This is a genomic window from Pseudothauera nasutitermitis (assembly GCF_004801295.1).
In the GTDB taxonomy this organism is placed as follows: domain Bacteria; phylum Pseudomonadota; class Gammaproteobacteria; order Burkholderiales; family Rhodocyclaceae; genus Pseudothauera; species Pseudothauera nasutitermitis.
Genome location: NZ_SSOC01000007.1, coordinates 111,448 through 168,832, shown reverse-complemented (window position 1 = coordinate 168,832; position 57,385 = coordinate 111,448). Strand labels below are relative to the sequence as shown.

At 68.5% G+C, this 57,385-nt stretch carries 47 protein-coding genes (2 of these 47 running past the window's edge); 17 read left to right on the top strand and 30 right to left on the bottom strand.

The window, feature by feature from the left end; genetic code table 11:
* Positions 1–240, bottom strand: the 5' portion of a protein-coding gene (locus tag E6C76_RS18955) for a universal stress protein (RefSeq protein WP_136349815.1). The gene continues 216 nt to the left of window position 1, outside the view; the window shows 240 of its 456 coding nt (coding positions 1–240); it begins with the start codon at positions 238–240; its stop codon lies off the left edge, out of view.
* 247 nt (positions 241–487) lie between these two features.
* Here E6C76_RS18955 and E6C76_RS18950 point away from each other — a divergent pair, with 247 nt between their 5' ends.
* The 3 genes from E6C76_RS18950 (at position 488) to E6C76_RS18940 (ending at position 3,136) form a co-directional block, all read left to right on the top strand.
* A complete protein-coding gene (locus E6C76_RS18950; protein WP_136349814.1) occupies positions 488–742 on the top strand; it encodes a DUF4212 domain-containing protein in 255 nt (84 codons plus the stop codon).
* Between the two features lie 13 nt (positions 743–755).
* The gene (locus tag E6C76_RS18945) at positions 756–2,612 is read left to right on the top strand and encodes a sodium:solute symporter family protein (protein ID WP_136349813.1); all 1,857 of its coding nucleotides are present in this window, start codon (positions 756–758) and stop codon (positions 2,610–2,612) included.
* Positions 2,613–2,761: 149 nt separating this feature from the next.
* Entirely contained in the window at positions 2,762–3,136 is a 375-nt protein-coding gene (locus E6C76_RS18940; RefSeq protein ID WP_136349867.1) for a hypothetical protein, read from the top strand.
* Between the two features lie 5 nt (positions 3,137–3,141).
* Here the strand turns inward: E6C76_RS18940 and E6C76_RS18935 are convergent, their stop codons facing one another.
* From E6C76_RS18935 to E6C76_RS18910, 6 genes are all read right to left on the bottom strand, one after another.
* Complete coding sequence (locus E6C76_RS18935; protein WP_136349812.1) at positions 3,142–3,402, bottom strand: DUF4212 domain-containing protein; 261 nt, start codon at positions 3,400–3,402, stop codon at positions 3,142–3,144.
* A 64-nt stretch (positions 3,403–3,466) separates the two neighbouring features.
* Positions 3,467–5,518 (bottom strand): elongation factor G, encoded by a 2,052-nt coding sequence (gene fusA / locus E6C76_RS18930; RefSeq protein ID WP_136349811.1) that lies wholly within the window; start codon positions 5,516–5,518, stop codon positions 3,467–3,469.
* 105 nt (positions 5,519–5,623) lie between these two features.
* Complete coding sequence (locus tag E6C76_RS18925) at positions 5,624–7,192, bottom strand: folate/biopterin family MFS transporter (RefSeq protein WP_136349866.1); 1,569 nt, start codon at positions 7,190–7,192, stop codon at positions 5,624–5,626.
* A 73-nt stretch (positions 7,193–7,265) separates the two neighbouring features.
* Positions 7,266–8,000 (bottom strand): LrgB family protein, encoded by a 735-nt coding sequence (locus tag E6C76_RS18920; RefSeq protein ID WP_136349810.1) that lies wholly within the window; start codon positions 7,998–8,000, stop codon positions 7,266–7,268.
* Positions 7,997–8,356, bottom strand: coding sequence for a CidA/LrgA family protein (locus E6C76_RS18915; RefSeq protein ID WP_136349809.1), 360 nt, complete (start codon positions 8,354–8,356; stop codon positions 7,997–7,999). Before E6C76_RS18915 ends, E6C76_RS18920 begins: the two co-directional genes overlap by 4 nt.
* Before the next feature lie 16 nt (positions 8,357–8,372).
* Positions 8,373–9,662 carry a DUF3422 family protein gene (locus E6C76_RS18910; RefSeq protein ID WP_136349808.1) on the bottom strand — a complete coding sequence of 430 codons (1,290 nt, stop codon included), beginning with the start codon at positions 9,660–9,662 and terminating at the stop codon, positions 8,373–8,375.
* A 149-nt stretch (positions 9,663–9,811) separates the two neighbouring features.
* On the opposite strand from E6C76_RS18910, the gene E6C76_RS18905 reads away from it, so the two are divergent.
* On the top strand, positions 9,812–10,678 hold the full coding sequence (locus E6C76_RS18905; protein ID WP_168734384.1) for an SAM-dependent methyltransferase: 867 nt from the start codon (positions 9,812–9,814) through the stop codon (positions 10,676–10,678).
* Complete coding sequence (locus E6C76_RS18900; protein ID WP_211090293.1) at positions 10,675–12,024, top strand: APC family permease; 1,350 nt, start codon at positions 10,675–10,677, stop codon at positions 12,022–12,024. The genes E6C76_RS18905 and E6C76_RS18900 overlap by 4 nt, the downstream gene beginning before the upstream one ends.
* A 19-nt stretch (positions 12,025–12,043) precedes the next feature.
* Here E6C76_RS18900 and E6C76_RS18895 read toward each other — a convergent pair whose 3' ends face one another.
* Positions 12,044–12,694: an OmpA family protein gene (locus E6C76_RS18895; RefSeq protein WP_136349806.1), complete on the bottom strand. Its 651-nt coding sequence runs from the start codon at positions 12,692–12,694 to the stop codon at positions 12,044–12,046.
* A gap of 404 nt (positions 12,695–13,098) precedes the next feature.
* Here E6C76_RS18895 and E6C76_RS18890 point away from each other — a divergent pair, with 404 nt between their 5' ends.
* Positions 13,099–14,958 (top strand): diguanylate cyclase, encoded by a 1,860-nt coding sequence (locus tag E6C76_RS18890; protein WP_136349805.1) that lies wholly within the window; start codon positions 13,099–13,101, stop codon positions 14,956–14,958.
* A gap of 15 nt (positions 14,959–14,973) precedes the next feature.
* Here E6C76_RS18890 and E6C76_RS18885 read toward each other — a convergent pair whose 3' ends face one another.
* The 5 genes from E6C76_RS18885 to pyk all read right to left on the bottom strand — a co-directional run bounded on the left by E6C76_RS18885 (position 14,974) and on the right by pyk (position 20,090).
* Positions 14,974–15,390, bottom strand: a complete 417-nt coding sequence (locus E6C76_RS18885; RefSeq protein ID WP_136349804.1) for a gamma-glutamylcyclotransferase family protein — start codon at positions 15,388–15,390, stop codon at positions 14,974–14,976.
* Positions 15,391–15,400: 10 nt separating this feature from the next.
* Complete coding sequence (locus E6C76_RS18880) at positions 15,401–16,072, bottom strand: hypothetical protein (protein ID WP_136349803.1); 672 nt, start codon at positions 16,070–16,072, stop codon at positions 15,401–15,403.
* A 149-nt stretch (positions 16,073–16,221) separates the two neighbouring features.
* The gene (gene fba, locus E6C76_RS18875; RefSeq protein WP_136349802.1) at positions 16,222–17,286 is read right to left on the bottom strand and encodes a class II fructose-bisphosphate aldolase; all 1,065 of its coding nucleotides are present in this window, start codon (positions 17,284–17,286) and stop codon (positions 16,222–16,224) included.
* A 192-nt stretch (positions 17,287–17,478) separates the two neighbouring features.
* Entirely contained in the window at positions 17,479–18,501 is a 1,023-nt protein-coding gene (locus E6C76_RS18870; RefSeq protein ID WP_136349801.1) for a peptidoglycan-binding protein, read from the bottom strand.
* Between the two features lie 137 nt (positions 18,502–18,638).
* Positions 18,639–20,090, bottom strand: coding sequence for a pyruvate kinase (gene pyk / locus E6C76_RS18865; RefSeq protein ID WP_136349800.1), 1,452 nt, complete (start codon positions 20,088–20,090; stop codon positions 18,639–18,641).
* Positions 20,091–20,211: 121 nt separating this feature from the next.
* Between pyk and E6C76_RS18860 the strand changes: the two genes are divergently transcribed.
* Positions 20,212–20,601 carry a hypothetical protein gene (locus E6C76_RS18860; protein WP_136349799.1) on the top strand — a complete coding sequence of 130 codons (390 nt, stop codon included), beginning with the start codon at positions 20,212–20,214 and terminating at the stop codon, positions 20,599–20,601.
* Between the two features lie 11 nt (positions 20,602–20,612).
* On the opposite strand, the gene E6C76_RS18855 is transcribed toward E6C76_RS18860, so the two are convergent.
* The 4 genes from E6C76_RS18855 to E6C76_RS18835 all read right to left on the bottom strand — a co-directional run bounded on the left by E6C76_RS18855 (position 20,613) and on the right by E6C76_RS18835 (position 24,965).
* Positions 20,613–21,464 carry an HDOD domain-containing protein gene (locus tag E6C76_RS18855; protein ID WP_136349798.1) on the bottom strand — a complete coding sequence of 284 codons (852 nt, stop codon included), beginning with the start codon at positions 21,462–21,464 and terminating at the stop codon, positions 20,613–20,615.
* A gap of 93 nt (positions 21,465–21,557) precedes the next feature.
* Complete coding sequence (locus E6C76_RS18850) at positions 21,558–22,742, bottom strand: phosphoglycerate kinase (protein ID WP_136349797.1); 1,185 nt, start codon at positions 22,740–22,742, stop codon at positions 21,558–21,560.
* Between the two features lie 22 nt (positions 22,743–22,764).
* Positions 22,765–23,835 carry a type I glyceraldehyde-3-phosphate dehydrogenase gene (locus E6C76_RS18845; protein ID WP_211090292.1) on the bottom strand — a complete coding sequence of 357 codons (1,071 nt, stop codon included), beginning with the start codon at positions 23,833–23,835 and terminating at the stop codon, positions 22,765–22,767.
* A gap of 359 nt (positions 23,836–24,194) precedes the next feature.
* Positions 24,195–24,965 (bottom strand): helix-turn-helix domain-containing protein, encoded by a 771-nt coding sequence (locus tag E6C76_RS18835; RefSeq protein ID WP_168734383.1) that lies wholly within the window; start codon positions 24,963–24,965, stop codon positions 24,195–24,197.
* Between the two features lie 243 nt (positions 24,966–25,208).
* Here E6C76_RS18835 and E6C76_RS18830 point away from each other — a divergent pair, with 243 nt between their 5' ends.
* Entirely contained in the window at positions 25,209–34,916 is a 9,708-nt protein-coding gene (locus tag E6C76_RS18830) for an autotransporter-associated beta strand repeat-containing protein (RefSeq protein WP_136349795.1), read from the top strand.
* A gap of 124 nt (positions 34,917–35,040) precedes the next feature.
* Here E6C76_RS18830 and E6C76_RS22120 read toward each other — a convergent pair whose 3' ends face one another.
* The 6 genes from E6C76_RS22120 to E6C76_RS18805 all read right to left on the bottom strand — a co-directional run bounded on the left by E6C76_RS22120 (position 35,041) and on the right by E6C76_RS18805 (position 40,411).
* Positions 35,041–35,196 carry a hypothetical protein gene (locus tag E6C76_RS22120; RefSeq protein ID WP_168734382.1) on the bottom strand — a complete coding sequence of 52 codons (156 nt, stop codon included), beginning with the start codon at positions 35,194–35,196 and terminating at the stop codon, positions 35,041–35,043.
* Positions 35,197–35,329: 133 nt separating this feature from the next.
* Positions 35,330–36,358 (bottom strand): type I glyceraldehyde-3-phosphate dehydrogenase, encoded by a 1,029-nt coding sequence (gap, locus tag E6C76_RS18825; protein WP_136349794.1) that lies wholly within the window; start codon positions 36,356–36,358, stop codon positions 35,330–35,332.
* A 39-nt stretch (positions 36,359–36,397) separates the two neighbouring features.
* Positions 36,398–38,509, bottom strand: coding sequence for a transketolase (gene tkt / locus E6C76_RS18820; RefSeq protein ID WP_136349793.1), 2,112 nt, complete (start codon positions 38,507–38,509; stop codon positions 36,398–36,400).
* A 108-nt stretch (positions 38,510–38,617) separates the two neighbouring features.
* Positions 38,618–39,493 carry a phosphoribulokinase gene (locus E6C76_RS18815; protein ID WP_136349792.1) on the bottom strand — a complete coding sequence of 292 codons (876 nt, stop codon included), beginning with the start codon at positions 39,491–39,493 and terminating at the stop codon, positions 38,618–38,620.
* Positions 39,494–39,515: 22 nt separating this feature from the next.
* The gene (locus E6C76_RS18810) at positions 39,516–39,779 is read right to left on the bottom strand and encodes a hypothetical protein (protein WP_136349791.1); all 264 of its coding nucleotides are present in this window, start codon (positions 39,777–39,779) and stop codon (positions 39,516–39,518) included.
* A 53-nt stretch (positions 39,780–39,832) separates the two neighbouring features.
* Positions 39,833–40,411, bottom strand: coding sequence for a TetR/AcrR family transcriptional regulator (locus tag E6C76_RS18805; RefSeq protein ID WP_136349790.1), 579 nt, complete (start codon positions 40,409–40,411; stop codon positions 39,833–39,835).
* Between the two features lie 77 nt (positions 40,412–40,488).
* On the opposite strand from E6C76_RS18805, the gene E6C76_RS18800 reads away from it, so the two are divergent.
* A complete protein-coding gene (locus tag E6C76_RS18800; RefSeq protein WP_136349789.1) occupies positions 40,489–41,370 on the top strand; it encodes an alpha/beta hydrolase family protein in 882 nt (293 codons plus the stop codon).
* On the opposite strand, the gene E6C76_RS18795 is transcribed toward E6C76_RS18800, so the two are convergent.
* Positions 41,354–42,163 (bottom strand): inositol monophosphatase family protein, encoded by an 810-nt coding sequence (locus E6C76_RS18795; protein ID WP_136349788.1) that lies wholly within the window; start codon positions 42,161–42,163, stop codon positions 41,354–41,356. The genes E6C76_RS18800 and E6C76_RS18795 overlap by 17 nt on opposite strands.
* 107 nt (positions 42,164–42,270) lie before the next feature.
* On the opposite strand from E6C76_RS18795, the gene E6C76_RS18790 reads away from it, so the two are divergent.
* From E6C76_RS18790 to E6C76_RS18770, 5 genes are all read left to right on the top strand, one after another.
* Positions 42,271–42,999, top strand: coding sequence for a 16S rRNA (uracil(1498)-N(3))-methyltransferase (locus E6C76_RS18790; protein ID WP_136349787.1), 729 nt, complete (start codon positions 42,271–42,273; stop codon positions 42,997–42,999).
* Positions 43,000–43,029: 30 nt separating this feature from the next.
* Complete coding sequence (gene pap, locus E6C76_RS18785; RefSeq protein WP_136349786.1) at positions 43,030–44,514, top strand: polyphosphate:AMP phosphotransferase; 1,485 nt, start codon at positions 43,030–43,032, stop codon at positions 44,512–44,514.
* A gap of 61 nt (positions 44,515–44,575) precedes the next feature.
* A complete protein-coding gene (gene argA / locus E6C76_RS18780) occupies positions 44,576–45,931 on the top strand; it encodes an amino-acid N-acetyltransferase (RefSeq protein WP_211090291.1) in 1,356 nt (451 codons plus the stop codon).
* Between the two features lie 58 nt (positions 45,932–45,989).
* Positions 45,990–47,576, top strand: a complete 1,587-nt coding sequence (locus E6C76_RS18775) for a sensor domain-containing diguanylate cyclase (protein WP_211090290.1) — start codon at positions 45,990–45,992, stop codon at positions 47,574–47,576.
* 2 nt (positions 47,577–47,578) lie between these two features.
* Positions 47,579–47,851, top strand: a complete 273-nt coding sequence (locus E6C76_RS18770; RefSeq protein ID WP_136349785.1) for an oxidative damage protection protein — start codon at positions 47,579–47,581, stop codon at positions 47,849–47,851.
* Between the two features lie 77 nt (positions 47,852–47,928).
* On the opposite strand, the gene phoU is transcribed toward E6C76_RS18770, so the two are convergent.
* The 3 genes from phoU to moeA are packed head-to-tail and all read right to left on the bottom strand — an operon-like array spanning position 47,929 to position 50,649.
* Positions 47,929–48,645 (bottom strand): phosphate signaling complex protein PhoU, encoded by a 717-nt coding sequence (gene phoU / locus E6C76_RS18765; protein WP_136349784.1) that lies wholly within the window; start codon positions 48,643–48,645, stop codon positions 47,929–47,931.
* Between the two features lie 60 nt (positions 48,646–48,705).
* On the bottom strand, positions 48,706–49,368 hold the full coding sequence (gene rpiA / locus E6C76_RS18760) for a ribose-5-phosphate isomerase RpiA (RefSeq protein WP_136349783.1): 663 nt from the start codon (positions 49,366–49,368) through the stop codon (positions 48,706–48,708).
* An 18-nt stretch (positions 49,369–49,386) separates the two neighbouring features.
* A complete protein-coding gene (gene moeA / locus E6C76_RS18755) occupies positions 49,387–50,649 on the bottom strand; it encodes a molybdopterin molybdotransferase MoeA (RefSeq protein ID WP_136349782.1) in 1,263 nt (420 codons plus the stop codon).
* Positions 50,650–50,772: 123 nt separating this feature from the next.
* Between moeA and E6C76_RS18750 the strand changes: the two genes are divergently transcribed.
* Complete coding sequence (locus E6C76_RS18750) at positions 50,773–51,591, top strand: ferritin-like domain-containing protein (protein WP_136349781.1); 819 nt, start codon at positions 50,773–50,775, stop codon at positions 51,589–51,591.
* Positions 51,592–51,618: 27 nt separating this feature from the next.
* Here E6C76_RS18750 and ccsB read toward each other — a convergent pair whose 3' ends face one another.
* From ccsB to E6C76_RS18735, 3 genes are all read right to left on the bottom strand, one after another.
* Positions 51,619–52,764 carry a c-type cytochrome biogenesis protein CcsB gene (gene ccsB / locus E6C76_RS18745; RefSeq protein ID WP_136349780.1) on the bottom strand — a complete coding sequence of 382 codons (1,146 nt, stop codon included), beginning with the start codon at positions 52,762–52,764 and terminating at the stop codon, positions 51,619–51,621.
* 3 nt (positions 52,765–52,767) lie between these two features.
* A complete protein-coding gene (locus E6C76_RS18740) occupies positions 52,768–54,834 on the bottom strand; it encodes a cytochrome c biogenesis protein ResB (protein WP_136349779.1) in 2,067 nt (688 codons plus the stop codon).
* A gap of 134 nt (positions 54,835–54,968) precedes the next feature.
* On the bottom strand, positions 54,969–55,580 hold the full coding sequence (locus E6C76_RS18735) for a c-type cytochrome (protein WP_136349778.1): 612 nt from the start codon (positions 55,578–55,580) through the stop codon (positions 54,969–54,971).
* A 131-nt stretch (positions 55,581–55,711) separates the two neighbouring features.
* On the opposite strand from E6C76_RS18735, the gene yihA reads away from it, so the two are divergent.
* Entirely contained in the window at positions 55,712–56,347 is a 636-nt protein-coding gene (yihA, locus tag E6C76_RS18730; RefSeq protein ID WP_136349777.1) for a ribosome biogenesis GTP-binding protein YihA/YsxC, read from the top strand.
* Positions 56,348–56,549: 202 nt separating this feature from the next.
* Positions 56,550–57,385: the 5' portion of a porphobilinogen synthase gene (gene hemB / locus E6C76_RS18725; protein WP_136349776.1), read on the top strand. It continues 169 nt past the right edge of the window; 836 of the gene's 1,005 nt are visible here — the first part of the coding sequence; the start codon lies at positions 56,550–56,552; the stop codon falls past the right edge of the window.

The window sequence follows — 57,385 nt, the reverse complement described above, 5'->3', positions numbered from 1 at the left end:
CTCGGCGGCGTGCACCGCTTCGTCCAGGGTGCTCTGGCCGCTGTCGAGCAGTGCGCCCTGGATCTTCTTGGCGTCGGCCAGGGCCACGCCGTGGGTGGAGAAGGTCTCCAGCACCGATTCGTCCACCGCATGGGCGATCTCCAGTTCGGCGTTGTGCAGCCTGGCCAGGGAGATGGCTTCCTGCAGTGCCTTGCGCGAGGTCTGGCTGTCGTCGATGGCGACCAGGATGTGCTTGTACATCTTCGCTCCTTCTCGGAATGGAATGAAATCCGCGTAAGCCTAGCATCGGCATGCAGTCGAAGGCATCCGCGTTTTCCTGTAAGGATGGATTGCTGAATTCAATCTGAAATTCTGAAATTTTGTTTTTGATTTGTAAGTTTTTAGTAAGAAGCTTCTTCCTATAATCGTCCCGCAGTTTCGGGTAGTCCGAGGGCTGCGCCCGCCACGCGCGGCCGGTCCGGCAATGCTCATAAAGAGGAGGAGACATATGGATAACAACAGTGCAGCCTACTGGAAGGCGACACTGAGCCTGCTGACCAAGATCTTGGTCATCTGGTTCGTCGTGTCGTTCGGCGCCGGCATCATCTTCAAGCCCGCGCTCGACTCCATCAGCCTCGGCGGCTATCCGCTGGGTTTCTGGTTCGCCCACCAGGGTTCGATCTACATCTTCATCGCGTGCATCTTCTACTACGCCAGGAAGATGGGCGAGATCGATCGCAAGTTCGACGTTCACGAAGACTGAGGGGGCTCACCACATGGATCTGCAAACTTTGACCTACCTGGTCGTCGGGGCGTCGTTCGCGCTTTACGTGGGTATCGCTTACTGGGCGCGCGCCGGTTCCACCAGCGACTTCTACGTGGCCGGCGGTGGTGTGCACCCGGTCACCAACGGCATGGCCACCGCGGCCGACTGGATGAGCGCGGCCTCGTTCATCTCCATGGCCGGCCTGATCGCCAACATGGGCTACGGCGGCGGCCTGTTCCTGATGGGCTGGACGGGTGGCTACGTGTTGCTGGCGATGCTGCTGGCCCCGTACCTGCGCAAGTTCGGCAAGTTCACCGTGCCGCAGTTCATCGGTGACCGCTTCTACTCGAAGACGGCCTCCACGGTGGCGGTGGTCTGCCTGCTGACGGCCTCGATCACCTACGTGATCGGCCAGATGACCGGCGTGGGCGTGGCCTTCTCGCGCTTCCTCGGGGTGTCCAACGCCGTGGGCATCTACGTGGGCATGGGCATCGTGTTCGTGTATGCGGTGTTCGGCGGCATGAAGGGCATCACCTACACCCAGGTGGCGCAGTACATCGTGCTGATCTTCGCCTACGTGATCCCGGCGGTGTTCATCTCCTTCCAGCTCACCGGCAATCCGCTGCCGCAGCTGGGCCTGGGCTCCACCATGAGCGGTACCGAGGTGTCGCTGCTCGACAAGCTGAATCTGGTGGTCTCCGACCTCGGTTTCAGCGAATACACCAGTTCGGTGCCCGGCTCCTACCTGAACATGTTCGTGTATACCGCCTCGCTGATGATCGGCACGGCCGGCCTGCCGCACGTGATCATCCGCTTCTTCACCGTGCCGAAGGTGGCGGACGCGCGCTATTCGGCGGGCTGGGCGCTGGTCTTCATCGCCATCCTGTACACCACTGCCCCGGCGGTCGGCGCGATGGCCAAGCTCAACCTGCACGCCACGGTGAACAGCGCGGTGGGCCTGGAAACCGACGCCAACGGCAAGCTGGTGGTGAACCCGGCCACGGTCAACGCCAATCCTGATCTGTACGCGCCCGAGGCCAGCCTGGCCTACGAGAACCGTCCGGACTGGATGAAGCGCTGGGAACAGACCGGCCTGTTGAAGTGGGAAGACAAGAACGGCGACGGCCGCATCCAGTACTACAACGACCGTACCGCCAACGCGGACGCCAAGGCACGCGCCGAGGCCGCCGGCTGGAACGGCAACGAGCTGTCGGTGAACGCCGACATCATCGTGCTGGCCAACCCGGAAATCGCCCTGCTGCCCAACTGGGTGATCGCCCTGGTGGCTGCCGGCGGTATCGCCGCCGCGTTGTCCACGGCTGCCGGTCTGCTGCTCGCCATCTCTTCGGCGGTGTCCCACGACCTGATCAAGAACGTGATCAAGCCGGACATCTCCGAGAAGAACGAGCTGCTCGCCGGCAAGCTGTCGATGGTCGCGGCGATCCTGCTCGCTGGCTACCTCGGCCTCAACCCGCCGGGCTTCGCCGCCGGCACCGTGGCGCTGGCCTTCGGCATCGCGGCCTCCTCGTTGTTCCCGGCGATCATGATGGGCATCTTCTCCAAGAAGATGAACAAAGAGGGCGCGGTGGCGGGCATGCTCGCCGGCCTAGTGGTGACCTGCTTCTACGTGTTCGCGCACAAGGGCCTGTTCTTCGTCCAGGGCACCGAGTTCACCCACCTGATCGGCGGGCCGAACTCCTTCTTCGGCATCGTGCCGGAAGCCTTCGGGGCGATCGGCGCGCTGGTGAACTTCGCAGTGGCCTTCACGGTGGACAAGTTCACCAAGGAGCCCCCGGAGCACATCCAGCAACTGGTCGAGGACGTGCGCGTGCCGCGCGGCGCCAAGGCGGTACACGGCGCGCACTGAGCAGCGCGAATGGGCGCGGGCGGTGCCTGCCGGCATCGTCCGCGCCGACGGAAGCCCCGCCGTGTGCGCACGGCGGGGTTCGAGCAAGCAACGCAACACGGACCGGCCTGGCCGGTCCACTTTCGAGTCGGGAGTCGCACATGACGGCAATGGCCCCCCATATCAGCCTGGTGCTGAACTGGATTCTGTTCCTGGCCCTGTTTCCCATCGCCTTTTTCTGGCTGCGCCGGGCCTGGCGCATCATCGTCCGCCGGGATTTCTCCGAGGTCGCGCTGAAGCGCGGCGAGCCCCCGGCCAACCCCGGCCGCTACGCACCGTTCGCCGCCGCGACCAATCTGATCGGCGGCAGCGTGATCGCCTGGGTGATCTTCGGGGTGGCGGCGGGGCTGTTCAGCTATGAAACCTGGACGACGATCGCCGGCGTCACCATCTGGTCCAAGTTCCTGTTCGATTTCGCCCTCAGCCGGCAGGCCCATGCGGGCGCGCGGCAATTTGCGGGCAAGGCCGGGCCGGCGGGCCGCTAGGCAGCTCAGCGCCGTTCGGCGACGCCGAAGGCGCGGTCCAGCCGGTTCATCACCAGCACGTAGATGCCAGCGATGAGTAGGTAGAACAGCAGGGCGCCCTGGGCGAACAGGTAGAAGCCCAGCGGAAAGCCGAACAGTTCGAATTCGTTGAGCGCGATGGCGTAGTAGGCGCCGCCGAAGGTGACCACGGTCCAGGCCACCAGCAGCGCGATGGTGAGCAGGCGCGTCCTGCGCCAGTAGGCGAGATGTTTGTCGCTCAGTTGCATAGGGTTGGGCGCCGCTCGGGCGGCCGTTCGACCGCCCGAGTATGGTCCAGTCGGCCGCCGGGCGCTACTGCTCGTGCGCGCGGCGCTGGGCGTGGGCGCCGGCCAGGCGCTGCTGCGCGTCGCCGGGCGCCGGTTCGTAGGAATGCAGGGCCAGCGTGCATTCACTTTCGCCCGCGCAGATGGCCTTCAGGCGGATCTCGAAGCCGTCCAGTTCGGCCATCGGCACCAGCGCGCTGAGGCTGATGCGCCCCGGCGCGATGCTGTCGGTGGCGCTCATGCGTCCGCGCCGGCTGGAGAACTCTGCGCTGATCTCGCCGAAGTGGCGCTCATTCGCGCTCACCCGCACTTCCAGCAGCGGCTCCAGCAGGGTCGGCCGCGCGGCGGCCACTGCTTCCAGCAGCGCGTGGCGCGCGGCGGTGACGAAGGAGACCTCGTTGGAATCCACCGCGTGGTGCTTGCCATCCACCACGGTGACGCGCAGATCCTGCAGCGGGAAGCCGGCCAGGCAGCCCTCGGCGACGGCCTGGCGCACGCCTTTTTCCACCGCCGGCATGAAATGGGTGGGAATGGCGCCGCCCTTGATCTCATCCACCAGTTCCAGCCCGCCGCCGCGCGGCAACGGTTCCACGCGCAGCGCCACCTCGCCGAACTGCCCGGCGCCGCCGGACTGCTTCTTGTGGCGGTAGCGCGACTCGGCGCTGGCGGCGATGGTTTCGCGGTAGGGCACGGCCGGGCGGGCGGTGTCCAGGTCCAGGTTCCAGCGCGTGGCGAGCTGTTCCAGCACCACCTTCAGGTGCAGTTCGCCCAGGCCGTGCACCACGGTCTGGCGGGTCTGCGCGTCGAAGCCGGTTTCCAGGCAGGGATCTTCGTCCTGCAGGCGGGCGAGCGCCTCGGAGAGCTTCTGCTCGTCGCCGGGCTTCTTCGGGATCAGCGCCAGCCCATGTACCGGGCGCGGGTAGGCGGGCGGCAGCAGGTGATGGTAGTCCTCGTCGTGCGAATCGTGCAGCACCGCGTCGCGGTGCAGTTCGTCGACGCGCGCCACGGCGCACAGATCGCCGGCGATGCCCTCGGCGATCTCCACCTGCTGGCGGCCCTGGATGCGCAGCAGATGGGTGACCTTGAAGGGTTTGCGCGCGTCGCCCACGTAGAGCTGCGAGCCGGCCGTGATGGTGCCCTGGTGGATGCGGAACAGCGCCAGCTTGCCGCGATACACGTCGTTCTGGATCTGGAACACGTGGGCCAGTGCGTGGCGCGCGGGATCGGGGGCGACCTCGACCGGCACGGCCGCGGCGCCTTCGCCCTTGACGAAGGCGGGCGGGTTGCCCTCGGTGGGATCGGGCATCAGGCGGGCGAACACGTCGAGCAGTTCGCGCACGCCGGCGCCGCTGCGCGCGGAGACGAAGCACACCGGAATCAGGTGGCCTTCGCGCAGGGCGCGTTCGAAGGGATCGTGCAACTGCCCGGGGTCGAGCGTTTCGCCCTGTTCCAGATAGGCGGCCATCAGCGCCTCGTCCAGTTCCACGACCTGGTCGACGATGGCGTCGTGTGCCGCCTCGACCGAGGAGAACGCGGTGGCGGCGCCGGCTTCGGGCGCGAAGAAGCAGTCGATGACGCGGTCGCGCTCCGGCGTGGGCAGGTTGATCGGCAGGCATTCGCGCCCGAAGGCGGCCACCAGCGCGTCGAATACGGCGGCCGGGTCGGCGCCGCTGGCGTCGATGCGATTGACCACCAGCATCCGGCACTTGCCGGCAGCCGCTTCCATGGCGCGCCGGGTGACCGTCTCCACGCCGGCCTGGGCATTGACCACCACCACGGCGGTTTCCACCGACGGCAGGGCGAGCAGGGCGCGGCCGAGGAAATCCGGGGTGCCCGGAGTGTCGAGCAGATTGAGGCGGTGAGCGGCCCATTCGAGCTGGGCCAGCCCGGTGTTGAGTGAGTGGCCCATGGATTTCTCCATGGGGTCGAAGTCGCTCACCGTGTCGCCGCGTTCGATGCTGCCCGACGCGCCGATGGCGCCGGCGGCGGCCAGCAGGGCTTCAAGCAGGGTGGTCTTGCCGCTGCCCGCCTGGCCCAGCAGGGCCAGGTTGCGGATGTCGTGAACCGAGGTCGATGCCATGACGCCTTCTCCCCATTTCTGATTGTTCGCGTGCGAGTCTGGGCATCAGTTTCCGCCTGTCGGCGGGGACGGGCAATGGATCAGGTCAACGTTTCACAGGTTTTCTCATGCGCTGCGCAGGCCGAGCGCGCGGGTGATCCACACGGCGGCCAGCGGCAGGACCAGGCCGAGCAGGGTGACGGTGAGCAGCAGCGCGCCCAGTTCGCTGTAGTCCGCCGGCACGCTGACCGCGCCGCTGGTGGCATCCTTGACCTCGCGGCTCACCGTGTAGAACTGGTTGAGGTACTTGGTGCCCAGTTGCGAGGCGGACAGCGCGAGGTTGGCGAAGGAACTCATCACCGCGAAGAAGGTGGCCTTGAGGTGGGGCGGCGCGGAATTGGCGATCCAGGCCAGCATGGGCACCATCGATACCTGGCCGAGCGGCGATTCCAGCGCGGTGCTGACCATGGCGATGAAGCGCGCATCGACCACGCCGCCGGTCAGCGCGGCGGTCCAGTGGTGCAGGCCGTGGTACATGCCCAGGGTGGGCAGGGCGAGCAGGGTGGTGGCGAGGGTGAGGAAGATGACGATGGCGGCGATGGAACGTTCGGCCATGAAGCGGCGGAACAGGAACAGGCCGGCCAGGGTGAGCGTGCTGACGATCAGCTCCAGCCGGGACAGGAAGGCCTGGTCGAAGCCCAGTTCGTCGATCATCCACCAGGTGGCGCCGGCGCCCGGCAGCGGCAGGGCGCGGAACGCGAAGATGACGATGGCGGTGCCCAGCAGGGTGTTGCGCGCCGCGGGCGACAGCTCGCGCAGCAGACGGCCCATCATCAGCGCGACGATGAGCAGGGAGCCGGCGAAGATGATCTCCTGTCCCCAGGCGATGCCGGACAGTCCCACGCTCAGCGTGATGGCGACGAACAGCAGGCTGCCGCCGATGATCCACCAGTTCGGCGCGGTTTTCTCGGCCGGCTCGTGCAGCAGGGCGGCGATCTGCGCCGCGTCGCGGCCCAGTGCGCGCAGGCGGCGCGCCTCGCGGCGCTTCAGCCAGCCGGCGAACAGCACGCCGGAGACGGACAGCAGCGGAATCAGCAGGGCGTATTCGTAGATGCGCGCGTAGAGCAGCACCTTGTCCGCTTCGGGCAGGCGTTCGGCGCCCTGGAACAGCGCCACGTTGGCCAGCGCCACCAGCACGCTGCCGCCGATGATCGCCACGCGGCCGAGCATCTGCATGGTGGTATGCATCAGGCGCACGGTGTCGGCGTCCAGGGCGCGGCCGTGTTCGTCCTCGCGCGGCACGGCCTCCACGGTCATCGCGTCGGCCACCGCGTCCTGCATCACGTAGCCCACCGGCGAGAGCAGTACCGAGAGCACGAACCAGTGCTCCACCTCCATCAGCGCGCGCATCGCCTCGGTGTGCAGGATCAGGCCGATCATGATCAGCAGGCTGGCGGCGATCAGCGCGGCGCCCAGGTACACCAGCCCGGCCTTGTGGCGCCACAGCAGGTCCACCAGGTGGCCGACGGGCATCTTCAGCGCCCACGGCACCACGGCCCAGAACCCCAGCGCGGCCAGGAAGGCGGCGGAGAGGTCGAGGTATTCCTTGATGAAGAAGGTACCGACGATGCCGGTCAGCCCGGATACCCCGGCGGCCATGTAGACCATCAGCGGCGGCAGGTAGGAAAGCCGCATCTCGCGGCCGAGTTCGAGGAGGTTGCGGTCGAACCAGCGGTACAGGGCGTTCAAGGTCGGTCTCGTCGGCGGGTCAGCGGGCCAGCAGGTGATTCAGCCAGGGCAGGATCCAGGGCAGGGACAGCGCGGTGATCAGGCCGTTCAGCCCCATCGCCAGCGCGGCGAAGGCGCCGCACTGTTCGCTGACCTGGAAGGCGCGCGCGGTGCCGATGCCGTGCGCCGCCAGGCCGGTGGCGAAGCCGCGCACCGCGTGGTCCTCGATACGTAGCAGGCCGTACAGGCCGCGCGCGCCGACGGCGCCGAGAATGCCGGTGAGGATGACCAGCACGGCGGTCAGCGAGGGCAGGCCGCCCAGGCTTTCGGTGATGCCCATGGCGATCGGCGTGGTCACGCTCTTGGGGGCGAGGGAGAGCAGCGACTGGGTGCTGGCGCCCAGCGCGGCGCCGATGGCGTAGGCCGACAGCGCGGCGGTGAGTGAACCGGCGGCCAGCGCGCCGAGCAGTGGCATCGCCATGGTGCGCAGGCGCGGCAACTGGGCGTACAGCGGAATCGCCAGCGCCACGGTGGCCGGGCCGAGCAGGAAATGCACGAACTGCGCGCCGTCGAAATAGGTCTGGTAGTCGGTGCCGGTGAGGGTGAGCACGCCCACCAGCACGGTCACGGCGATCATCACCGGATTGGCCATGGGGTGGAAATGCGCGCGCCGGTAGAGCCACCAGGCGCATTGGTAGGCCGCCAGCGTGAGGGTGAGGCCGAGCAGCGGGGTGGTGGACAGATAGACCCACAACTCGTCGATGTGCGGGTTCATCGCCCTTCCTCCTCGCGCGTCGCGCGGCGGGCCGGCGCGCGCAGCACCAGCGCGGTGACCGTCATGGCCAGGAAGGTGGAGCCCACCAGCGCGACGAGCAGCGGCAGCCACTCGTCGGCCAGCCGGTGAAAGTGCAGCATGATGCCGACCCCGGCGGGCACGAAGAGCAGCGACAGATGCTGCAGCAGACCGTTGGCGGTGTTGCGCAGCTCCTTGCCGGGGCCGTCGCGCACCACCAGGGTGAGGAACAGCAGCAGCATGCCGATGACCGGCCCGGGAACCGGCAGGGCGAGGCCCCGGGCGATGACTTCGCCGATCAGTTGATAGACCAGCAGCAGGGTGAATGCGGAGATCATCGGCGCGGCAGCGTGGTCAGTGGGAAGTCTCTTCGGCGGCCAGCGCGCGGCGCATGCGCCGCAGGCCGAGCGCCACCAGCCCGGCGATGACCGGTATGGAGAGGGCGGTGAGGACTTCCGGGGTGAGCGGGGCGAGGTAGTCCTTGGCGCCCTTGGCCAGGTAATTGATCAACTGCGAGGCGTAGTAGGTGATCGCCACCACCGACAGGCCCTCCACGGTCTCCTGCAAACGCAGTTGCAGGCGCGCGCGGCGGTTCATCTGCGCGAGCAGTTCCTGGCTCTGGTGCTGCAGGGCGATGTCCACGCGGGTGCGCAGCAGTTGCGAATTGCGCGCGATGCGGCCGGAGAGGTCTTCCTGGCGGCGCGCGATGCTCGCACAGGTGTCGATGGCCGGGGTGAGCCGGCGCGCCATGAATTCGCCGATGGTGGGAAAGCCGGGCTGGCGTTTCTCGCGCAGTTCGTCGATGCGCTGGCCGACCAGGCGGTAATAGGCCGCCGCCGCGCCGAAGCGGAAGGTAGTGTGCGCCACCGAGCGTTCCACCTGAGCGGCCAGCCGGGTCAGGCGGGCGAGCACCGCGCGCTCGTCCTCGGCGCCGCCGCGCTGGCCGATCACGTCCATCAGGTCGGCCAGTTCGTCCTCGGCCCGCGACAGCAGGCGGCCGACCTCCTTGGCCACCGGGAAGGCCAGCAGGGCGATCACCCGGTAGGTCTCGATCTCCAGCAGGCGCTGCACGGTGCGTCCGGCCTGGCGCGGGGTGAGGGAGACGTCGAGGATCAGGAAGCGCGAGAAATCGTCGGTGATCTGGAAATCGGTGAACACCCAGGCCGCGCCGTCCGCCACGGTGGCCACCACGGTCTGCCGGCCGGCGGAAGACAGCCCGGCCATCACCGTTTCCGGCGGCAGTTCGGCCACGCCGCGCAGGGTGACGTGGGTGGCGACGATGAGCTGGCCGGGAATCTCTCTGCGCCAGGCCGCCGGCACTTCCAGCAGGGCATTTTCGCTTTCCGGGCCGCCGGCTTCGACGCGGCGGAAGAAGGTGTAGCTGGAGAATTCGTTGTGGCGCTCCCACTTCAGGCGGAAGCGGCCGGCATCGAGAAAGAGATGGCTGCGCTCGGTGTCCGGCTCGGGCAGGCCGAGCTGCGCGGCCAGCGTGCGCAGGTGCGCGGCTTCGCGCTCGATGCTGCCGGGCTCGTGCAGGAAGGCCAGGTAGGTGACCAGTTCGGGCGTGTCCAGCGGCACCGGCGGACGGGCATGGACTTCGTCGCTGAGCGTCTGGCGCAGCGGGTGGGATTGGAAGAGCGACATGGCGTCTGGCGGGTTGTGCGGTCGCGCAAGGGTACCCGCGCACGCGGTTCGCGGGGAAGTCCCTCGGTGTTTGCCGGGTGCCGGAACCAATTGCGAAATAGGTTGACCCAATAATGTTTTTGCCACCCGTATCGACAAGGAGCCGTGCCATGGACCGATCGAACGCGCAGTGGATCTTCCCTCTCCCCGTCACCGCCTTTCGGCCCCGGCGCAGGGGTTTCAACCGGATGCTGGGCGCCGGCCTGGCCGCATGCATCCTAGGCGGGCTGGCGAGGCCCGCGCGCGCGCAAGGCGTGCATCTGGATGTGCCCTACGTGCCTACGCCCCACGAGGTGGTCGAGGCCATGCTGGAACTGGCCGGCGTGCAGCCGGGCGAGCGGGTGACCGACCTGGGCTGCGGCGACGGGCGCATGGTGGTCACCGCCGCCAGCCAGTTCGGTGCGCATGGCCTCGGGGTGGATATCGACCCCGAGCGCATCCGCGAAGCCCGCGCGAATGCCGCCGAGGCCGGCGTCGCGGACAAGGTGGAATTCCGCGTCGGTGATCTGTTCGAGGTGGACCTGCGCGATACCGACGTGCTGGCGATCTATCTGCTCGAAGAAATCAACCTCCGTCTGCGTCCGGTGATCCTGGCGCAGATGCGCCCCGGTGCGCGGGTGGTGTCCCACGCGTTCTCGATGGGGCCGTGGCGCCCGGACCGGGAAGAACTCATCCTCGGCCGCCGGGTGTTCCTGTGGACCGTGCCGGCCCAGGCCGGCGGACGCTGGCGGGCGCGCCACAACGGGCGCGAGTTCACCCTGACACTGGAACAGGACTACCAGATCCTGGGCGGTTCCGCCGCGTTCGGGCCGCGCAGCGCGGAGGTGCGCGACGGCCGTGTTTCCGGGAGCGAAGTGGCGTTCACGCTGGAAGTCGTGCCGGGCTCGCCGGAACTGCTGCGCGGGCGCATCGACGGCGAGCGCATCGTCGCGCTCGACGGCGGAGCGGTCTGGTCGGCAGAGCGGCTCGCCCGGTGAACACGCCGGCGGGCCCGGCGGCTGCGGTACCGCGCCGCAGCCTGTCGGTGGCCGACGGCGTGGCCATCATGGTGGGCATCGTCGTCGGCATCGGCATCTTCAAGACGCCGCCGCTGGTGGCCGCCAACGTGGGGAGCGAAGCGGCCTTCATCGGCATCTGGCTGCTCGGCGGGCTCATCACCCTGGCCGGCGCGCTGGTGTATGCAGAACTGTCCGCCACCTACCCGAGCACCGGCGGCGAATACCATTTCCTCACCCGCGCCTTCGGCCAGCCGGTGGGTTTCCTGTTCGCCTGGGCGCGCATCTCGGTGATCCAGACCGGGGCCATCGCCGCGGTGGCCTTCGTGTTCGGCGACTATGCCCAGCAATTGCATGCGCTCGGCCCGCACGGCTCGGCGCTGTACGCGGCCGGCGCGCTGATCGCGCTGACGCTGCTGAACCTGGCCGGCACCTTCCACGGCAAGCGCGCCCAGCAGCTGCTTACCTGGGTGACCCTGGCTGCGGTGCTGGCGGTGGCCCTGGCCGGCCTGAGCACGCCCGGCGCGGCCGGTGAACTGCCCGCCGCGGGCGTCGGGGTGCCTGGAGCCGCGGCCGCCAGCGTGGCGCCCGGGTTGGCGCTGGTGTTCATCCTGCTGACCTACGGAGGGTGGAACGAGGCGGCCTACCTGTCCGCCGAGGTGCGCGATGTGCGCCGCGACATGGTGCGCGTGCTGGTGATCGGCACGCTGTGCATCGCCACGGTGTATCTGCTGGTCAATCTGGCCTTCTTGCAGGTGCTCGGGCTGGAAGCCCTGCGCCGCAGCGAGGCGGTGGGGGCGGACATGATGCGCGTGGCGCTCGGCGAGCAGGCCGCCTGGCTGCTCAGCGCGGTGATCTGCTGCACGGCGCTGAGCACGCTCAACGGCACCATCTTCACCGGCGCGCGCGTCTATCACGCGCTGGGCGAGGACATGCGTGCGCTGCGCAGGCTGGGTGCGTGGAGCGCGCGCGTCAACACGCCGCGCGTGGCGATCCTGACGCAAAGCGGCATCGCCCTGGCGCTGGTGCTCTTCGGTTCGTTCATGAACGACGGCTTCCAGGCCATGGTGGAATACACCGCGCCGGTGTTCTGGCTGTTCCTGCTGCTGGTGGGCATCGCGTATTTCGTTCTGCGCCGGCGCGACGCCGGGCTGGAGCGGCCGTTTCGCGCGCCGCTGTATCCGTTCAAACCCGCGCTGTTCTGCCTGAGCTGCGCGTACCTGCTGTATTCCAGCCTGGTCTATACCGGGCTGGGGGCGATGGTCGGCGTGGCGGTACTGCTGCTCGGCCTGCCCTTGCTGTGGTGGGTGCGCCGCGCGGCGGCCTGAGCCGCCGCGCGGTGGGGCCTCAGGGCTGCTGCTCGGGCACGATCAGGATTTCCACCCGGCGGTTCTGCGCACGCCCCGCCGCCGTGCTGTTGTCGGCGACCGGGCGGGTCAGGCCGTACCCCACGGCGCCCACCCGGCCGCCGTCCACGCCCTGCTGGATCAGATAGCTGCGCACGCTGGTAGCGCGGTTTTCCGACAGCGTCTGGTTGTAGGCGGCTGAACCGGTCGAATCGGTGTGGCCCTCGACCTGCACCACGGTGCCCGGGTACTGGCGGATGCTGCTGGCCAGCTGGGTGAGCACCGGCTGGAATTGCGGCTTCACGTCGGCGCGGTTGGTGTCGAAGGTGATGTTTTCCGGCGCCTGCAGGCGGATCGTGTCGCCTTCGCGCACCACCTCCACGCCGCTGCCGGCCATCTCGCGGCGCAATTCGGCTTCCTGCTGGTCCATCTGGCGGCCGATCAGCCCGCCGACCGTGGCGCCCACCGCCGTACCGATCAGCACGCCCTTGTTGCGGTCTCCGCGGCTGGACACCACGCCACCGAGGATGGCGCCGGCGCCCGCGCCGATGGTGGCGCCGCGCGCGGTGTTCGCATGTTCGCCGGTGTAGGGATTGGTGGCGCAACCGCCGATCAGCAGCGCCGCCAGCGGGATGATGAAGAGTTTTTTCATGATGGTTGTCCTCTGCGGGTGGAAGGGCGTGTCGGGTGGACGGTGTCCCGCGCATATGGTGCAGCGCGCGCCGGGGGAACGCGGTATCCGGGCGTTACCAATTTGTAAAAGCATGTCAAACGGGAGAAAGGCGTCCGTTCCGCACGGGTTGGCCGGGCACGGCGGGACGAGATGCCGGCGGACCTCCAGGAGCATTTCCGCCCGGTGTGCGGAAGGGGGCATGGAATGCTTTTGGATGGGGTGCGGAGGCCTGCCTTCCGGAGTGTGGATTTTTTGGTGAATCCCCTGCCGTTTCTGGGAAAAATACGACTATCCATACTTCTGGCATGGTTTTGCAGGCATAATCCGAAAGTCAGAAAACGCATGGCCGAAGCGGCGGGATCCCGGGGGAGGGTTGCGGTAGCATGAATCTGAACAGCAAGGTGACGCTCCTGTTTGCCGCGGTCGCGCTGGGCATCCTGGTGATGCTGGTGGCCATCAGCCTGTACGCATTCCGTCTGTTTTCGATCAACTCGTCGTCCGCGCACGTGCGCACCGCTGCCGAGGTGGTGCGTGTGCACCTGACCGAGGCGATGATCCAGGGCACCATCCAGCACCGCGAACAGTTCCTCGCCCGCCTGATGGAAGTGCAGGGACTGTCGGTTGCGCGCGTGGTGCGCTCGCCCGCCGTCAGCCAGCAGTTCGGCGATGGCCTAGTGCGCGAGCTGCCGGCCGACGAGATCGAGCGCGCGGTGCTGGCCGACGGCCGGCCGCGCTATGAACTGCGCGAGGTGGAGGGCGACACGCTGTTCCGCGGCACCATCCCGTTCGCCGCCACCACCGAGGGCACGCCCAATTGCCTGCAGTGCCACAACGTGCCGGAAGGCGCGGTGCTGGGCGCGGTGACCATGGAGATGTCGATCACCGACCTGAAGGAGCGCGCGCTGCTCACGGTGTTCGGCCTGGTGGCGGTCGTTGCGCTGTTCACCCTGCTGGCGGTGGCCCTCGTGCGGCGCATCATGCGTCCGGTGGGCGAGGCCGCGCGCGATGTCGAGGTGGCCGTGCAGCGCGCGTTGAAGGGCGACTTCAAGAGCCAGATTTCCGCCTATCCGGATGACGAGATCGGTCAGATCGCCAACGATACCAACCGTCTGCTCAGTTATCTGGACGGCGGGCTGGAGCGCATTACCCAGCGGGTTTCCCAGCTTACCGGGCGCAGTCCGCTGCAGGACGAAAACAAGCTGGAAGCGACCATCGACATGGTCAACAGCCTGGCGGATGCCTCCGTGTTCAAGCAGGCCATCGAGGAGGACGAGACCAAGGCCGAGATCTACGACCGCTTCGGGCAGATCCTCTCCGAACGTTTCGACGTGCGCAGCTATTCCATCTACGAAGCCAGCGGCGCCAAGCAGATGATGCCCATCCAGGTCGATGGCGAGGCCGGCGCGGCCTGCCGCTGGTGCGATCCACAGATCCTGGTGCGTTCCGAAATGTGCCGGGCCAAGCGCTCCGGCCATCCGGTCGACGGCCTGAAGCAGCCGGGCATCTGTTATGCCTTTCGGCCGGGCGACGGGCAGGGGCACCGCCATTACTGCATGCCGATCATCCAGTCCGGCTCGGTGGGCAGCGTGGTGCAACTGGTGGTGCCGGAACAGGAGGCCGCGCATCTCATCGAGCTGACAGCGTTCATCCACGTGTATGTGCGCGAGATGGCGCCGGTGCTGGAGGCCAAGCGGCTCACCGAGACGCTGCGCGATTCGTCGTTGCGCGATGCGATGACCGGGCTGAACAACCGCCGCTTCCTGGAGGAGTACGCCGACACGCTGATCGCCTCGGCGCGCCGGCGCGACATCTCGCTGGCCATCCTGGTGCTCGACCTCGACTACTTCAAGGTGGTCAACGACACCTTCGGGCACGATGCCGGCGACGCGGTGCTGAAGGCGCTTTCCGGCGTGCTGCGCCAGGCCGTGCGCGCGTCCGACATGGTGATCCGCTTCGGCGGCGAGGAATTCCTCATCGTGCTGCAGGAGGCCACGCCGGAAGGTGCGGAGCGGGTCGCCGAGAACATCCGTGCGGCGGTCGAGAAGCTCAAGGTGCAGGTGTCCGGCGCGGTGCTGCAGAAGACCATCTCGATCGGCCTGTCGATGTTCCCGGACGACGCGGAAACCTTCTGGCAGGCGGTGAAGTTCGCCGACGTGGCGCTGTACCGGGCCAAGGAGCAGGGGCGCAACCGCGTGGTGCGCTTCCTGCCGGGCATGTGGGAAGGCCACGCCGAGTCGTATTGACCCCAGCGGTTGGACTCAGAGCCGGCTGAAGCCCAGGTAGCGTTTCTGGAAGCGCGTCTTGCCGTCCGCGAGGAAGGCCGCGAAATCCCACTCGCCCGGTTCCAGCAGGCCGGTGTGGGCAGGCCGCAGCAGATAGGCCTGGGCCGCCACCACACGCCCATCGGGCAGGCAGACATCCACCGTGGAGCGCAGGTACAGATCGCCCTCGAACGCATCGAGGCGGGCGAAGGCGGCCGCGTCCACCGCGAAGTACAGGCGGCCTTCCACCCGGGCGCCCGCGCGCGGGACGATGGCCGGGTAGTGCTCGCCGCGCACGGGATGGCGGGCATGGCCCGCCAGGGTGGCTTGCGAGGAATCCAGCGCCACGCCCGCCACGTGGGTCATGATGTCCTCGCACATCAGCGAGCCGTAGGTGAAGCAGGACGCCGGCATCACCGCCGCCTCAGCCCTGCTGCTGCCAGACGCGGATCAGCGGATCGCGGTGGATGGCGATCTGCGCGACGCTGACCTCGATCACCGGGCCGCTCAGGGTATGGCCCGCGCAGGCGGCCTCGAGCTGCACCTCGGTGCCCAGCGGCTCGACCACGATCGGCCCCTGGTTGGCCTGCAGGCGGCTCTGGCGGTCGCGCTCGCCGATCAGCACGCTGCCGTTGGTCAGATTGAGCTTGCCTTCGAGCTTCGCGTCGCTGCCCGAGGTCAGGCGGGCGGCCACGAAGCACGGCACCATGCGGTAGTCGTTGACCAGCTTGAGCGCCTGGCGGCGCAGGTGGCGTTGCAGTTCCTCCGGGGATTCCGGCAGCTTGCCCTGGGTGCGGCGGGCGAGTTGCTCCAGCTCCTCGTCGGTGAGGTGGGGGGCGGCGGCGACCAGCAGATCGCGTTCGAGCGTCGGCGCGCCGAGGATGCCCGCCGACAGGTGGTAGTGATGGGCGACGATGCTGCCGCCGGCCTTGGCCAGTTGCTTGCCGGCCACCGTGGGCAGGCCCTGGAACACCATGCTGCCGAGGACTTCGCTGAAGGTCTTGCAGAGCGATTCGTGATCGAGCTCCAGCAAGCGTTCGGGCACCGCGATGTCCAGATCGAAGGAGAGCTGCAGTTTGACGTTGGCCTTGGACATCGGAGCGCTCGCAGTGCGGGGGAAGGGAATTGCGCGATTATGTGCCAATTTTGTTCCGGCTGCGCAGCGCGATCCCGCCCGTCATGCGTGTCGCGCAAAACAAAACGCGCCCCACGGGGCGCGTTTCGGGCAGAGCGGATGTGCCGGGGTCAGCGCACGACCTGGGTCAGTTCGCCGGCCTTGTAGCGCGCGGCGATGCGTTCGAGGGAAACCGGCCGGATGCGGCTGGCCTGGCCGGCGCAGCCGAAGGCTTCGAAGCGTGCCTTGCACACCTGCTTGGCGGCTTCGCGCGCGGGCTTGAGGAATTCGCGCGGGTCGAACTTGGCGGGGTTTTCCACCATGAACTTGCGCACCGCGCCGGTCATCGCCAGGCGGATGTCGGTGTCGATGTTGATCTTGCGCACGCCGTACTTGATGCCCTGGACGATTTCCTCGACCGGCACGCCGTAGGTCTCCTTCATGTCGCCGCCGTACTGGCGGATGATTTCCAGCAGTTCCTGCGGTACCGAGGAGGAGCCGTGCATCACCAGATGGGTGTTGGGGATGCGCGCGTGGATGGCCTTGATGCGATCGATGGCGAGGATGTCGCCGGTGGGCTTGCGGCTGAACTTGTAGGCGCCGTGGCTGGTGCCGATGGCGATGGCCAGCGCGTCACAGTCGGTCTGCTTGACGAAGTCGGCGGCCTGGTCGGGGTCGGTGAGCAGCATGGAGTGGTCCAGCGTGCCTTCCGCGCCGATGCCGTCCTCTTCCCCGGCCTGGCCGGTTTCCAGCGAGCCCAGACACCCCAGTTCGGCTTCCACGGTGACGCCGATGGCGTGGGAGAACTTCACCACCTCGCGGCTCACCGCGACGTTGTATTCGTAGGAGGAGGGGGTCTTGCCGTCTTCCAGCAGGGAACCGTCCATCATCACGCTGGAGAAACCGGAGCGGATCGCCGCCATGCACACCGCCGGAGACTGGCCGTGGTCCTGGTGCATCACCACCGGGATGTTCGGATAGGCCTCGACGGCCGCGTCGATCAGGTGGCGCAGGAAGGCTTCGCCCGCGTATTTGCGCGCACCGGCGGAGGCCTGCATGATCACCGGGCTGTCGGTTTCGGCGGCGGCTTCCATGATGGCCTGGACCTGCTCCAGGTTGTTCACGTTGAACGCCGGCAGGCCGTAGCTGTGTTCCGCAGCGTGGTCGAGAAGCTGGCGCATGGAAACGAGGGGCATGAAAATCTCCTGGGTGATGCGGTGCGTGAGTGCCGGACGCCGGTGGCGCGGCGGATCTGGCGGCCATTTTAATACACGATGCGGGGGTGCTCGCGGCGGCCTTCGCAACGGTGCGTAACGCATGGCCGGGGCCGCAAAGAACAACGGCCCGGACGAGCCGGGCCGTGGGGGTCGCCGGGTCGGCGGCGCGGGTCAGCGCAGCAGTTCGGCCTGGGTGGTGGCGTCCAGCCGGCCGGTCACGGGAATGCCGCGTTCGCTCTGGAATTCGCGCAGAGCGGCCTGGGTACGCGGGCCGATCTTGCCGTCCGGCGTGCCGACGTCGAAGCCCAGCTCGTTGAGACGGCTCTGCGCATCCTTGGCGCTGAGCCGCGCGCCGGAGTAGCCGCCCTGCTGGGATGCGCCATCCACGCCGAGGCGGCCGCCGGTGCCGAGGCCGCGGTCGCCCATGGTCTGCGCGGTGTATTCGCGCAGCGCACGCACCAGCTGGTTGTACGAATCCATGAAGGCGCCGGCGATCACCTTGCCCTGCGGGGTGTTGGTGTAGCCGCCCAGGCCCGCGCCCGCGCCGCCGCCGATGGCCAGGCCGCCGAGGCTGAAGTCGGTGTTCTTGGCGCTGCCCTCGGCCACGCCGACCTGCACGCCGGAGCGGTTGTCGACCAGGGTCAGCAGCGTGGCCGCCTCGTTGGTGCGGATGCCGCCGGCGATGGCGCCGGCCACGCTGCCGCCGATGGCGCCGATGACGCCGCCCAGGCCGCCGGTGCCGCGTTCGCTGAACAGCACTTCCGGGGTCAGCGAGTAGTCGGCGCTGACCATCTGGCCCTTGCCGAAGTTGCTGCCGGCGCGCAGCTCACCGCTTTGCTGCAGGGCGCGCTCCTGCGCCATGTTGGCCATGGCGCGGCCGCGGTCGACCACGATGAAGCAGTTGGACTGCTGCATCAGCAGGCGCAGCACCGGCACCGTGGAGGTCAGGCGGTACTGGCCGGACAGCACACGGTACCAGTCGGCGTTCTGGTCTTCGACCACGGCGATGGTGCCGAACGGGCGCTCGCAGCGTTCCAGTTCGGAATTGGCGTTGGCGGCGTTGGCGCCCCCCGCGCTGCCGGTGGCGGCGGTCTTGGCGCCCGCGTCGCCGCTGCGTACGGGCATGGAGCCGACGCAGCCGGCGAGTGCCGTGGCCAGCAGGGCGGAGGCGATAAGGGTGAGCTTGGTGTTCATGGGTGCATGGACTCCATTTCGATCAGAGTGGGGGCGGGCGAAGAACGCGGGTTGTTCCACGGAAGCGGAATCATAACAAAATGCAACCGCTGCATGCCCATGGTCTTCTTCACGCTTGGCGTTTGTTGTCTACGCGTTTACGTCGCGTTCAGTGCCTCGGGGGCCCGGTGTTCGCCCACGCGCACGATCTTCAGGGTGTTCGTGCCGCCCGCCGCGCCGATCGGTTCGCCGATGGTGAGCACGATCAGGTCGCCGTAGGTCACCACGCCCTGGTCGAGCAGCAGCTGTTCGGCCTCCCACAGCAGGATGTCGCGGTCGGTGTGCTGCTGGCTCATCAGCAGCGGATAGACCGCGCGGTACAGGGTCATCTGGTTGCGCGCGCGCACCTCCGGTGTCAGTGCGTAGATCGGTACGCCGCTGTTCGGCCGGCTCATCCACAGGGCGGTGGAGCCGGTCTGGGTGAGCGAGGCGATGGCCTTCACCTTGAGGTGATAGGCGGTCCAGATCGCCGCCATGGCGATCGACTGGTCGATGCGGGTGAACACCTGGTTGAGCACCTCGCGGTCGAGCGTGACCTCGGCGGATTTCTCCGCCTCCACACAGACCCGGCTCATCGCCTCGACGACCTCCACCGGATACTTGCCGGCGGCGGTCTCGGCCGACAGCATCACCGCGTCCGTGCCATCGAGCACCGCGTTGGCCACGTCGGAGACCTCCGCCCGCGTCGGCACCGGGCTGATGATCATCGACTCCATCATCTGCGTGGCGGTGATGGTGAGCTTGTTGCGATCGCGCGCCGCGCGGATCATGCGCTTCTGCAGCGCGGGTACGGCCGCGTCGCCCACTTCCACTGCCAGATCGCCGCGCGCCACCATGATGCCGTCGGAGGCGTCGAGGATCTCCTCCAGGTTGGCGACCGCCTCGGTGCGCTCGATCTTGGCGATCAGCAGCGCATCGCCGCCGGCCGCGCGCATCAGCTGACGGGCCATGTACATGTCGGCGGCGCTCTTGGGGAAGGACACCGCCAGAAAATCCACGCCGATGCGCGCGGCGGTGCGGATGTCGTCCATGTCCTTGGCGGTCAGCGCGGGCGCGGTCAGCCCGCCGCCCTGGCGGTTGATGCCCTTGTTGTTCGACAGATCGCCGCCGACGCGCACGATGGTGTGGATCTCGTGGCCCAGCACGCGCTCCACGGCGAGCTTGAGGCGGCCGTCGTCGAGCAGCAGGATGTCGCCCGGCTTCACGTCCTTGGGCAACTCCTTGTAGTCCAGGCCCACGCGTTCGGCGTTGCCCAGTTCGCAGCGCGCATCCAGGATGAAGGGCGCGTCCTTCTGCAGCACCACGCGCCCCTCGGCGAACCTGCCCACGCGGATCTTGGGGCCCTGCAGGTCGGCCAGGATGCCCACCGGGCGCCGGGCGCGCACCGAGGCGTCGCGGATGGCCTCCGCGCGCGCGATGTGGTCATCGGCCGAACCGTGTGAGAAATTCATGCGCACCACATCGATGCCGGCGTGCACCATGCGTTCGAGTACATGCGCATCGGAAGAGGCGGGGCCGAGCGTGGCGACGATCTTGGTGTGGCGGAGCATGCGATGTCCTCGGTTGCCGTGGGAAATGGGCGCCGGGCGGGCCCTGCCGAGATTCTAGCCGAGTGGCCAGCGCAGCGTTGGCCGTGTTCTATGCTGAAAGGTGAGCAAAGAGGAGGGCGGCATGGATGTGGTGGCGATCTTCATGGTGTGCGCGGGGGTGGCCGTGCTGATCGGCGCGCTGTGGCGTGCCAGCGGCGAGGCGGGGGAGGCCGCGCGGCGGCGCGGCAACGCATACCCGGAGCCCTATCACGGCGTGGAAATCTGCAGCACGGATGAATCCTGTGCGGCGGCCTGCGCGCTGCACGGCAAGCGCTTCCTGTCCGCGCAGGCGCCGGCCCTGCCGCTGCTGGCCTGCTCGCGGCGTGAGTGCCCGTGTGTCTATATGCATTTCGATGACCGGCGCGCCGGGCCCCGCCGGCAGGCCGATGCGGCGGCCGCGCAGGACGGCAGGGAACGCCGCGTCCGGCCGGGCCGGCGGGCGGCGGATCGCTGGGTGCTCGGGGTGCGCTGAGGCGCGCCGGCTCAGACCGGAACGAACTCGAAACGCTCGCGCAGGTCGGCCAGATAGCCGGGCAGATCGTCCGGATGCAGGCCGAGTTCGGCCAGCACCTCGCCGCCGATGCGATCCCAGTTGTAGTCGTACACCTTGAGCATGTTCATGCGGGCGTGCGCGGCCAGATGAACGATGGCGACCAGGCTGCGTACCGCGCCCAGTTCGTCGTGCGGCACGGTGTCGTGATGCAGGATGGCCTGGGCGATGAATTCCGGCAGGTGCCAGTGGCGCGCCACCAGGTAGCCGATGGAGCAGTGGTCCACGTTGAAGCGCTGGTCTTCCTCGCGCAGGCTGGGGAAATCCAGGCGGCCGTCGAGCAGCAGGGTCTTGCAGTAGTCGGGGAAGCGCTGCATCAGCACCGGCACCCCGCAGTCGAAGAACACTCCGGCCATGTAGGCCTGGTCGGGGAAGATGTTGCACACCGAGACGCGCTCGGCGGCGACCAGCGAGGCCAGTTGGGCCAGTTCGCGGCTGCGTTGCCAGAACTTCTCGTAGGCCGGCCGGGTTTCCTGGCCGATGCTGGTGCTCAGCGCCACCGCACGGGCGATGTTGAGGGTCTGCTGGAAGCCCAGGCGGATCACCGACTGCTCCAGCGTATCGGGCGCCGCCCTGCCGCGATAGAACACCGGGCTGCGCACGATCTTGAAGACCATCGCCGACAGGCCGGGATCCTTCGCGATCACGCCGGCCACCTCGCGGCTGTCGTAATCGTCGTCGGCCAGTAGCTGCACCAGTTCGACGAGAACCTGGGGCTGCGGGGGAATACGGATGCCGCGTGCCGCGGCGTCTGCGGGATCGGGCTGTTTGCTGGGGGCGTTCATGCGGGGAGATGTCCGGAATTGCTGCGGTGCGTCAGCATCGTGCGCCGCCGGTCCTCCCTTCGCAAGTCAGAAAATCGCCTACATTGAAGCCGCTCAGGCGGCGTAACGGGCTTCCAGCGCGGCGATGGCCGGCAGGGTCTTGCCTTCGAGGAATTCCAGGAAGGCGCCGCCGCCGGTGGAGATGTAGCCCACGTCGTCGGCGATGTGGAACTTGGCGATGGCCGCCAGGGTGTCGCCGCCGCCGGCGATGGAGAAGGCTTCCGAGTGGGCGATGGCCGAGGCCATCATCTTGGTGCCGCCGGCGAACTGGGCATGTTCGAACACGCCCACCGGGCCGTTCCACACCACGGTGCCGGCGTGGGCGATGATGTCGGCGAGCTTGGCGGAGGACTTGGGGCCGAAGTCCAGGATGCGGTCGTGCGGGCCCACTTCATCCACCGGGATGCGGTTGGCGCGCGCCAGCGCGGAGACTTCGTCGGCCACCACCACGTCGGTGGGCAGCGGCACTTCGGCGCCGCGTTCCTTCATGATGTCCATCACCTGCTGGGCCTCGCGCACCATCTCCGGCTCGGCCAGCGATTCGCCGATGCGCTTGCCGGCGGCCAGCAGGAAGGTGTTGGCGATGCCGCCGCCGACGATGAGCTGGTCCACCTTCTCGGCCAGGGTCTTCAGGATGGTGAGCTTGGTGGACACCTTGGCGCCGCCGACGATGGCCACCAGCGGGCGGGCCGGGTTCTCGGTGGCCTTGGACAGCGCGTCGATCTCCGCGCCCATCAGGATGCCGGCGCAGGCCACCGGGGCGAAGCGGGCGATGCCGTGGGTGGTGGCCTCGGCGCGGTGCGCGGTGCCGAAGGCGTCATTGACGTAGACGTCGCACAGCGCGGCCATCTTCTTCGCCAGTTCCTCGTTGTCCTTCTTCTCGCCCTTGTTGCAGCGGCAGTTCTCCAGCAGCACCACCTGGCCGGGCTCCACGGTGAAGCCGCCGTCCACCCAGTCGGAAATCAGCTTCACCGGGCGGTGCAGCAACTGGCCCAGGCGCACGGCCACCGGCGCCAGGGTGTCGTCCGGGCCGACCTCGCCCTCGGTGGGGCGGCCCAGGTGGGAGGTCACCATCACCGCCGCGCCGTGGTCCAGACAGTACTGGATGGACGGGATGGAGGCGCGGATGCGCGTGTCCTCGGTGATGTTGCCGGCCTCGTCCTGCGGCACGTTGAGGTCGGCGCGGATGAACACGCGGCGGCCTGCCACGTCGAGGTCGGTGAGCTTGTTTACTTTCATGGCGGTCTCCGGTTTTCTTCGGTCAGGCGGTCGGTGCGTGCGCGCCGCGGCGCGCCTGCCAGTGGCGCAGGGTATCCACCATGCGGCTGGCAAAACCCCATTCGTTGTCGAACCACAGCAGCACGCTGACCAGCCGCGTGCCGCTGGCGCGCGTCTGGCTGGTGTCGAGGATGGCCGAATGCGGGTCGTGATTGAAATCGATGGAGGCGTGCGGGTCGTCCGACCAGGCGAGCAGGCCGGGAAAGCGCTGTTCGGCCAGTTCGCGCAGCACGCGGTTGACCGCCTCCACGCTGGCGTCGCGCCGCGTGGTCAGCGCGATGTCGATGGCCGACACGTTGTGCGTGGGCACGCGGATGGCCTTGGCGATGATGCGCCCGGCCAGGTTCGGCAGCAGGCGCTCGATGCCGCGCGCCAGCCCGGTGGATACCGGGATGATCGACTGCATGGCCGAGCGCGTGCGGCGCAGGTCGGCGTGGTGGTAGCCGTCGATCAGCGGCTGGTCGTTCATCGCCGAATGCAGCGTGGTGAGCAGCGCATGCTCCAGGCCGAAGGCCTCGTCCAGCGCGGCGAGCACCGGCACCGAGGCGTTGGTGGTGCACGAGGCGTTGGAGACGATGCGTTCCGCCCCGCTCAGCGCCTCGTGGTTGATGCCGTACACCACGGTGGCATCCACGTCCTCGGCGCTGTGGCCGGGGTGGGAGAGCAGCACGCGCGGCGCGCCGGCCTGCAGGAAGCGCTCCAGTTCGCCGCGCTGTCCGTAACGCCCGGAGCACTCCACCACCACATCCACCTCCAGCGCCGCCCAATCGACCGCCTCGGGGATGTCGGCATGGGTCACGGCAATCGTCTGGCCGTCGATGAGCAGGGCGTTTTCAGCGGCTTCCACCTTACCGGGAAAGCGTCCGTGGGTGGAGTCGAAACGGGTCAGGTAGGCGATGCTCGCCAGGTCCGCCGGCTCGTTGATCGCCACCACGCGGAACTGGTCGCGCCACGCCGATTCATGCAGCGCGCGCAGAAAGCAGCGGCCGATGCGGCCGTAGCCGTTGATGGCGATGCGGGTGGGGCTGTCGGGAGGGCGGCGGGAGCCGGGCACGGAATCGGGCAGGCAAAAGACGGAAAGGCGGAATTCTACAGAGTTGGCCGCGCCCGCGGGAGCAGTGCGATTCTATCCGCCTGCCTTCGCCAGCAATTCCAGTCCGCGCGCCTCCTGCCTGGCACCGCGTGCGGCGCGCAGCTTGAAGCGGGTTTCGGCTCAAGGTCGTCATTTCGTCGATCAGGCGATTGAGCGGCGTGCAGCGCCCTTGCAGGCAGGCCTCCACCACGGCGCGCGAGGCACCGACGCCCATGCAGGCACCCACGAAAACATTGGTATCGATGACCACGCGCATGGTTTGCTGGTAGCAGAAATGACGCCATTTCAGCGCAGCAAGAAACTGCTGGCGCGGCCCCCATTCACTGCAACCACAGGCTCATCAACCCCGCCCGCCCCCGTACGCCCAGCTTGCGGTAGATCTCGCCGGCATAGTAGTGCACGGTGGCGGGGCTCATGCCGCACACCTGGGCGATCTCCTTTTCCGTGCCGTCGCCCAGCAGGCCCTTCAGCACCTTGCGCTCGGCCAGCGTGAACGGCGCCTCGGCCACGGGCAGCCCGTGGCTCAGCAGCAGGCGGGCGTGGAACCAGCGCAGGCCGCGCGTGGCCGTGCCCAGGGCGTCGAGTTCGCCCTGGCCGTAGGGTTCGGCGCCGTCGGTGCGGTGAAAGAGGTAATGCACTTCCGCGTGGGCATTCACCGGGCAGCAGGCCACCGCCACGTCGTGGATGCCCAGCCGCTCCCAGTAGTGGCGGTAGTAAGGACTCTGGAACCAATCCTCCGGCAGGCTGCGGCGGAAGCTGTAGCAGCGGTACTTGCCCGTGTTCGCCACGCCCAGCAGAAAGGACGGGTCCATGCGCCGCTTCTCCCACATCCGCTGGATTTCCCGCGTGTTGAGCAGCCAGTCGGGCAGGGGCTTGAGATGGTGGAACAGCGGCGCCCGCCAGCCGCGCAGGGGGTCGCGGTGGTCGTGGGACTGCATGCGCACCCCCGCCACCCAGACCGCGTTGCCCGCGCCCACCAGCTCGGCCAGGCCGGCGGCCAGATGCGTGACGGCCCCGTCCACATCCCGTGCCGCCAGCGCATCCAGCCCGTCCCACAGCGCGTGAATGCGCTCGACGACTCCCGGCTCCATGAATTCCCCCCTGTGTTTCCGCGAGTATAAAAATTTTCCAGACCCGCATAGACAAATACCTGCTGATCGGCAGGTAGGTGCGCCCACCCCGATTCCATAGCATTGCCCGGCTTGGGTGGTATCCGCATCGGGCCGCCCGCGGGCGGAGGAAAACATGGCGGCGGGCAGGCCGCCATCCTCCCGCCTTATCGGCAGATCGATCGCGACGCCGGATGCCAACGGATCGGAAAACAAGGGGCCCGCATGAACCACGTCTGGAAAACCGTCTTCAACTCCAGCACCGGCCAGTGGCAGGCCGTGGCCGAAACCGCCCGATCCCGCAGCAAGGGCGGCCGGGGCAAAGGCGCTTCGCGCAAGGCGGCTACCGCGGCCCTGCTGCTTTGCACCGCGCTGGTATCAGCACCCATCCCCGCCTGGGCTGGCGGCTCAGGAGGCAATGGCGCCTCTTATGCCGCTGGGGTAGGCGGCAACGGCGGCGCAGGTAGCGACGGTTCGGACACCAATGCCAATGGTGCTGCGGGTGGCTTGAACGGCGCTGGCAGCGGCACCGGCTTCGGCGGCGGCGCGCCGGGCGCAAAAGGCGATGACGCGACCAGTGGCAGTGGCGGTGGCGGCGGCGGCGGCGGCAACCGGATCGACACACCCGCCACGGCGGGATCGGGCGGTAACAGCAATGGCAGCGGAGGCAATGGCGGCTCGGGCGGTGTCGTGGGCATGCCAGGCGAAGCCGGAATCGACTCCGGCACGTGGGCTGGCGGTGGCGGTGGCGGTGGCGGTGGCGATGGCGCGGTTTCAAGCGCCGCGACGACCAACGCTGACTTGACGGGCGGCGCCGGCGGCAGGGGCGGCGACGGGGACGGTGGCGGCGGCGGAGGTGGCGGCGGCGGTGCGGGCCTGGTCCATACCGGCAGCACGCTGACGGTCGGCCACAATCTCACTGGCGGCATGGGTGGGCACGGGGGCACGGGTGGCAACGGCGGCGGCGGCGGTGGCGGCGGCGCCGGATTGGCCGTGGCGGCTTCGACGGGAGCAAGCATCGGCATCGGCAGCGGGACCGTCTTGACGGGCGGCGCCGGTGGCCTGGGCGGCGACGGGAACGGGGACGGCCGTGGCGGCGGCAGTGGCGGCGACGGCGGCGCGGGCCTGTTCGCCAACGGCGACATGACCGTTTTGACCAACGGGGGCGTCATCCAGGGAGGCAACGGTGGCGCGGCGGGTGACGGCGCCGCTGCGGGCCAGTCCGGCAAGGGCGGCCTGGGCCTGTTTGCCGGCGACGGCATGACCTTGATCAACGAAGGCGTCATACAGGGCGGCAACGGCGGTGCGGCAGGTCTGTTCGGCGTGGGCAGCGAAGGCGTCGTCGGCGGCAATCTCACCATCGTCAACATGATCGGCGGCAGCATCGCCGGTGGCATGAGCGGCGATGGCCTGACGCGCAGCCATGCCGTCCTCTTCACCGGCGGCGACAACAGGCTGGGGCTGCACGCGGGCCTCAACGACAACTTCATCGGCCACATCGGCGGCAGCGGCTTTCTGGGTTCGATCACCTTGGACGGCGAAAACGACGCCACGCTGTCCAGCGATATCGACGCGGCAGGCTACGACGTCTTCAAGACCGGCGGCGGCACGCTGACGCTCACGGGCGCCACCAGCTTGTCGAACGGCCGCGTCCAGGTCGATGAAGGTCACCTGCGCATCGCGGACGGCGGCGATGTCCGGCACGTCGGCGGCGCCTACATCAACGGCAGCAATGGCGCGACGGTCGCAGGCAACGGCTTCTGGGCACCCGGCAGCGTGTACCTTGGAAGCCAGGGCAACGCCAGCGATACCAGCACCCTGCGCGTCGAGAACGGCGGCAGGGTCGAAAGCTTCCTCACCGATGTGGGCGATGCAGTTGCCGGCAGCCTCACGGTCACGGGCAGGGATGCCGGCGGCAACCAGTCCACTTACTCCGCCAGCAACAGTCTGATCATCGGCTCCCGTGGCACCGGCACGATGACCATCGCCGACGGCGGCCAGGTTCACAGCGGGACGAACAGCGCCCAGGGAAGTTACATCGGCGGCAGCAGTCTCGTCGGCCACGCTGTCGGCAGCGGCGCCGTCACCGTCACGGGCGGCGGCTCCAAGTGGACGAGTATGGGCACGATCTCTGTCGGCTATAACGGCGCCGGCACGCTGACCATCGCCGACGGCGGCGAAGTGGAAAGCGCCGGTGCCGCGATCGGCACCGCCAGCGCGAGCCTCGGCACCTATGACAGCGTGAATGGCCAGGCCATCGTCACCGGACCGGGATCGCTCTGGAACATCACCGGCGACAACGGCCTGCGCATCGGCGTGCGCGGGCTGGGCGCCTTGACGGTGGACGGCGGCGGCCTGGTGCGGGCGCAGCGCACCCATCTCACCAGCCAGAACTTCGGCGATGGCGACGGCATGCTGAATCTCGACGGCACCGACGGCTCCCGGGGCGTGCTGGAAACCGGCTGGGTGGAGGCCGGCACCAACGGCATCCGGGCAAGCGGCAGCGCCGCCCAGATCAACTTCGACGGCGGCATCCTGCGGGCCACCGGCGATCAGGCCGATTTCCTGCGCGGCTTCGACCCCGGCGAAATCCTCATCCACAGTGGCGGCGCGTTCATCGACAGCAATGGCCACGGGATCGGCATCGATGCCGCGCTGCAAGGCACAGGCGGCCTGACCAAGCTGGGCGACGGCCGGCTGGTATTGTCCGGCGCCGCAAGCTACACCGGCGATACCACGGTCGCCCTGGGCGAGCTGCGTGTGAATGGCAGCATTTCTTCCGACGCCCTCGTGCAAGGGGGCGGCACGCTGAGCGGCACCGGCACGGCGGGTAACGTCACGGTGGAAGGCGGCGGTACCCTGAGCCACGCCGGCACGGTGGGTAACGTCATGGTGGAAGACGGCGGCGTGCTGGCGCCGAATGCCTACGCCATTGGCACGCTGACGATTGATGGCAACCTGACGCTCGCGCCCGGCGCCATCAGCGAGTTCCAGTTGGGCGCACCCGGCACCGATGCCGACAGGGCGGCGGGCATTGGCGACCGAGTTGTCGTGACGGGCGACCTGGCCCTGGGCGGCACGCTGAATCTCACGCAGAGCTACCACGCGGCCGACGGCCACGCCGGTGTCGGCTATTACCGCCTCTTTACCTACGGCGGCAACCTGACCAGCAACACCGCGGTCATCGGCACCGCCCCGGAACGCCATGAGCTCCTGGCCGAAGCCGGCAGCGGCTACGTGGATCTGTTCGTCAACGCCCCCGGAAGTGCCGGAGACGATGTGCTTCAGCACTGGCGCGGCGGCGACGGCACCTGGAATGCTTCCGACACCCTGTGGATGAACCGGGATGGCGAGGTGCCGGCGGCCTGGGCAGGCAACCACGCCATCTTCAAGGATGCCGCCGACTTCACCGGCGGTACGGTTGCGGTGGAGGGTGAACAATCCTTCAGGAGTTTGCAGTTCGTCGATGAGGGCTACACGCTGGCCGGCACGGGCACGCTGCTCACTGATGCCGCCGGCAGCGAAATCCGTGTGCTGGCCGGCAGCGCCACCATCGCCGCCCGCATCGCCGGCAGCGACGACCTGGAAAAAACCGAAGCCGGCACCCTGGTGCTGGCCGGCGACAACAGCGGCTACACCGGCAAGCTCACGGTAAGAAGCGGCACGCTGGGGATCCTCAACGAACGCGCGCTCGGCAGCGGCACGCTCACGCTGGATGGCGGCACGCTCAGGGGCCTGGACTGGTACGACTATTCATCGGACATCGTGATCGGCGACGGCGGCGGCACCCTGACGGGGACGTTCGGCATCTTCCACGGGCCGATCAGCGGCAGCGGCGGCCTGATCGTCGATGTGGAGGATTATTTTCTGGTGGACGACATGACGGGACACACCGGCGCCACCCGATTCACCAGCAATGCCACGCAAATAACCCCCCGAGGCGAAAACGTTTTTTCCACCAGCAGCGCCTATACGCTCGACGCGGGCGCCAGCATCGTTACGTCAACGAGCCAGGCCCTGGGCTCGCTGGCCGGCTCCGGGCAGGTGCAACTGGACGCTGCGTCGGCCACGCTCACCACCGGCGGCAACGACACCAGCACCGCCTTCTCCGGCAGCATCGTCGGTTACGGCAACCTGACCAAGACCGGCACCGGCGTCTTCACTCTTTCCGGCAGCAACGAACACCGCGGCGCAACCACCGTGAATGGCGGTACGTTGGTAGTGGATGGCTCCATCGCCGCATCGTCGCTGACCACGGTACGGCATGGTGCCACGCTGGGTGGCAGCGGCACCGTGGGCAGCACCACGGTGGAAAGCGGCGGCATCCTGTCGCCGGGCAACTCGGTGGGCACACTGAACGTGAATGGCGATCTGGTGCTCAATGCCGGTTCCATCACCGAATTCGAGCTGGGCAGCCCCGGTGCATCGAGCGCCGCGCCCGGCACCAGCGACCGCATCGCCGTCACGGGCGACCTGGCCTTCAATGGCACGGTGAACCTGTCGCAAAGCAGCGACCCGGCGGACGGCACGGCGGGCATCGGCTACTACCGCCTCATCACCTACGGCGGCAGCCTGACCAGCAACACCGCCACCCTCGGCACCACGCTGGGTTTGACGGACGTGGAGTACGAGTTGCAGGCCGGTTCCGGCCGGGTCGATCTGTTCATCGACGCGGCGGCGGTGCTGGGCGACGATGCCTTGCAGCACTGGCAAGGCGGTGACGGCACCTGGAATGCGGCGAGCACGCAGTGGCTGAATGCCGGCGGCACCACACCCGCGGCCTGGGCCGGCAATCACGCCGTGTTCAAGAGCGCGCCGGGCGGCTTCGATGGCGGCGTCATCGACGTGGAAGGCGCGCAGGGCTTCAAGGGCCTCCAGTTCGTCGATGACGGCTACTCGCTGCAAGGCTCCGGCCAACTGGTGACGGATGCCGCCGGCAGCGAAATCCGTGTGCTGGCCGGCAGCGCCACGATTGCCACCGCCATCACCGGCACCGGCGGGCTCACCAAGACCGAGGCGGGCACGCTGGTGCTGACCGGCAGCAATACCTACAGCGGCGGCACGGCCATCCATGCGGGCACGCTGCAAGTCGGCGACGGCGGCACGAGCGGCAGCATCGTCGGCGACGTGGTGAACGACGGCACGCTGGCCTTCAACCGCAGCGACGCATTGACCTTCGGCGGTGCTATCAGCGGCGCGGGCCGGCTGGTACAGGAGGGCAATGGCGCGCTGACCGTGACCGGCAACAACAGCTACACGGGGCAAACGCGCTTTCACAGTGGCGGCACGCTGCAAGTCGGCAACGGCGGCACGACGGGCAGCCTCGGCGGCGGGACCATCTTTTTTGCCGATGGCATGGGCACATTGGCGTTCAACCGCAGCGATGATGTCGTGTTCAGCCAAGACATCACCGAGGACACCGCTACCGCCATGGGATCGCTCATCCAGCGCGGCACGGGCACGCTGACGCTCACCGGCAACAGCAACATCTCCGGCTCCACCACGGTGGAAGCCGGCAAGCTGGTGGTCAATGGCTCGATTGCGGATTCGGCGGTGACGGTGCAGTCCGGCGCCACGCTGGGCGGCAGCGGCACGGTGGGCGGCACCACGGTGGAAAGCGGCGGCACGCTGGCGGCGGGCAATTCCATCGGCACGCTCAACGTGGCAGGCGACCTCATCTTGTCCTCGGGCTCCTTCCTCGACTTCGAGCTGGGCAGCCCCGGCATGGCCGCCGATCCGGCCTCGGGCAAGAGCGACCGCATCGTGGTGGCGGGTGATTTGTCGTTCGACGGCACGGTGAACCTGGCGCAAAGCAGCGATGCGGCTGACGGCACCGCAGGCATCGGCTACTACCGCCTCATCAGCTACGGCGGCGTGCTGACCAGCAGCACCGCCACCCTCGGCACCACGCCGGCAGCGCCGACTGGTGTGGAGTATGAATTGCAGGCTGGCAGCGGCCGGGTCGATCTGTTCATCGACACGGCGGCGGTGCTGGGCGACGATGCCTTGCAGCACTGGCAAGGCGGTGACGGCACCTGGAATGCGGCGAGCACGCAGTGGCTGAATGCCGGCGGCACCACACCCGCGGCCTGGGCCGGCAATCACGCCGTGTTCAAGAGCGCGCCGGGCGGCTTCGATGGCGGCGTCATCGACGTGGAAGGCGCGCAGGGCTTCAAGGGCCTCCAGTTCGTCGATGACGGCTACTCGCTGCAAGGCTCCGGCCAACTGTTGACGGATGCCGCTGGCAGCGAAATCCGCGTGCTGGCCGACAGCGCCACGATCGCCACCGCCATCACCGGCACCGGCAGCCTGACCAAGACCGAGGCGGGCACGCTGGTGCTGACCGGCAACAACACCTACACCGGCGCGACCACGGTGAACGGGGGCACGCTGGTGGCGAACCACGACGGCGCGCTGGGCACGGGCGCGGTCACGGTGGATGACAGCGCCGACATGGACGCGACCCTGCGAATCGCCGGCGGCGTCAGCCTTATCAACAGCGTCACCCTGCAACACGGCGGCGCGCTGGACAACGCCGGCGACCTCAGCGGTACGGCGGGAAGCGCGGGCAGCGCCGGCGCCCCGGTCTTCGCCTTCGATGGCAATGGGAATGGTCTGCCCGGTAACGACGGCGGCAGCGGCAACCTCGGCGGAGCCGGGGTTCGGGTCGAGGCAGCGGGCCAGTTCGCCAACACGGGCACCCTCCGCGGCGGCATCGGCGGTACCGGCGGCAACGGTAGCGCCGGGGCGCCCCCACTCCCCCCCGTCATTGATCGGTACCAAGGCCCCGGCGGCGCGGGCGGCGCCGGGGGTCAGGGCGGCAGCGCCGTGGAACTGGCCGGCGCCGGCCCGCTCACCAACGACGGCACGATGATCGGCGGCAAGGGTGGTACGGGTGGGGCTGGCGAGGCTGGCGGCATCGGCAGCAACGGCGTTGGGGCCCAAGGCGGCGGCCATGGCGGCCATGGCGGCAGTGGCGGCCACGGCCTGCACATGACCGGCGCCGGCCAGTTCATCAACCTGGGCAGCATCACCGGCGGAGACGGGGGTGACGGAGGGGCAGGGGGGGCGGTGGGAACGGATGGCTCCCCCGTCCCCGGTACCGCCGGCGATGCCGGTACGGGTGGCACCGGCCTGCGGGTGGATGCCGATGGCGCCAGCGTGATCAACGCCGGCCTCATCGCCGGCGGCGCGGGCAGCACGCAGGGCAAGGCCGTGGAGATCAACGGCAACGACAACACGCTGGAACTGCGCAGCGGCTGGAGCTTCTCCGGCGGCATTTCGGTTGCCGGCAGCAACAACGTGCTGGCGCTCGGCGGCGCGACCGACGCCAGCTTCAATCTTTCATCGCTCGCCGCCGACTTCGCCGGTTTCGCCACCCACGCCAAGCGCGGCGCCGCCACCTGGACGCTCACCGGCAGCACCGCCGCTACCGGCAGCTGGACGGTGGAGGCCGGCACGCTGGCGGTCAACGGCTCCCTCGCCAATGCGGCGGTGACGGTACAGAACGGCGGCACGCTGGGCGGCAGCGGCACCGTGGGCAGCACCACGGTGCAAAGCGGCGGCACGCTGGCGCCGGGCAATTCGATCGGCACGCTGAACGTGGCGGGCAACCTGACGCTGAACGCCGGTTCGATCACCGACTTCGAGCTGGGCAGCCCCGGCGCATCCAGCACCGTGCCCGGCACCAGCGACCGCATCGATGTGACGGGCGACCTGGCCTTCGACGGCACGGTGAACCTGGCGCAAAGCAGCGATGCGGCCGACGGCACCGCAGGCATCGGCTACTACCGCCTCATCACCTACGGCGGCGTGCTGACCAGCAACACCGCCACCCTCGGCACCACGCCGGGTTTGACGGACGTGGCGTACGAGTTGCAGGCCGGTTCCGGCCGGGTCGATCTGTTCATCGACACGGCGGCGGTGCTGGGCGACGATGCCTTGCAGCACTGGCAAGGCGGCAATGGCACCTGGAATGCGGCGAGCACGCAGTGGCTGAATGCCGGCGGCGACGCACCGGCGGCCTGGGCCGGCCACCACGCGGTGTTCAAGAACGCGCCGGGCGGCTTCGACGGCGGCGTCATCGACGTGGAGGGCGCGCAGGGCTTCAAGGGCCTCCAGTTCGTCGATGAGGGCTACACGCTGCAAGGCAGCGGCGAACTGGTCACCGATGCCGCCGGCAGCGAAATCCGCGTGCTGGCCGGCAGCGCGACCATCGCCGCGCAGATCGCAGGCACGGGCGGCATCGTCAAGACCGAGGCGGGGACCTTGGTGCTGGCCGGCGGCAACAGCTACACCGGCGCGACGACGGTGAATGAAGGCACGCTGGTGGTCAATGGCGCCATCGCCGCTTCGGCGGTGACGGTGCAATCCGGCGCCACGCTGGGCGGCAGCGGAACCGTGGGCGGCGCCATGGTGCAAAGCGGCGGGCGCATCGCGCCGGGCAACAGCATCGGCACGCTGGCCGTGAATGGCGGCTGGACCCTGGCGACCGGTGCCACCTACACCGTGGAACTCAAGGAAGGCGGCCACACCGCCGGCACCCACAACGACCTGATCGCGGCCACCGGCACGGCCACCTTCGAAAACGGCGCGCTGATCCACGTGACTCCCGAGAACGGTTCGGACGACGGCAGCACCTACGCCGCCGGCCTGCGCTACACCATCGCCCAGGCCGCAGGCGGCCTGACGGTGGGCGGCAGCCAGACCGTCACCGACGATTTCGCCTACCTGGACTTCACCGCCGGCTGGGACGGCACCGACTACTGGCTGACCAGCGCGGCGCCCACCGCCACCTTCTGCCTGCCCGGCATGGGTGCCAACCAGTGCGCGGTGGCCGACGCTGCCTTCAAGCTGGGCGCGGGCAACGCGGTGTACGACCGCGCGCTCAACCTCGCCCACGCCCAGACCGGCCCGGCCTTCGAGCAGCTTTCCGGCGCGGCGCACGCCTTCGTCCCCACGCTGGTCTTCTCCGGCATGCGCCAGTTGCACGGCCTGGTGGGCCAGCGCCTGCACGGGGCCGGCGGCACCATCCGCGGCGCCGCCCACACCCTGGCCGGGGTGAAGCTCGCCTCGGCCGGCGGGGTGCTCGCCGGGCTGCTCGATGAAGAGCAGGGCGCGCGCGACGGCTTCTGGGTGCGCGTACTGGGCGGCGACGGCCGCATCGACGGCGACCGCAATGCCGGCGGCGCCGACACCCGCAGCGGTGGCGTGGCCGTGGGCGCGGACCGCGGCTTCGGCGACGCGCTGCGTGCCGGCCTGGCCCTGGCGCACGGCACGGGCGAGGCGCGGGCGGCCTATGGCACGGTGGATCTGGAAAGCTGGCAACTGGCCGCCTACGCCCGCCTCCAGCCGCAGGACGGCGCCTACCTGGACGCCAGCCTGAGCCTGGGCCGCCACCGGCTCGATACGCACCGCGCGCTGCCCCTGTTCGGCGTGCGCGCCAAGGCGGGCTACCACGCCCACAGCGCCGCGCTGTCCGTCGAAGGCGGTCTGCCGCGGGCCCACGGGCGCAACACCTGGACGCCCTACGCGGGTGTGCAGGCGCAGCGCCTCGCGCGCGAAGGCTTTACCGAACGGGGCGCGGGCGACGCGGGCCTGGTGGTGAAGCGGGAGACGGACAACGCGGTGCGCACCACGCTGGGCGTGCGTTACCAGTGGGCGCGCGCGCGGCTGCGGCCGGCAGTGGAAGCGGGCTGGGCGCACGACTTCGGCGATCGCCGCCACCGGGTGCGCGCGGGCTTCGCCAGCGTGGCGGGGGCGGCCGACTTCCAGGTGGCGGGCCCGAAGCGCGAGCGCGATCGGCTGCTGCTGGGCCTGGATCTGACCGCCTGGACCGGCGGCAAGGCGCGGCTGGACGTGGGCTACCGGGGCGAGTTCGCCGCGACGGACCGCGAGCATGCGCTGGCGGCAACCCTGCGGTGGAGGTGGTGAGGGGGAGAGGGCTGAATTGCGCCTGCCGGCGCGGGTGCGTTCAGGTCAGCTCAAGGCGCCTTTCGAGCCGTTCCACGCGTTCCTTGAGGCGATCCACTGCATGACGATCGGAGACGATTTCCGCCTAGTTGGCCGACTCGTCGCGGGCGATCCGGGCAATGCCGGTTTCCAGACCCGACAGACGCGACTTGATTTCGCTGTTGTCCTGACGGATCGCGGCGAGTTCAGTCTGGATCTTCTTCAGATGTTCCAGAATCAGATTTTCGATATTTTCGGCCATGGCGATCTCCTTTCCCGCGAGTGTAGGAGCTGTCCAGGGGAAATTCAAACACGCTGCCGGTTTGCGGCGGCATGAAAGAAAAAGCCCGCCGGGCCGGAGCCGGGCGGGCTTTCTGTCGAATGGCGGGGCGGGATTACTTGGCCGCCATCCAGGCGCGCGCGGCGTCCAGCATGCGGCAGGAGTAGCCCCATTCGTTGTCGTACCAGGCCAGCACCTTGACCAGCACCGAGCCGTCCTCGCCCTTGATCACGCGGGTCTGGGTGGCGTCGAAGGTGGAGGACACGGTGGTGTGGTTGAAGTCGGAGGACACCAGCGGCTCGGTGTTCACCGCCAGGATGCCCTTGAGCGGGCCGTTGGCGGCGGCGGTCATGAGTTCGTTGATCTCTTCCTTGGTGGTGGTGCGCTCGGCGGTGAAGGTGAGGTCCACCAGCGAGACGTTGATGGTCGGCACGCGCAGGGCGAAGCCGTCCACCTTGCCGACCAGTTGCGGCAGCACCAGGCCGACGGCCTTGGCGGCGCCGGTCTTGGTGGGGATGATGTTGGCGGCGGCGGCGCGCGCGCGGCGCAGGTCCTTGTGGCGCACGTCCACGGTGACCTGGTCGTTGGTGTAGGCGTGGATGGTGGTCATCAGGCCCTGCTTGATGCCCACGCTGTCGGCCAGGATCTTGGCCACCGGGGCCAGGCAGTTGGTGGTGCAGGAGGCGTTGGAGACCACGGTGTAATCGGCCTTCAGCGCGCCTTCATTGACGCCCATGACGATGGTGGTGTCCACGTCGTCGCCGCCCGGCGCGGAGATCAGCACGCGCTTGGCGCCCTGTTCCAGCAGGGCCTGGGCCTTGGCCTTGGTGGTGTAGGCGCCGGTGCATTCGAGCAGCACGTCCACGCCGTGGGTGGCCCAGTTGACGCCCTTCGGGTCCTTGGTGGAGTAGAAGGGGATCTTCTTGCCGTCGATGATGATAACGTTCTCGCCCTCGGTTTCCACCGGCGTGGCGAAGCGGCCGTGGGTGGTGTCGTACTTCAGCAGGTGGGCGTTGGTGGCCAGATCGCCGGAGGCGTTGATGGCGACGACTTCCAGTTCGTTCTGCAGGCCCTGTTCGTAGATGGCGCGCAGGGTACAGCGGCCGATGCGGCCGAAACCGTTGATGGCAACCTTGATGGACATGGGGGGTTCTCTCCTCTCAGCGAATTCTTTGCATGGGGCTTACAGCACGGCCTTGACGGCGTCCACCACCGCGTCCGTGGTGATGCCGAATTCCTTGAACAGTTCGCCGGCCGGGGCGGATTCGCCGAAGCGGTCCAGGCCGATCACCCGGCCTTCGAGGCCGACGTACTTGTACCAGCCGTCGGTGACCCCGGCTTCCACCGCCACGCGCGGCACGCCGGCCGGCAGCACGGCAGCCTTCCAGGCGGCGTCCTGGCGTTCGAAGACGTTGGTGCTGGGCACGGAGACCACGCGCACGGCGATGCCGGATTCGGCCAGCGCCTTCTGCGCGGCGATGGCGAGCGCGACTTCCGAGCCGGTGGCGAGAATCACCGCCTGCGGCTTGCCGCCCTGGGCTTCCGAGAGCACGTAGGCGCCCTTGCGGATGGCGGCGATCTGTTCCGCGCTGCGGGTCTGGAAGGGCAGGTTCTGGCGCGAGAAGCACAGACTGCTGGGGCCGTCCTGGCGTTCGATGGCGTGCGCCCAGGCCACGGCGGATTCCACCGTGTCGCAGGGGCGCCAGACGTCCATGTTGGGGATCAGGCGCAGGGTGGCGGTCTGTTCCACCGGCTGGTGGGTGGGGCCGTCCTCGCCCAGGCCGATGGAGTCGTGGGTGAACACGAAGACCTGGCGGATCTTCATCAGCGCGGCCATGCGCAGGGCGTTGCGCGCGTACTCGCTGAACATCAGGAAGGTGGCGGTGTAGGGGATCAGCCCGCCGTGCAGCGCCACGCCGTTGGCGATGGCGGCCATGCCGAATTCGCGCACGCCGTAATACACGTAGTTGCCGCCGCTGTCGCGGCTGACTCCCTTGGCGCCCGACCACAGGGTGAGGTTGGAGCCGGCGAGGTCCGCCGAGCCGCCGAGCAGTTCCGGCAGCTTGGGCGCGAAGGCTTCGATGCTGTTCTGGCTGGCCTTGCGGGTGGCGATGGTTTCGGCCTTGTCGACGACCTTGGCGAGCACTGCTTCCACGTGGGCGCTCCAGTCCGCCGGCAGCTTGCCGGCCATGCGGCGCTCGAACTCGGCGGCCTGCTCGGGGAAGGCAGCGCGGTAGGCGGCAAGGCGGGCGTTCCATTCGGCTTCCGCTGCGGCGCCTTGTTCGCGCGCGTTCCAGGCCGCATAGACGTGGGCGGGGATTTCGAAGGGGGCGTGCGGCCAGCCGATGTGCTCGCGCGTGGCGGCGATTTCCGCCGCGCCCAGCGGGGCGCCGTGTACGTCGTGGCCGCCCTGCTTGTTGGGGCTGCCGGCGCCGATCACGGTCTTGCAGCAGATCAGCGTGGGCTGCGCGGTGTTGGCGATGGCCTGCTGGATGGCGGCTTCGATGGCCGCCGGGTCGTGGCCCTGCACGTCGCGGATGACCTGCCAGCCGTAGGCTTCGAAGCGTTTCGGGGTGTCGTCGGTGAACCAGCCCGAGACGTGGCCGTCGATGGAGATGTCGTTGTCGTCGTAGAAGGCGGTGAGCTTGCCCAGGCCCCAGGTGCCGGCCAGCGAGCAGGCTTCGTGGCTGATGCCTTCCATCAGGCAGCCGTCGCCGAGGAACACCCAGGTGCGGTGGTCGACGAGGTCATGGCCGGGACGGTTGAATTCGGCGGCCAGCACCTTTTCGGCCAGCGCCATGCCCACCGCGTTGGTGATGCCCTGGCCGAGCGGGCCGGTGGTGGTTTCCACGCCGGGGGTGTAGCCGTATTCCGGGTGGCCGGGGGTCTTGCTGTGCAGTTGGCGGAAGCGCTTGATTTCCTCGATGGGCAGGTCGTAGCCGGTGAGGTGCAGCAGCGCGTAGATCAGCATGGAGCCGTGGCCGTTGCTGAGCACGAAGCGGTCGCGGTCGGCCCATTGCGGGTTGGCCGGGTTGTGCTTCAGGTGGTGCCGCCACAGCACCTCGGCGATCTCGGCCATGCCCAGCGGCGCGCCGGGGTGGCCGGAGTTGGCCTGCTGCACGGCGTCCATGGCCAGCGCGCGGATGGCGCCGGTGAGCTCGTTGAAAACCGGGGGCTTGACCACGCGTCTCGCGACAGCGAGACCAGCCTGGGCGGAGCCGGAGGCTCCACTGGTTTGTGGCGAGGAGGTTCCGACCTTCAGGTCGGAGTGACTCACGTTTCTGGACAGCGACATGGTTTCCTCGGAAAGCCGCCGCCGGCGGCTGGAAAAACCGTAATTATCGCTGAAAAAACGCCCTGGTTGATAGCGCGTGCTGCACTGCGGAGGCGCGCACGCTGCGGGCTACACTGCCTGCCGGCGGTGTTCCATCAGCTTCCAGATCAGCGGGGTGAGGATCAGTTGCATGGCCAGGTCGAGCCGTCCGCCGGGGATTACGATGGTGTTGGCGCGGCTCATGAAGGCGCCGTCGATCATCGTCAGCAGATAGGGAAAGTCCACGCCGCGCGGATCCTTGAAGCGGATCACCACCATGGACTCCTCCAGCGTGGGCACGTCGCGCGCGATGAACGGATTGGAGGTGTCCACCACCGGCACGCGCTGGAAGTTGATGTGGGTGCGCGAGAACTGCGGGACGATGTAATGCACGTAGTCGTGCATGCGGCGCAGGATGGTGTCCTGCACCGCTTCCTTGGAATAGCCGCGCACCCGGGTGTCGCGGTGGATCTTCTGGATCCACTCCAGGTTGATGGTCGGCACCACGCCGATCAGCAGGTCCACGTGGCGGGCCACGTCCACCGTGTCGGTCTGCACCGCGCCGTGCAGGCCTTCGTAGAACAGGCAGTCGGTGCCCACCGGCAGGTCTTCCCATTCGGTGAAGGTGCCCATCGGCAGGTTGCGGCGCATCGACTGCTCTTCGTTGTGGATGTACCAGCGCCGCCGCCCGGTGGCCGATTCGCCGTAGGCGCGGAACAGGTGCTCGAGATCCTCGAACAGGTTGGCCTCGGGGCCGAAGTGGCTGGCGCCGCGTTCGCCGCGCGCCTCGGCCTCTTCGATCTGGCGTTTCATCTCGTCGCGGGTGTAGCGGTGGAAGCTGTCGCCCTCGACGATGGCCGCATTGACGTTCTCGCGGTGGAAGATGGCCTCGAAGGTGTGCTTGACCGTGGTGGTGCCGGCGCCGGAGGAGCCGGTGACCGCGATGATGGGGTGTTTCATCGACATGATGGATGGGCCTCGTGGCCGGTCAGCCGCCGCTGGCCGCGCCTTCCGGGCGCAGCTCGGTGTACACCCGCTTGGATGCCACCACCAGCACATGCACTTCCTCGAAGGACAGTTCGGGGTAGCGGTCGCGCACCACGCGGTAGGCCAGGTGGTCCAGCGTGGCGTTGCCCCAGCGGTTCTCCCGGGCGAAGAAGGGAGCGATCACTTCGTAGGCTTCGTCGAAGATCTCGCGCACGTGGTGGTACTTGCGGCGCTCGGCCTGCGGTTCGGTGGCGGATTGGTCCATGGGGACGGATGCGATGGCGGAATATGGCGGGAATGATAGCGTGCCTGGGGAGATCACGCGTGCGAAGAAACCAGCCATTCGAGCCGTTCCGCGACCTTGTCGAATGGTTCGATGCTGCGCTGGGCGCGGCACAGCACGATGGCGCCTTCCAGGCCGGCGATGATCAGGGTGGCCAGCCCTGCCGCCGCTGCGGGGGAGCGGCCCTGCTTTTCCAGTGCCGCGGCGAGTTGGCCCTCCCAGCCGCGGAAGACCTGCGCGGCAGCCTCCAGGGCCTCTGCCGCGCTGTCGTCGATGGGTTCCTCGGCCGCCACTGCCAGCACCGGGCAGCCGATGCGGAAATCGGAGCGCAGCAGGATGTCCCGCCACATTGCCAGGAAGTTGCGCAGGCCCGTGTCGGCCCCGGCCGGCAGGTGGTGGTCCAGGCTCGCACCGATCCGGGCGCCAGCGAGTTGCACGGCTTCGACGACGACCTGCTGCTTGCCGCCGGGAAAGTAATGGTAGGTCGAGCCCAGCGGTGCGTCGGCGCGTTTGGCCATCTCGCGAATACTGGTGGCATTGAGGCCGTGCCGTGCCAGCATCTCGGCGGCGGCCGCGACCACGCGCTGGCGGGTATCGGATTGACGGGGGCTCATCGCGGCGTGTTCTTGTTAAGACAGTCGTCTTAGTTTACGCTGTTTTTTCTATTACGACCGTTATAAAAGAGTGCCCCGTGACCGCCGATACCCTCTCTGTGCGCCTTGTCGCCGCCGATGGATATGCCCTTGGCGCAACCCGCTACCCCGCCCGTGCTCCGCTGAAGGGGCGGGTGGTGGTCGCGGGCGCGACGGCCGTTCCGCAGGGGTTCTACAAACGCTTCGCCTTGTTCGTCGGCGACCGTGGATTCGAGACCCTGACGCTCGACTACCGCGGCATCGGGCTGTCGCGGCCGCCTTCCCTCAAGGGCTTCCGCATGGATTTCCTGGATTGGGCGCGGCTCGATCTGGCGGCGGCGGTTGACGCCATGGCGGACGATGCCGTGCCGCTGTACGTGGTCGGCCATTCCTATGGCGGGCATGCCTTCGGCCTGCTGCCCAATCACCGCAAGGTGGCGGGCTGCTGCATCTTCGGCACCGGCGCCGGCTGGCATGGCTACATGCCGCCGGGGGAGCGCCTGCGCGTACTGGCAATGTGGAAGGTCGTGCTGCCGGTGCTGACGTGGTGGAAGGGCTATTGCCCATGGAGGATGCTGGGTCTGGGCGAGGATCTGCCCGTGGATGTCTATCGGCAATGGCGGCACTGGTGCCAGTTTCCCCACTACTTTTTCGACGATCCCGCCATGCGTGGGATCGAGCAGGACTATGCGGCGGTGCACACGCCGATCGTCGCCGTGAATGCGCTGGATGACGCCTGGGCCACACCCACATCGCGCGACGCCTTCATCCAGGCTTACCGCAATGCGCCGTTGACCCGGAAAGACCTGGATCCCGCGCAGATCGGCGGCGAGGTCGGGCACATGGGCTACTTCCGCCAGACCGCCGAACCGCTCTGGGGAGACATGCTGGAATGGTTCGCCGATCTGCCGCGGGCGGCACGCCCTATGAATGGGCCTTGAGCCAGGCCCGCCACTCGGCGAACAGGGCGGGGCTGGAGGCCGCCACCACGCCGCGCTTGACCGCCGGGCCGGCCATCAGCGAGCCGCCGTCCAGCGCGGCGGCCTCGCCGCCCGCCTCGGCCAGGATCAGGCGGCCGGCAGCGTAGTCCCACAGCATCTGCCCGCCGTGCAGATAGACGTCGAGCCGGCCGGCGGCGACGAAGCACCATTCCAGCGCGCTGGAGCCGAAGTTGCGCTGCGAATAGTAGGGCGGGCGCACCGCCAGTTCGTCGCCCAGGTGGTGGCTGATGCGCTTGAAATCCACGCCGGCCACCGCGTCGCGCAGGCTGGCCGCGGCCGGGCGCAGCGGCAGTTCGGTGCCGTTGAGGAAGGCCCCGGCGCCCTGCGCGGCATAAAAGGATTCGTCGGTGACCGGGTTGTACACCACGCCGAAGCGCGGTTCGTGGTCGACCAGATAGGCGATGGAAACGGCGAAGAAGGGGATGCCGCTGGCGAAATTGGTGGTGCCGTCGATCGGGTCGATGCACCACAAGCCGCGCCGGCCCTGGCTCCATAGCCGGGCCTGCTCCTCGGGCGTCATTTCCTCGCCGAGCACCGGGCCGGACAGCAGTTGCGGCAGGGCCTCGGTGAAGCGGCGCTGGGATTCCAGATCGGCCTCGGTGAACAGCGAGCCGTCGGCCTTGCGGTTGCGCGCGGACTTCAGGTAGCGCGGCAGGATTTCCTCGCGCGCGATGTCGCGTACCAGTGATTCCAGGGCCCGTGCGCGGGCGAGGCGGTGTGAGGCGGTCGGCATCTCTGGGGTGTCCTGTACCGGAGCACGGGGCGTACCCCGTGCGGGCAGGCGGCGGGCCGGTGCGTGGCGCGGCCTTCTGGGAGCGAACAAGTCCTTATAATACCACGATGATATCCCGCTTCTTTTTCCCCGAAGAGCTGCCCGCGGCGGGCGAAGTCGCCCTGCCCGAGGCGCTTGCGCATCATGCGGTTCGGGTATTGCGCCTGCGCGACGGGGAGCCGCTGGTGCTGTTCGACGGCCGTGGGGGCGAGACCTCCGCGCGTCTGAGCGTGCGCGGCAGGCAATGCTTCGCCGTGCTGGGGGAACGCAGCGCGGTGGAGCGCGAATCGCCGCTCGATCTGGTGCTTGCGCAGGGCCTGGCCGGCGGCGACAAGATGGACTGGATCGTGCAGAAGGCCACCGAATTGGGCGTGGCCGGCGTGGTGCCGCTGGCCGCCGAGCGCTCGGTGATCCGCCTGGCCGGGGAGCGCGCCGCGAAGAGGGTGGCGCACTGGCGGCAGGTGGTCGTGGCGGCCTGCGAGCAGAGCGGGCGCAACCGCGTGCCGGAAGTGGCCGGCATCCAGCCGCTGGAGGCATGGCTGGCCGGTGCGCACGATGTGCGCAAGCTGGTGCTGGCGCCCGGCGGGGGCCGCCGCACGCGCGAACTGGCGCCGCCCGCGGCGGGCGAGCGCGTGGTGCTGATGGTCGGGCCGGAAGGCGGGTGGACGGATGCCGAACTCGCCGCCTGCCTGCGCGCCGGCGCCGAGGCGATGAGCCTGGGGCCGCGCGTGCTGCGCACCGAGACCGCCGGGCTGGCCGCGCTGGCGGCCCTGCAGGCGCTGTGGGGCGATGCCTGAGGCCGACGGCCCGGAAACTGGAGGAATGCGATGTTCGAATCGGCGGAACTGGGGCATGCAACCCCGAAAGCGGAATACGACAAGGCCGTGCCCGCGCTGCGCGCCAAGCTGCTCGATGCGCAGTTCGATCTGCTCGACCTGAAGCGCTTCGCCGTGGTGGTGCTGATCAACGGCATCGACGGCGCCGGCAAGGGCGAGACGGTCAATCTGCTCAACGAGTGGATGGATCCGCGCCACATCGAGGCCTGGGCGTTCGACGCGCCTTCTTCCGAAGAAGCCGAGCGCCCCTTCATGTGGCGCTTCTGGCGCGCGCTGCCGCCCAAGGGCAAGATCGGCGTGCTGTTCGGCAACTGGTATTCCGAGGCCATCCATGCCCGCGCGCACGGTGACTGGAAACGCGCCAGGCTGGAAGAGCACCTGGACGGCATCCAGCGCTTCGAGGCGATGCTGGTGCATGAGGGCGTGCTGCTGGTGAAGCTGTGGTTCCACCTTTCCAAGGCCGGCCAGAAGGCCCGCCTGAAGGCGCTGGAAAAGAACCCCAAGACCCGCTGGCGGGTCACCGAGCGCGACTGGAAGTACTACGCCCTGTACGACCGCTACCGCGAGACCGCCGAACACGTGCTGCGCCACACCAGCACCGGCGAGGCGCCGTGGCTGATCGTCGATGGTTCGGACGAACGCTTCCGTTCGCTGTTCGTCGGCCGCACACTGCTCGACGCGCTGCGCAAGCGCCTGGATGCCGAGCAGCGCGGCTGGGCCGTGCGCCAGAGCGCCGCGCCGCTGCCGCCGCTGCTGGACGGGCGCAACCTGCTCAACAGCCTGGTGCTGGACCAGCCGTTGGGCAAGAAGGAATACGGCGAACTGCTGGAGGAATACCAGGGCCGCCTGGCCCTGCTGTGCCGTTCGGCGGCCTTCCGCAAGCATTCGCTGGTGCTGGTGTTCGAGGGCGCCGACGCGGCCGGCAAGGGCGGGGCGATCCGCCGCGTCACCGCCGCGCTCGATGCCCGCCAGTTCCGCGTGCATCCGGTGGCCGCGCCCACCGAGGAAGAGCGCGCCCAGCCGTATCTGTGGCGTTTCTGGCGCAACCTGCCGCGCCAGGGCAAGGTCGCCGTGTTCGACCGCTCCTGGTACGGCCGCGTGCTGGTCGAGCGCGTCGAGGGGTTCTGCTCGGAGGCCGACTGGATGCGCGCCTATGCCGAGATCAACGATTTCGAGGACCAGCTGATCGAGGCCGGTGCGGTGGTCGTCAAGTTCTGGCTGGCGATCAGCGCCGACGAGCAGCTGGCGCGCTTCAAGGAGCGCGAGGCTGAGCCGCACAAGCGCTTCAAGATCACCGCCGAGGACTGGCGCAACCGCGAGAAGGCCGACGACTACGCCAAGGCGGTGTGCGACATGGTGGACCGTACCAGCACCGAGCGCGCGCCGTGGACGCTGGTGGAGGCGGACAACAAGCTGTATGCGCGCATCAAGATTCTGCGCACCGTGTGCGAGCGCCTGGAAGCGGCGTTGAGCTAGAATGGCCCGGACGCCGCCGCGTCCGCGGCCTCGATAACCTGCCAACCAGAGCGGTGCCTGCTTGAACGCGGAATCTCCCCAACCCCTCGTGCCGGCCGAAGCGGCCGACTCCACCGCCAGCTTCGTCGCCTGGGTGCGCGGCGCGGCGCCCTACATCCACGCCTTCCGGGGCAAGACCTTCGTCATTGCCTTCGGCGGTGAAGTGGCCAGCGGCGCTTCCGCGCAGAGCCTGGCCTATGACTGCAACCTGCTCGCCGCGCTGGGCATCCGCCTGGTGCTGGTGCATGGCGCGCGCCCGCAGATCGACGCCGAACTGCGCCGCCGCGGGCTGGAGCCGCGCATCCACAACGGCCTGCGGGTCACCGACGCGGCCGCGCTGGAGTGCGTCAAGGCGGCCATGGCGGTCACCCGCATCGAGGTCGAGGCGCTGCTCTCCCAGGGCCTGCCCAATACGCCGATGGCCGGCAGCTACATGCGCGTGACCGGCGGCAACTTCCTCACCGCGCGTCCGGTGGGCGTGGTCGATGGCATCGATTTCCAGTACACCGGCGCGGTGCGCAAGATCATCGCCGAGGAGATCAACGCCGATCTGGACCAGCAGAACGTGGTGCTGATCTCCCCGCTGGGGGTCTCGCCGGCCGGCGAGATCTTCAACCTGTGCATGGAGGAGGTGGCCGAGGCCGTCGCCGTGGCGGTGAAGGCCGAAAAGCTGATCTATCTGTGCGACGCCCCCGGCCTGCTCGACGCCGAAGGCCGGCTGGTCGATTCGGTGACTGCCGACGAGGCCGAGCGCATGCTGGATGCCGGCGAAGGGCTCACCGAGGACATGCATCTCTTCCTGCCCTGCGCGATCCGTGCGGTGCGCCGCGGCGTGTCCCGCGTGCACCTGATCGACCGCGATACCGACGGCGCCCTGCTGCTCGAATTCTTCACCCATGCCGGGGTCGGCACCGTGGTTTCGCGCGCGCCGCTGTTCCGCCTGCGCGAGGCCAACGTGGAGGATGTCGGCGCGCTGGTCGCGCTGATCAGCCCGATGGAGGCCGACGGCACCCTGGTGCGGCGCGGGCGCGAGCTGCTGGAGCAGGAGATCGGGCGCTTCACCGTGGTCGAGCACGATGGGGTGCTGGTGGGCTGCGCCGCGCTGTACCCGTTCTCCGAGGACAACGCCGCCGAGCTGGCCTGTCTGGCGGTCACCCCGGAGTACCGCCGCGCGGGGCTGGGCGACCAGTTGCTCCGGCGCATCGAACGGCGCGCGCGCGCCCAGCGCCTGGAACGCCTGTTCGTGCTCACCACGCGCACCGCGCACTGGTTCCGCGAACGCGGCTTCAGCGAAATCGGCCCCGACGCGCTGCCGGGGGCCAAGCGCGAGCTGTACAACTACCAGCGCCGCTCCAAGGTCTTCGTCAAGACGTTATGAGCATCGTCGCCCCGCCCCGGCTCCATGACCTCCGGCGTGGCTGGCGGAGGAGCAGGGCATGAGCCGGCGGTGGCTGTGGGCGGGCCTGGCCGCGCTCGCGGCCGCCGCGCTGTGCGCGTGGGTGCTGGCCGGCGGGATGGCCTGGGCGCCGTTCACGGTGGCCGGGCTGGTGGGCGGGCTGGCCGGCTGGGCGGTGTTCGCCTCCTCGGGCAAGCGCCGGCCGGCGGACGAGGCGTGCTGCGAGACGGACCTGCTGCGCCAGGTCGTCGAGGGCGTGCATGGACTCGAAGCGCTGTTCGACACCTCCCTGCGTCTGGAATGGATCAGCCCCTCGCTGCAGCGCATGACCGGGCGCACGCCGGCGGAATGCCTGGCCGCCCCCGGCTTCGTCGAATTCCTCGTCCACGATGCCGACCGCCGCTACTGCCAGCGCTGCATGCGCCAGGTGCTGGAGAGCGGGCGCGGCGAGGATTTCGAGATGCGCCTGACGCGCGAGGGCGGAAAGGTACTGTGGGTGGCCACGCACTGGCGCGCCCTGCGCGACGCGGGCGGCCGGGTGCGCGGCCTGCGCATGGCCGCAGAGGATATCCAGGGGCGCAAGGAGGCCGAATACAAGCTGCTCGAAACCGTGGCGCAACTGCGCCGCGCCCAGGCGCTCAGCGAGAACTACCTGCTGCGCAGCAACGACGAGCGCCAGCGCCTGTCCGCGCTGCTCAACGTGATCCGCCTGGGCATCCTGTTCATGGACCGCGACCATCGCGTGCTGTACTACAACCGCGCCATGCTGGACATCTGGCGCCTGCCGGCCGGCGAGAACCTGATCGGCGTGCGCGACGTGGTGCTGGAGAGCCGTGTGGTGGGGCTGCTGGAATCGCCGGACGCCTATCTGTCGCACATCCGCCAGGTGGTCGAATCGCTGGAGGTCAGCAAGCCCTTCGAGATCCACATGAAGGACGGCCGGGTGGTCACCGACGTGTCGGCCGTGGTGGAGGACGGCGGCGGCCACGGCGGGCGGCGCGGCATCGGCCGGGTGTGGATCTACGAAGACGTCACCGAGCAGCGCAACACCGCGCGCAAGCTGGTGGCGCTGGCCGAGCGCGATCCGCTCACCAATCTGTTCAACCGGCGGCGCTTCCACGAGGAACTGGAGCGCCTGCTCGCCGATGCCGAGCGCCATGGCACCCGGGTCGGCCTGCTGGCCATCGACCTGGACGGCTTCAAGCCGATCAACGACGCCTTCGGCCATCAGGCCGGTGACGAGGTGCTGGTGACCCTGGCGCGCGAGGTGGGCGGCATCATCCGGCGCAACGAGCTGTTCTTCCGCCTGGGCGGCGACGAGTTCGGCGTGCTGGTGCCGGACGCCGAGGAAAACGACCTGATCGGTCTGGCGCGGCGCATCGTCGAGGGGGTCGCCGCGTTGCGTTTCGAATTTGCCGGCCGGCCCGCACACCTGACCGCCAGCCTGGGCATCGCGCTCTACCCCGACCACGCCGGCGACGGTGAGGCCCTGATCGCGGCGGCCGACCATGCGATGTACCGCTCCAAGAACGAAGGGCGCAACCGCTGGTCGATCTGCGCGGGGGCGTGCAGCGAATCCGCTAGAATGGAGCCCCCACGTGAAGAACCCGATACTGGAGAGGATTGAAGATGGCTCGCACCGTCAACTGCATCAAGCTCGGTCGTGAGGCGGAAGGGCTGGACCTGCCGCCGATTCCCGGAGAACTCGGCAAGCGGATTTTCGAGAACGTCTCCAAGGAGGCCTGGCAGCAGTGGGTGAAGTACCAGACCATGCTGATCAACGAGAACCGCCTGAACCTGATGGACCCGAAGGCGCGCAAGTATCTGGCCGAGCAGATGGAGAAGCACTTCTTCGGCGGCGGCGCCGACCAGGTCGGCGGCTATGTGCCGCCTTCCGCCTGAGCGGACGGCAGGCTCCGCCGCAATGAAAAAGGGATGGCCGAGGCCATCCCTTTTTCATGGGATGCAGAAAGCGGCTTTCAGTCCTGCTTCTTGATCTCGCGCGCGGCTTCCTGCTCGATCACGGCGGTGCCGGCATAGCGCACGTCGCGCCCGTGCGCCATGTAGATGACGTACTCGGAGATGTTCAGCGCGTGGTCGCCGACGCGTTCGATGGATTTGGCGATGAACAGCGTCTCCAGACTGTTGGAGATGGTGCGCGGGTCTTCCATCATGTAGGTGATGAGCTGGCGGGTGACCGCCTCGAAGGCCGTATCCACCTCGTCGTCCATGTGGGCGAGCACCGGCGCCAGGGTGACGTCGCTGCGTGCGAAACTGTCCAGCGCCTTGCGTACCATGTCGGTGGCCAGCGCGGCGGGGTGGCCCAGATCCACGCGCGGCGAGTAGGGCAGATCACCGGAGTGCAGGCGGCGGGCGGCCTTGGCGATCTTCTTGGCTTCGTCGCCGATGCGCTCCAGGTCGGTCACCGTCTTCATCGCGCCGAGCACCGAACGCAGGTCGCTGGCCGCCGGCTGGCGCTTGGCGATCAACTGGCTGCACGCTTCGTCGATGTCGACCTCGAGCAGGTTGATGCGATGGTCACCGGCGATCACCTTCTCGATCAGTGCCTTGTCCGCGTTCTTCAGCCCGGCAAAGGCATTGGTCAGCTGGCTCTCGACCAGGCCGCCCATTTGCAGCACGCCGCTGCGGATCGCTTCGAGATCGGCGTCGAACTGCTTGTAGATATGTTCGCTCATCTTGACCATGGAAATAGGTAGAACCGCTGCAGGCTAGCATTCCTGCGTTAAGGAATTGTTTCAGCCGCGCTGTTCGCGCCGCACGCCTTCGGGCGCGGCGAGCAGCAGCACGTCGGCGCCACGTTGCGCGAACAGGCCATTGGTGACCACGCCGACGATCTGGTTGATGCGCGCCTCCAGCTTGGCCGGCTCGGCGATGGCGAGGCCATGCACGTCGAGGATCAGGTTGCCGTTGTCGGTGACGAAGCCCTCGCGCAGCTTCGGCTGGCCGCCCAGCGCGGCGAGTTCGCGCGCGACATGGCGCGCGGCCATCGGGATGACCTCGACCGGCAGCGGAAAGCGTCCCAGCGTGGCGACCTGCTTGCTGGCATCGCAGATGCACACGAAGCGCCGCGACACGGCGGCGACGATCTTCTCGCGGGTGAGCGCGCCGCCGCCGCCCTTGATCATCGAGAAGCCGCCGTCGATCTCGTCGGCACCATCGACATACACCGGCAGTTCATCCACCTCGGCCAGGTCGACCAGCGGGATGCCGAGCGCGCGCAGGCGTGCGGAGCTGGCCTCGGAACTGGAGACCGCGCCGGTGATGCGCGCCTTGATGCCGCCCAGCCCGTCGATGAAGTGATTGACGGTGGAGCCGGTGCCCACGCCGATGATTGCGCCTTCCAGCACGTAGTCGAGGGCGGCGAGCGCGGCGGCTTTCTTCAGTTCGTCCTGGGTCATGGAATGGTTTCCTGTGGTTTACAGCAGTCCGGCAAAGGGCTGTACGAGCACCGCTTCGCCAGCGGCGACGCTGCCCTGCGCCTCCGGCAGGAGGATGAAGCAATCGGCTTCCGACATCGAGCGCAGGATGCCGGAGCCCTGCGCGGCGGCGGGGTGGACCACGCGGCGGCCGTCTTCCCAGCCCAGCCGGCCGCGCTGGAATTCATGGCGCCCCGGCTGTTTGCGGATCGGCGTGGCGCAGTGTGCAGTGAACAACACGGGCTCGGGCAGGGGGGAAACGCCCGCCAGCGTGAGCAGGGCATCGCGCACGAACTGGCAGAAGGCCACCATGGTGGCCACCGGGTTGCCCGGCAGGCCGAACAGCCAGGCCCGGCCGATGCGGCCGAAGGCCAGCGGGCGGCCGGGCTTGATAGCCAGCTTCCAGAAATCCACTTCGCCCAGTCCGGCCAGGGTTTCGCGCACGAAATCGGCCTCGCCGGTGGATACGCCACCGCTGGTGAGGATGACGTCGGCCGTGGCGCTGGCCCCGGCGAGCGCACGTTGCAGTGCTTCCGGCTGGTCGGGCAGCACGCCCAGGTCGTCCACCTCGCAGCCCAGTTGGGCGAGCAGGCCGTACAGGGTGTAGCGGTTGCTGTCGTACACCTGGCCGGGGCCGAGCGCCTCGCCGAGCGAGGCGATTTCGTCGCCGGTGGAAAAGAAGGCCACGCGCGGACGGCGGTAGACGAGCACCTCGTCCAGGCCCAGCGAGGCGATCAGGCCCAGTTCGGCCGGTCCGCAGCGCTTGCCGGCGGGCAGCGCGATGCCGCCGGTGGGCAGGTCCTCGCCGGCGCGGCGCACGTTCTGGCCGGCGCGCTGGCCGGGGGGGATGAGTACCGCGTCGCCCTGCGACGGCGTGGGGCGGACGTCTTCCTGCATCACCACGGTGTCGGCGCCCTGCGGCAGCGGTGCGCCGGTCATGATGCGCACGGCCTGCCCGGCTTCCACCCGGCCGGCGAACGGATGGCCGGCGAAGGCGCGGCCGACGACGGTCAGCGCAGTGTCGGCATCGGCGGCCAGGTCGGCTGCGCGCAGGGCGTAGCCGTCCATCGCGGAATTGTCGTGCGCCGGCACGTCGAGCGGCGCCACCACGTCCTCGGCCAGCACGCGGCCCAAGGCGGCGCGCAGGGCCACGCACTCGTGGCCGTCAACGGGGCGCAGGGCGCGCAGGATCGCGGCGCGCGCCTCGGCGACGCCGAGTCCCTGCGAGGATGCTTGATCGGAGCGGGGGCGTGTGCTGCTCATCGTGCGGGACGTGCGCAAGGCGCTGCTGCATCGGGGCCGCCATTATCGCAAAACCCGGCCCTCCGTGCCCGCATCGGTGCCTGCGCGGAAGCATCCCCGGCGCGCCTGCTAGACTTCCACGCCATGCAAGCCACTTCGATCCATGCTGCCGCGCTGCATGCGCTGATGATTGCCGACCCGGACGACAAGTGCCGCGCCACGCAGGCCCTGCTGGCCGACTGGCGGGCCGGCCGCTTGGCGGCGGTGCCGGGGGCCGACGATGCCGAGCCGGTGGTGGAGGCCGGCCGCCCGCCGCGTCCCGAACTGGTCGCGCCGCAGGCCGTGCCGCTGCGCAAGGCCGGCACGCGCGAAGGCCATGCGGCGCTGCTGCATGCCATCGCGCACATCGAGTTCAACGCCATCAACCTGGCGCTGGACTGCGTGCACCGCTTCCGCGCCCTGCCGGCCGACTTCCACGACGGCTGGCTGGTGGTGGCCGCCGAGGAGGCCCATCACTTCGGCCTGGTGCGCGCCCGCCTGCGTGCACTCGGCTTTGAATACGGCGACTTCCCCGCGCACAACGGCCTGTGGGAGATGGCCGCGAAGACCGCGCACGACGCCCTGGCGCGCATGGCGCTGGTACCCCGGGTGCTGGAGGCGCGCGAGCTGGACGCCACGCCGCCGATCATGGCCAGGCTGAAGGCCATCGGCGACACGCAGAGCGTGGCGGTGCTGGAGATCATCCTGCGCGACGAGATCGGCCACGTCGCGCTCGGCGACCGCTGGTTCCGCCTGCTGTGCGCCGAGCGCGGGCTGGAGCCGGAGGCCACCTATCTGCGCTTGATCGAGGATTTCGATGCGCCGCGCCCCAGACCGCCATTGCATCTGGAGGCGCGGCGGGCGGCGGGGTTCAGCGAGGCCGAGCTGGCGCGTTTCGGCGCCCCCGGCGAAACCCGCCCGTAGGAGCAGCCAAGGCCGCTCCTGCGACGGTTACAGGCTGCCGTAGGAGTGCAACCCGGAGAGGAACATGTTCACGCCGATGAAGGCGAAGGTGGTGACCAGCAGGCCGATCACCGCCCACCAGGCCAGCACGGCGCCGCGCAGGCCCTTGGTCAGGCGCATGTGCAGCCAGGCGGCGTAGTTCAGCCAGACGATCAGCGCCCAGGTTTCCTTCGGATCCCACTGCCAGTAGGTGCCCCAGGCCTCGGCGGCCCACAGCGCGCCGAGGATGGTGGCGATGGTGAAGAACGCGAAGCCGATGGCGATGGCCTTGTACATCACGTCTTCCATCACCTTCACCGCCGGCAGGCGGCCGGCGAGGATGCCGCGCTCGGCCAGCAGTACCGCCACGCCGAGCATCGCCGCCAGCGCGAAGGCGCCGTAGCCGATGAAGTTGGTGGGCACGTGCACCTTCATCCAGTAGGACTGCAGCGCGGGGATCAGCGGCTGGATCTCGTGCGCGCCGCGCGAGAAGGTGTACCACAGCAGGAAGGCCACCGCGGCGGAGATCACCACCATGACGAAGGCGCCCATGCGGCGGGTGTCGTAGCGCTGCTCGTAGTACAGATAGAGCAGCGCGGTCATCAGGCTGAACAGCACGAACACTTCGTACAGGTTGCTGATCGGGATGTGGCCGATTTCCGGGCCCAGCAGGTAGGACTCGAACCAGCGCACGAACAGGCCCGCGGTACCCATCGCGGTACCGATCCACACCAGCGCGCTGCCGGTCTTGTCGCCGAATTCCGAGCGCGCCAGCAGGCCGATCCAGTAGGCGCCGGTGGCCATGAAGTAGAGCGCGCTCATCCACATGATCGCGGTCTGGCTGGAGATCAGGTACTTGAGGAAGAACACCTGCTCGGCGCGTTGCAGATCGCCCTGGTACAGCCAGATGCTACAGAGGGACAGCGCCGCGACCGCCGCCAGATAGGGGCGGAAGGGCTTCCAGTACCAGCCGATGAAGATCAGCACCGGCACGTGGAGGATCAGCACGAGGTCGTCGTACACATCCATGAACTCGTGGTAGTGCACCAGCGCGACGATGGCGCCGACGACCAGTGCCGCGGCGTACAGCCAGTCGAAGGTGTCGCGCTGGCGCAGCCAGCCGGTGCGCGTCAGGGAAGGGTGGGCGAGTTCCATCGCTTACCTCGTTGCGGTTGGGTCGGTCCGGCCTTCGCCGGAATCGGGGGCGAGCAGCGCGCTCAGGGCCTCGGCATGGCGCTGGAAGGCTTCGTCCACGTCGATCGCCTTGCGGTTCGACGACATGGCGACCAGTCCGGCGCCCTGGTGTTTGAGCAGCACGAACAGGCGGCGTTCGCGGATGTAGAGCATGGCGAACACGCCCAGCACGAGCAGCAGCGAGCCCAGATACACCAGCGGCTTGCCGGGCGAGCGGGTGACTTGCAGCACGGTGGCCTGCAGGTGCTCGAAGCCGGTGAGCTGCAGGTACAGCGGGGCTTCGTAGAACAGACTGTCGGACAGGGCGGCCAGGGTGTCGCGCAGGAAGGCAGCACGGTTTTCGTTGATTTCCAGCGCGGGCAGGCCGGCATCCACACGCGCCATCATCCAGGCTTCCCAGACCAGCCCCTGGAGGATCTTGACGAACACGTCGGCGGCGCGCTCGCGCTCGGCGGCCGGCACCGAGGCCTCGATGAAGCGACCCACCGTCTCGTAGCCGCGCTCGGAGAACAGCGCCAGGGTGTGGCTGGCGGTTTCCACCAGACGGTCGCGCATCGGCGCCACGGACGGGTCGTCGCCGAAGCTGGCGCTCGCCATGCGGTGGGCCAGCACGTCGCGCCGCGCGGGGTCGAACATCCAGCGTTGGATGGCCAGCCAGGTGTCGATGCGGCCGTCCTCGTCCACCGGCAGGCGCAGGTAGCGGAAGGGCTCGGCCTGGGTCTCGCGCATGCCGGTGTACAGATACCAGCGCCCGTCGCGCTCGATCGGCTGCATGTAGTTCTGGAATTCGCGCGCCTGGCCGGCCTCGTCGCGCAGCTTGAAGGTGAAGCTGGGGCCGATGTTGCGCAGGTCGCGCCCGCTGTCGGTGCGCGCCGCGCCGCTGCCCAGGTGCTCGCGCAGGCGGTCGACGCCGGTGGCGCTGTCCTCGCCGCTGCCCATGTCCTCGACGTTGAACGCGCTGAAGCTGGTCAGCTCCAGCGCGTAGTCGTAACGCGGGTGCTCGAGACGCAGGGTGTCGCCGACGCGGCCTTCCAGCTGCAGCGGCTCGTCGGCCACGTCGCGCAGCAGGTTGTGGCCGGTGAGCTTGAGCAGCGAGCCGCCGTCCTCGAAGCTGGCCTGGTACATCACCACGCCCTTGTAGGTGAGCGGATGGTTGACCTCGATGGTGTGCTCGAAGGATTCGCCGGTTTCGTCGTCGGTGACCAGGATGTCGCTGGCGAAGCGCTTCGGCATGCCGTTTTCGTAGTGATCGACGTGGAACTTCTTCAGCGACACGGTGAACGGCAGTTCCTGCAGCAGAATGCCGTCGTCCACGCTGAGCACCGCGACGTTGGCCGAGCGCCCCTCGGGGATGAACAGGTTGGCGCGGAAGCTCCAGTTGTTCTCGCCCAGGCGGGCCGAGGCGGGGATGTCGGCGATCAGTTGGTTGCCGGTGGTGGTCTGCTTGCCGCCCAGCCACATCTGCACTTTCAGCGGCAGGTTGCCGTCCAGCAGGCCGCCGATGCAGATCAGCACGATGGCGCCGTGCGCGAGGAAGTAGCCGGCACGGTTGAGGCTGCCCTGCTTGGCGGCCACCAGCACGCCGTCCTCGCGTTCGTCGGCGCGTGCGCGGAAGCCGGTGTGCGCCAGATAGGCATCCACGCGCTCGCGCTGCTCGGCGAGCGGGCGTCCGGCGGGCAGTTCGGCCTGATGGGCAAACTGGCGCAGCGACACCTCGCGGGCATGCTCGCGGTAGCTGCGCATCTCGCGCAGCATCGGCGCGCTCTGGCGGACGATGCACAGGCTGGTCGACAGCACCAGGAAGGCGAGGATGACGAGGAACCAGCCGGCGTTGTACACCGAGTACAGGCCGAGCTTTTCGAACACCGGGAACCAGAAGGGTCCGAACTGGTTGAGATAGGCGTTGAACGGCTGGTTCTGCTGGATCACCGTGCCGATCACCGAGGCGATCGCCAGTATGGTCAGCAGGCTGATCGCGAACCGCATCGAGCTGAGCAGTTCGAACAGGGCCTTGGCGGTGCTGCGTTGCATCCTGGTCCTTCAGGCGGACGGGGCGTGTTCTGGCCGGAAACCGCGAAGCGGCCCGGGTGGCCGGCCCCTCGGGATAAAACAAAGGGGTGGCCCGGCCACCCCTTGTACGAGACGCGCGAAAGCGGTTTTCCGCGTCAGCGCAGGCCGGCCGCGTAATCGGCCACCGCGCGCATTTCGGCGTCGGTCATCTTCAGCGCGATCATGCGCATCATCTGGTTCGGGTCGTTGTCGCGGCCGCCGTCGCGGAACTTCTGCAACTGCAGCGTGGTGTATTCGGCGAACTGGCCGGCCAGGCGCGGGTACTGGACCGGCAGGCCGGCGCCGGCCGGACCGTGGCAGGCCGCACAGGCGGGCACGCCCTTGTCGGCGATGCCGGCGCGCCAGATCTTCTGGCCGAGCGCGACGGTTTCGAGGTTCTGGGTGCTTTCCGGCTGCAGGGCCTGGCTGCCGTAGTAGTGGGCGATGGCGTCCACGCCGGCGTCGTCGACCATGGCGGCCATGGCGCTCATCACCGGATCCTGGCGGGTGCCGGACTTGAATTCACGCAACTGCTTGGCGAGGTACTCGGGGATCTGGCCCGCGATCTTCGGATTGGCCGAGAGGGGGCTGTTGCCGTCTGCTCCGTGACAGGCCGCACAGATGGTTTCTGCGAGCTGTTTTGCCTGGGCGATATCGGGAGCCTGCTCCTGGGCCTGGAGGCTGCCTCCGGCCAGCAGCAGCGAAAGCAGCAGGGAACGCTTGATCATGGTGTCCTCGGAAAGCCGTGAGTGGATGTCTCAAACTTGGTATTCTAATACAGGAAGCCGACGTTGCGCGACGCAATGTGGGGTTTTCCGGCCGGGTTTCCGCCCGGTTGATCGCTCTCACGTCCCGCCTCATGCCGCTCTTTCGCAACGCAACATTCGAGATTTCCATCGCCCGCAGCGACGCGCTGCCACCGCCGCACGGCGCCGAGGTCGCCTTTGCCGGGCGCTCCAACGCCGGCAAGTCCAGCGCGATCAACACGCTGGCCGGGCATACCCGGCTGGCCTACGTCTCCAAGACGCCGGGGCGCACCCAGCTGATCAACTTCTTCCGCCTCAACTGCGGCGCCGCGCTCGTGGACCTGCCGGGCTACGGCTACGCCCAGGTGCCGGAGAAGATCCGCCGCCACTGGGCCGCGCTGCTGGAGGATTACCTGACCCGCCGCGAGAGCCTCGTCGGCCTGGTGCTGATGATGGATGCGCGCCATCCGCTGACCCCGCTCGACCGGGCGATGATCGGCTGGTTCGTGCCCACCGGAAAACCCATCCACGTGATGCTCACCAAGAGTGACAAGCTCTCGCGCAACGAAGCCAACAAGACGCTGTTCGCGGTGCGCAGGGACTTGCAGGAACTGGGCGAGCGGGTGAGCGTGCAGCTGTTTTCCAGCCTCGCCAAGACCGGCGTGGAGGAGTGCGAGGCGGTGGTGGCCGGCTGGCTGGGCGTGGCGCCCGGGGCCGCGGAAGCGCCCGTGAAGGCGCCCGGAAAATAAAAACCCCCGGCCAAAGGGGAGAAATGCCGGGGGTTGAAAATGCCTTCTATGCAGTAAGGCACCCGCTCAGGGAGGTGAAGCGGGAGACGGCTCAGCACCATCTGCTTGCTAAGATGGGGCCGGTCGGTTGGAAGTTCCTCCCCGACTTCGTTACCGGATGTATCCCCTTTTTCCTCGTTTTCCGTAAAGAGTGACTGTGAACATGCGACCCACCGGAGCCTTTCCCCAGACCCGCATGCGGCGGATGCGCCGCGATGATTTTTCGCGCCGCCTGATGCGCGAGAACGTGCTGACCGCCGCCGACCTGATCTATCCGGTGTTCGTCCATGAAAACGCAGGGCGTGAGCCGGTGGCCTCGATGCCCGGCGTGGAGCGCCTGTCCATCGACGAACTGCTCAAGGTCGCCGAGGAGGCGCTGGAACTCGGCATTCCGGCGCTCGACCTGTTCGGCGTGCCGGACCCGGGCCTGAAGACCGCCGACGGCGCCGCCGCCTGGCGCGAGGACGGTATCATCCAGCGCGCGGTGCGCGCGCTGAAGGCGCGCTTCCCCGAACTGGGGGTGATCACCGACGTCGCGCTCGACCCGTACACCACGCACGGCCAGGATGGCCTGCCGGACGAAACCGGCTACATCGTCAATGACGAGACGGTCGCGGCGCTGGTGCGCCAGGCCTTGTCCCACGCCGCCGTCGGCGCGGACGTCATCTCACCCAGCGACATGATGGACGGCCGCATCGGCACCCTGCGCAACGCGCTGGAAGAGGCCGGCTTCATCCACACCCGCCTGCTGTCCTACAGCGCCAAGTACGCCAGCAGCTTCTACGGCCCCTTCCGCAGCGCGGTGGGTTCGGCGGCCAACCTGGGCAAGGGCAACAAGTACACTTACCAGATGGACCCGGCCAACTCTGACGAGGCGATCCGCGAAGTCGAGCTGGACATCGCCGAGGGCGCCGACATGTTCATGGTCAAGCCCGGCCTGCCCTACCTGGACATCGTGTACCGGGTGAAGCACGAACTGGGCGTGCCGACCTACGCCTA

Coding starts and splice junctions, on each gene's coding strand:
- E6C76_RS18950 (WP_136349814.1), top strand. CDS start 488: ATGGATAACAACAGTGCAGCCTACTGGAAGGCGACACTGAGCCTGCTG.
- E6C76_RS18945 (WP_136349813.1), top strand. CDS start 756: ATGGATCTGCAAACTTTGACCTACCTGGTCGTCGGGGCGTCGTTCGCG.
- E6C76_RS18940 (WP_136349867.1), top strand. CDS start 2,762: ATGGCCCCCCATATCAGCCTGGTGCTGAACTGGATTCTGTTCCTGGCC.
- E6C76_RS18935 (WP_136349812.1), bottom strand. CDS start 3,402: ATGCAACTGAGCGACAAACATCTCGCCTACTGGCGCAGGACGCGCCTG.
- fusA (WP_136349811.1), bottom strand. CDS start 5,518: ATGGCATCGACCTCGGTTCACGACATCCGCAACCTGGCCCTGCTGGGC.
- E6C76_RS18925 (WP_136349866.1), bottom strand. CDS start 7,192: ATGCGGCTTTCCTACCTGCCGCCGCTGATGGTCTACATGGCCGCCGGG.
- E6C76_RS18920 (WP_136349810.1), bottom strand. CDS start 8,000: ATGAACCCGCACATCGACGAGTTGTGGGTCTATCTGTCCACCACCCCG.
- E6C76_RS18915 (WP_136349809.1), bottom strand. CDS start 8,356: ATGATCTCCGCATTCACCCTGCTGCTGGTCTATCAACTGATCGGCGAA.
- E6C76_RS18910 (WP_136349808.1), bottom strand. CDS start 9,662: ATGTCGCTCTTCCAATCCCACCCGCTGCGCCAGACGCTCAGCGACGAA.
- E6C76_RS18905 (WP_168734384.1), top strand. CDS start 9,812: ATGGACCGATCGAACGCGCAGTGGATCTTCCCTCTCCCCGTCACCGCC.
- E6C76_RS18895 (WP_136349806.1), bottom strand. CDS start 12,694: ATGAAAAAACTCTTCATCATCCCGCTGGCGGCGCTGCTGATCGGCGGT.
- E6C76_RS18890 (WP_136349805.1), top strand. CDS start 13,099: ATGAATCTGAACAGCAAGGTGACGCTCCTGTTTGCCGCGGTCGCGCTG.
- E6C76_RS18885 (WP_136349804.1), bottom strand. CDS start 15,390: ATGCCGGCGTCCTGCTTCACCTACGGCTCGCTGATGTGCGAGGACATC.
- E6C76_RS18880 (WP_136349803.1), bottom strand. CDS start 16,072: ATGTCCAAGGCCAACGTCAAACTGCAGCTCTCCTTCGATCTGGACATC.
- fba (WP_136349802.1), bottom strand. CDS start 17,286: ATGCCCCTCGTTTCCATGCGCCAGCTTCTCGACCACGCTGCGGAACAC.
- E6C76_RS18870 (WP_136349801.1), bottom strand. CDS start 18,501: ATGAACACCAAGCTCACCCTTATCGCCTCCGCCCTGCTGGCCACGGCA.
- pyk (WP_136349800.1), bottom strand. CDS start 20,090: ATGCTCCGCCACACCAAGATCGTCGCCACGCTCGGCCCCGCCTCTTCC.
- E6C76_RS18860 (WP_136349799.1), top strand. CDS start 20,212: ATGGATGTGGTGGCGATCTTCATGGTGTGCGCGGGGGTGGCCGTGCTG.
- E6C76_RS18855 (WP_136349798.1), bottom strand. CDS start 21,464: ATGAACGCCCCCAGCAAACAGCCCGATCCCGCAGACGCCGCGGCACGC.
- E6C76_RS18850 (WP_136349797.1), bottom strand. CDS start 22,742: ATGAAAGTAAACAAGCTCACCGACCTCGACGTGGCAGGCCGCCGCGTG.
- E6C76_RS18835 (WP_168734383.1), bottom strand. CDS start 24,965: ATGGAGCCGGGAGTCGTCGAGCGCATTCACGCGCTGTGGGACGGGCTG.
- E6C76_RS18830 (WP_136349795.1), top strand. CDS start 25,209: ATGAACCACGTCTGGAAAACCGTCTTCAACTCCAGCACCGGCCAGTGG.
- E6C76_RS22120 (WP_168734382.1), bottom strand. CDS start 35,196: ATGGCCGAAAATATCGAAAATCTGATTCTGGAACATCTGAAGAAGATC.
- gap (WP_136349794.1), bottom strand. CDS start 36,358: ATGTCCATCAAGGTTGCCATCAACGGTTTCGGCCGCATCGGCCGCTGT.
- tkt (WP_136349793.1), bottom strand. CDS start 38,509: ATGTCGCTGTCCAGAAACGTGAGTCACTCCGACCTGAAGGTCGGAACC.
- E6C76_RS18815 (WP_136349792.1), bottom strand. CDS start 39,493: ATGTCGATGAAACACCCCATCATCGCGGTCACCGGCTCCTCCGGCGCC.
- E6C76_RS18810 (WP_136349791.1), bottom strand. CDS start 39,779: ATGGACCAATCCGCCACCGAACCGCAGGCCGAGCGCCGCAAGTACCAC.
- E6C76_RS18805 (WP_136349790.1), bottom strand. CDS start 40,411: ATGAGCCCCCGTCAATCCGATACCCGCCAGCGCGTGGTCGCGGCCGCC.
- E6C76_RS18795 (WP_136349788.1), bottom strand. CDS start 42,163: ATGCCGACCGCCTCACACCGCCTCGCCCGCGCACGGGCCCTGGAATCA.
- E6C76_RS18790 (WP_136349787.1), top strand. CDS start 42,271: ATGATATCCCGCTTCTTTTTCCCCGAAGAGCTGCCCGCGGCGGGCGAA.
- pap (WP_136349786.1), top strand. CDS start 43,030: ATGTTCGAATCGGCGGAACTGGGGCATGCAACCCCGAAAGCGGAATAC.
- E6C76_RS18775 (WP_211090290.1), top strand. CDS start 45,990: ATGAGCCGGCGGTGGCTGTGGGCGGGCCTGGCCGCGCTCGCGGCCGCC.
- E6C76_RS18770 (WP_136349785.1), top strand. CDS start 47,579: ATGGCTCGCACCGTCAACTGCATCAAGCTCGGTCGTGAGGCGGAAGGG.
- phoU (WP_136349784.1), bottom strand. CDS start 48,645: ATGAGCGAACATATCTACAAGCAGTTCGACGCCGATCTCGAAGCGATC.
- rpiA (WP_136349783.1), bottom strand. CDS start 49,368: ATGACCCAGGACGAACTGAAGAAAGCCGCCGCGCTCGCCGCCCTCGAC.
- moeA (WP_136349782.1), bottom strand. CDS start 50,649: ATGAGCAGCACACGCCCCCGCTCCGATCAAGCATCCTCGCAGGGACTC.
- E6C76_RS18750 (WP_136349781.1), top strand. CDS start 50,773: ATGCAAGCCACTTCGATCCATGCTGCCGCGCTGCATGCGCTGATGATT.
- ccsB (WP_136349780.1), bottom strand. CDS start 52,764: ATGGAACTCGCCCACCCTTCCCTGACGCGCACCGGCTGGCTGCGCCAG.
- E6C76_RS18740 (WP_136349779.1), bottom strand. CDS start 54,834: ATGCAACGCAGCACCGCCAAGGCCCTGTTCGAACTGCTCAGCTCGATG.
- E6C76_RS18735 (WP_136349778.1), bottom strand. CDS start 55,580: ATGATCAAGCGTTCCCTGCTGCTTTCGCTGCTGCTGGCCGGAGGCAGC.
- yihA (WP_136349777.1), top strand. CDS start 55,712: ATGCCGCTCTTTCGCAACGCAACATTCGAGATTTCCATCGCCCGCAGC.